51 protein-coding genes (2 of these 51 running past the window's edge) are annotated in these 56,194 nt (G+C 70.3%); 18 read left to right on the top strand and 33 right to left on the bottom strand.

What is annotated here, in order from left to right; translation table 11 throughout:
• The 6 genes in view from A176_RS28015 to speD are tightly spaced (at most 44 nt apart) and all read right to left on the bottom strand, a layout consistent with a single transcriptional unit that may run on beyond the window.
• On the bottom strand, positions 1-664 hold the 5' portion of the coding sequence (locus tag A176_RS28015; RefSeq protein ID WP_002635244.1) for an FAD-dependent oxidoreductase. It extends 971 nt beyond the left edge of the window; only the first 664 of its 1,635 coding nucleotides appear in the window; it begins with the start codon at positions 662-664; its stop codon lies beyond the left edge, outside the window.
• Positions 655-2,151 carry a polyamine aminopropyltransferase gene (locus A176_RS28020; RefSeq protein ID WP_002635243.1) on the bottom strand — a complete coding sequence of 499 codons (1,497 nt, stop codon included), beginning with the start codon at positions 2,149-2,151 and terminating at the stop codon, positions 655-657. The genes A176_RS28015 and A176_RS28020 overlap by 10 nt, the downstream gene beginning before the upstream one ends.
• Positions 2,152-2,195: 44 nt before the next feature.
• Positions 2,196-2,423 (bottom strand): DUF350 domain-containing protein, encoded by a 228-nt coding sequence (locus A176_RS28025; RefSeq protein ID WP_002635242.1) that lies wholly within the window; start codon positions 2,421-2,423, stop codon positions 2,196-2,198.
• On the bottom strand, positions 2,423-2,584 hold the full coding sequence (locus A176_RS39425) for a hypothetical protein (RefSeq protein ID WP_002635241.1): 162 nt from the start codon (positions 2,582-2,584) through the stop codon (positions 2,423-2,425). Before A176_RS39425 ends, A176_RS28025 begins: the two co-directional genes overlap by 1 nt.
• A gap of 33 nt (positions 2,585-2,617) precedes the next feature.
• The gene (locus A176_RS28030; protein WP_002635240.1) at positions 2,618-4,513 is read right to left on the bottom strand and encodes a DUF4178 domain-containing protein; all 1,896 of its coding nucleotides are present in this window, start codon (positions 4,511-4,513) and stop codon (positions 2,618-2,620) included.
• A complete protein-coding gene (gene speD / locus A176_RS28035) occupies positions 4,510-4,920 on the bottom strand; it encodes an S-adenosylmethionine decarboxylase (protein ID WP_226994009.1) in 411 nt (136 codons plus the stop codon). Before speD ends, A176_RS28030 begins: the two co-directional genes overlap by 4 nt.
• Before the next feature lie 71 nt (positions 4,921-4,991).
• Between speD and A176_RS28040 the strand changes: the two genes are divergently transcribed.
• Complete coding sequence (locus A176_RS28040) at positions 4,992-5,960, top strand: lipase family protein (protein ID WP_002635238.1); 969 nt, start codon at positions 4,992-4,994, stop codon at positions 5,958-5,960.
• Positions 5,961-5,963: 3 nt separating this feature from the next.
• On the opposite strand, the gene A176_RS40905 is transcribed toward A176_RS28040, so the two are convergent.
• Together A176_RS40905 and A176_RS28050 are read right to left on the bottom strand one after the other, a co-directional pair.
• Entirely contained in the window at positions 5,964-7,061 is a 1,098-nt protein-coding gene (locus A176_RS40905; protein WP_002635237.1) for a trigger factor, read from the bottom strand.
• A gap of 88 nt (positions 7,062-7,149) precedes the next feature.
• Positions 7,150-8,115 (bottom strand): hypothetical protein, encoded by a 966-nt coding sequence (locus tag A176_RS28050; protein WP_002635236.1) that lies wholly within the window; start codon positions 8,113-8,115, stop codon positions 7,150-7,152.
• Positions 8,116-8,303: 188 nt separating this feature from the next.
• Between A176_RS28050 and A176_RS28055 the strand changes: the two genes are divergently transcribed.
• Genes A176_RS28055 through A176_RS28065 form a run of 3 tightly spaced genes read left to right on the top strand, consistent with a single transcriptional unit; the run spans position 8,304 to position 10,192 of the window.
• The gene (locus A176_RS28055; RefSeq protein ID WP_002635235.1) at positions 8,304-9,041 is read left to right on the top strand and encodes a peptidylprolyl isomerase; all 738 of its coding nucleotides are present in this window, start codon (positions 8,304-8,306) and stop codon (positions 9,039-9,041) included.
• Positions 9,041-9,775 (top strand): alpha/beta hydrolase, encoded by a 735-nt coding sequence (locus tag A176_RS28060; protein WP_002635234.1) that lies wholly within the window; start codon positions 9,041-9,043, stop codon positions 9,773-9,775. Before A176_RS28055 ends, A176_RS28060 begins: the two co-directional genes overlap by 1 nt.
• A gap of 3 nt (positions 9,776-9,778) precedes the next feature.
• Positions 9,779-10,192: a secondary thiamine-phosphate synthase enzyme YjbQ gene (locus A176_RS28065; RefSeq protein ID WP_002635233.1), complete on the top strand. Its 414-nt coding sequence runs from the start codon at positions 9,779-9,781 to the stop codon at positions 10,190-10,192.
• Positions 10,193-10,204: 12 nt separating this feature from the next.
• Here the strand turns inward: A176_RS28065 and A176_RS28070 are convergent, their stop codons facing one another.
• Positions 10,205-12,451: a L,D-transpeptidase family protein gene (locus A176_RS28070; RefSeq protein ID WP_226994010.1), complete on the bottom strand. Its 2,247-nt coding sequence runs from the start codon at positions 12,449-12,451 to the stop codon at positions 10,205-10,207.
• Between the two features lie 336 nt (positions 12,452-12,787).
• On the opposite strand from A176_RS28070, the gene A176_RS28075 reads away from it, so the two are divergent.
• Positions 12,788-14,368, top strand: a complete 1,581-nt coding sequence (locus tag A176_RS28075) for an SDR family NAD(P)-dependent oxidoreductase (protein ID WP_002635230.1) — start codon at positions 12,788-12,790, stop codon at positions 14,366-14,368.
• A 93-nt stretch (positions 14,369-14,461) separates the two neighbouring features.
• The gene (locus tag A176_RS28080) at positions 14,462-14,785 is read left to right on the top strand and encodes a tellurite resistance TerB family protein (RefSeq protein ID WP_002635229.1); all 324 of its coding nucleotides are present in this window, start codon (positions 14,462-14,464) and stop codon (positions 14,783-14,785) included.
• A 20-nt stretch (positions 14,786-14,805) separates the two neighbouring features.
• On the opposite strand, the gene A176_RS28085 is transcribed toward A176_RS28080, so the two are convergent.
• From A176_RS28085 to A176_RS28095, 3 genes are read right to left on the bottom strand one after another with little or no spacing between them, the layout of a single operon-like run.
• Complete coding sequence (locus tag A176_RS28085) at positions 14,806-16,149, bottom strand: sigma-54-dependent transcriptional regulator (protein WP_002635228.1); 1,344 nt, start codon at positions 16,147-16,149, stop codon at positions 14,806-14,808.
• Positions 16,146-17,576, bottom strand: a complete 1,431-nt coding sequence (locus tag A176_RS28090; RefSeq protein ID WP_002635227.1) for a sensor histidine kinase — start codon at positions 17,574-17,576, stop codon at positions 16,146-16,148. Before A176_RS28090 ends, A176_RS28085 begins: the two co-directional genes overlap by 4 nt.
• Before the next feature lie 47 nt (positions 17,577-17,623).
• Positions 17,624-18,091, bottom strand: coding sequence for a hypothetical protein (locus tag A176_RS28095; protein ID WP_002635226.1), 468 nt, complete (start codon positions 18,089-18,091; stop codon positions 17,624-17,626).
• Positions 18,092-18,388: 297 nt separating this feature from the next.
• On the opposite strand from A176_RS28095, the gene A176_RS28100 reads away from it, so the two are divergent.
• The 5 genes from A176_RS28100 (at position 18,389) to A176_RS28120 (ending at position 26,421) form a co-directional block, all read left to right on the top strand.
• Positions 18,389-18,631, top strand: coding sequence for a hypothetical protein (locus A176_RS28100; protein WP_002635225.1), 243 nt, complete (start codon positions 18,389-18,391; stop codon positions 18,629-18,631).
• 311 nt (positions 18,632-18,942) lie between these two features.
• Positions 18,943-19,533 carry a GAF domain-containing protein gene (locus tag A176_RS28105; RefSeq protein ID WP_002635224.1) on the top strand — a complete coding sequence of 197 codons (591 nt, stop codon included), beginning with the start codon at positions 18,943-18,945 and terminating at the stop codon, positions 19,531-19,533.
• A 115-nt stretch (positions 19,534-19,648) separates the two neighbouring features.
• The gene (locus A176_RS28110; RefSeq protein WP_044889328.1) at positions 19,649-21,499 is read left to right on the top strand and encodes a serine/threonine-protein kinase; all 1,851 of its coding nucleotides are present in this window, start codon (positions 19,649-19,651) and stop codon (positions 21,497-21,499) included.
• Between the two features lie 84 nt (positions 21,500-21,583).
• Positions 21,584-25,363, top strand: a complete 3,780-nt coding sequence (locus A176_RS28115; RefSeq protein ID WP_002635222.1) for a tetratricopeptide repeat protein — start codon at positions 21,584-21,586, stop codon at positions 25,361-25,363.
• A 116-nt stretch (positions 25,364-25,479) separates the two neighbouring features.
• Positions 25,480-26,421, top strand: a complete 942-nt coding sequence (locus A176_RS28120; RefSeq protein ID WP_044889327.1) for a YXWGXW repeat-containing protein — start codon at positions 25,480-25,482, stop codon at positions 26,419-26,421.
• A gap of 15 nt (positions 26,422-26,436) precedes the next feature.
• On the opposite strand, the gene A176_RS28125 is transcribed toward A176_RS28120, so the two are convergent.
• Positions 26,437-27,873, bottom strand: coding sequence for an alpha/beta hydrolase family protein (locus A176_RS28125; RefSeq protein ID WP_002635220.1), 1,437 nt, complete (start codon positions 27,871-27,873; stop codon positions 26,437-26,439).
• A gap of 72 nt (positions 27,874-27,945) precedes the next feature.
• Positions 27,946-29,061 carry an isoaspartyl peptidase/L-asparaginase family protein gene (locus tag A176_RS28130; RefSeq protein WP_002635219.1) on the bottom strand — a complete coding sequence of 372 codons (1,116 nt, stop codon included), beginning with the start codon at positions 29,059-29,061 and terminating at the stop codon, positions 27,946-27,948.
• 192 nt (positions 29,062-29,253) lie between these two features.
• Here A176_RS28130 and A176_RS28135 point away from each other — a divergent pair, with 192 nt between their 5' ends.
• The gene (locus A176_RS28135; RefSeq protein WP_002635218.1) at positions 29,254-29,928 is read left to right on the top strand and encodes a type 1 glutamine amidotransferase domain-containing protein; all 675 of its coding nucleotides are present in this window, start codon (positions 29,254-29,256) and stop codon (positions 29,926-29,928) included.
• Positions 29,929-29,976: 48 nt separating this feature from the next.
• Here the strand turns inward: A176_RS28135 and sufT are convergent, their stop codons facing one another.
• Genes sufT through A176_RS28170 form a run of 7 tightly spaced genes read right to left on the bottom strand, consistent with a single transcriptional unit; the run spans position 29,977 to position 36,282 of the window.
• Positions 29,977-30,519 carry a putative Fe-S cluster assembly protein SufT gene (gene sufT, locus A176_RS28140; protein ID WP_002635217.1) on the bottom strand — a complete coding sequence of 181 codons (543 nt, stop codon included), beginning with the start codon at positions 30,517-30,519 and terminating at the stop codon, positions 29,977-29,979.
• A gap of 14 nt (positions 30,520-30,533) precedes the next feature.
• Positions 30,534-30,989, bottom strand: coding sequence for a Fe-S cluster assembly sulfur transfer protein SufU (gene sufU, locus A176_RS28145; RefSeq protein ID WP_002635216.1), 456 nt, complete (start codon positions 30,987-30,989; stop codon positions 30,534-30,536).
• Positions 30,986-32,209: a cysteine desulfurase gene (locus tag A176_RS28150; RefSeq protein ID WP_002635215.1), complete on the bottom strand. Its 1,224-nt coding sequence runs from the start codon at positions 32,207-32,209 to the stop codon at positions 30,986-30,988. Before A176_RS28150 ends, sufU begins: the two co-directional genes overlap by 4 nt.
• Entirely contained in the window at positions 32,206-33,546 is a 1,341-nt protein-coding gene (gene sufD, locus A176_RS28155) for a Fe-S cluster assembly protein SufD (protein ID WP_002635214.1), read from the bottom strand. The genes A176_RS28150 and sufD overlap by 4 nt, the downstream gene beginning before the upstream one ends.
• Entirely contained in the window at positions 33,543-34,328 is a 786-nt protein-coding gene (gene sufC / locus A176_RS28160; RefSeq protein WP_002635213.1) for a Fe-S cluster assembly ATPase SufC, read from the bottom strand. Before sufC ends, sufD begins: the two co-directional genes overlap by 4 nt.
• A 2-nt stretch (positions 34,329-34,330) precedes the next feature.
• Complete coding sequence (sufB, locus tag A176_RS28165) at positions 34,331-35,767, bottom strand: Fe-S cluster assembly protein SufB (RefSeq protein ID WP_002635212.1); 1,437 nt, start codon at positions 35,765-35,767, stop codon at positions 34,331-34,333.
• Positions 35,764-36,282 (bottom strand): SUF system Fe-S cluster assembly regulator, encoded by a 519-nt coding sequence (locus A176_RS28170; protein WP_002635211.1) that lies wholly within the window; start codon positions 36,280-36,282, stop codon positions 35,764-35,766. Before A176_RS28170 ends, sufB begins: the two co-directional genes overlap by 4 nt.
• A 188-nt stretch (positions 36,283-36,470) precedes the next feature.
• Here A176_RS28170 and A176_RS28175 point away from each other — a divergent pair, with 188 nt between their 5' ends.
• Positions 36,471-37,661: an ABC transporter substrate-binding protein gene (locus tag A176_RS28175; RefSeq protein WP_002635210.1), complete on the top strand. Its 1,191-nt coding sequence runs from the start codon at positions 36,471-36,473 to the stop codon at positions 37,659-37,661.
• An 18-nt stretch (positions 37,662-37,679) separates the two neighbouring features.
• Here the strand turns inward: A176_RS28175 and A176_RS28180 are convergent, their stop codons facing one another.
• The 9 genes from A176_RS28180 to A176_RS28220 form a co-directional block, all read right to left on the bottom strand.
• Complete coding sequence (locus tag A176_RS28180; protein WP_002635209.1) at positions 37,680-37,859, bottom strand: hypothetical protein; 180 nt, start codon at positions 37,857-37,859, stop codon at positions 37,680-37,682.
• Positions 37,856-38,716, bottom strand: a complete 861-nt coding sequence (locus A176_RS28185) for a hypothetical protein (protein WP_002635208.1) — start codon at positions 38,714-38,716, stop codon at positions 37,856-37,858. Before A176_RS28185 ends, A176_RS28180 begins: the two co-directional genes overlap by 4 nt.
• Positions 38,716-39,795: a hypothetical protein gene (locus tag A176_RS28190; RefSeq protein WP_002635207.1), complete on the bottom strand. Its 1,080-nt coding sequence runs from the start codon at positions 39,793-39,795 to the stop codon at positions 38,716-38,718. Before A176_RS28190 ends, A176_RS28185 begins: the two co-directional genes overlap by 1 nt.
• Positions 39,796-39,842: 47 nt before the next feature.
• Positions 39,843-41,414: a TadE/TadG family type IV pilus assembly protein gene (locus A176_RS28195; RefSeq protein ID WP_002635206.1), complete on the bottom strand. Its 1,572-nt coding sequence runs from the start codon at positions 41,412-41,414 to the stop codon at positions 39,843-39,845.
• Positions 41,390-42,166: a TadE/TadG family type IV pilus assembly protein gene (locus A176_RS28200; RefSeq protein ID WP_002635205.1), complete on the bottom strand. Its 777-nt coding sequence runs from the start codon at positions 42,164-42,166 to the stop codon at positions 41,390-41,392. Before A176_RS28200 ends, A176_RS28195 begins: the two co-directional genes overlap by 25 nt.
• A gap of 176 nt (positions 42,167-42,342) precedes the next feature.
• The gene (locus A176_RS28205; protein ID WP_002635204.1) at positions 42,343-43,887 is read right to left on the bottom strand and encodes a DUF4388 domain-containing protein; all 1,545 of its coding nucleotides are present in this window, start codon (positions 43,885-43,887) and stop codon (positions 42,343-42,345) included.
• A 14-nt stretch (positions 43,888-43,901) separates the two neighbouring features.
• Complete coding sequence (locus A176_RS28210; RefSeq protein WP_002635203.1) at positions 43,902-44,738, bottom strand: tetratricopeptide repeat protein; 837 nt, start codon at positions 44,736-44,738, stop codon at positions 43,902-43,904.
• A gap of 33 nt (positions 44,739-44,771) precedes the next feature.
• The gene (gene hemW, locus A176_RS28215; protein WP_002635202.1) at positions 44,772-45,977 is read right to left on the bottom strand and encodes a radical SAM family heme chaperone HemW; all 1,206 of its coding nucleotides are present in this window, start codon (positions 45,975-45,977) and stop codon (positions 44,772-44,774) included.
• Positions 45,978-45,989: 12 nt separating this feature from the next.
• Positions 45,990-48,272, bottom strand: coding sequence for a coiled-coil domain-containing protein (locus A176_RS28220; protein ID WP_002635201.1), 2,283 nt, complete (start codon positions 48,270-48,272; stop codon positions 45,990-45,992).
• 200 nt (positions 48,273-48,472) lie between these two features.
• Between A176_RS28220 and A176_RS28225 the strand changes: the two genes are divergently transcribed.
• Positions 48,473-51,076, top strand: a complete 2,604-nt coding sequence (locus A176_RS28225) for a M16 family metallopeptidase (RefSeq protein WP_002635200.1) — start codon at positions 48,473-48,475, stop codon at positions 51,074-51,076.
• A 39-nt stretch (positions 51,077-51,115) separates the two neighbouring features.
• Here A176_RS28225 and A176_RS28230 read toward each other — a convergent pair whose 3' ends face one another.
• Together A176_RS28230 and A176_RS40270 are read right to left on the bottom strand one after the other, a co-directional pair.
• On the bottom strand, positions 51,116-52,027 hold the full coding sequence (locus A176_RS28230) for a hypothetical protein (protein ID WP_002635199.1): 912 nt from the start codon (positions 52,025-52,027) through the stop codon (positions 51,116-51,118).
• On the bottom strand, positions 52,024-52,389 hold the full coding sequence (locus A176_RS40270) for a hypothetical protein (RefSeq protein WP_021781007.1): 366 nt from the start codon (positions 52,387-52,389) through the stop codon (positions 52,024-52,026). Before A176_RS40270 ends, A176_RS28230 begins: the two co-directional genes overlap by 4 nt.
• Before the next feature lie 40 nt (positions 52,390-52,429).
• Between A176_RS40270 and A176_RS28235 the strand changes: the two genes are divergently transcribed.
• On the top strand, positions 52,430-53,296 hold the full coding sequence (locus tag A176_RS28235) for a 50S ribosomal protein L11 methyltransferase (protein WP_002635197.1): 867 nt from the start codon (positions 52,430-52,432) through the stop codon (positions 53,294-53,296).
• A 135-nt stretch (positions 53,297-53,431) separates the two neighbouring features.
• Here A176_RS28235 and A176_RS28240 read toward each other — a convergent pair whose 3' ends face one another.
• The gene (locus tag A176_RS28240) at positions 53,432-54,553 is read right to left on the bottom strand and encodes a metal-dependent hydrolase (protein ID WP_002635196.1); all 1,122 of its coding nucleotides are present in this window, start codon (positions 54,551-54,553) and stop codon (positions 53,432-53,434) included.
• Positions 54,554-54,726: 173 nt separating this feature from the next.
• Between A176_RS28240 and A176_RS28245 the strand changes: the two genes are divergently transcribed.
• The 3 genes from A176_RS28245 to A176_RS28255 form a co-directional block, all read left to right on the top strand.
• Complete coding sequence (locus A176_RS28245) at positions 54,727-54,933, top strand: hypothetical protein (protein WP_002635195.1); 207 nt, start codon at positions 54,727-54,729, stop codon at positions 54,931-54,933.
• Positions 54,934-54,979: 46 nt separating this feature from the next.
• Positions 54,980-56,026 (top strand): AraC family transcriptional regulator, encoded by a 1,047-nt coding sequence (locus tag A176_RS28250; protein WP_044889324.1) that lies wholly within the window; start codon positions 54,980-54,982, stop codon positions 56,024-56,026.
• Positions 56,027-56,155: 129 nt separating this feature from the next.
• Positions 56,156-56,194: the start of an Mpo1 family 2-hydroxy fatty acid dioxygenase gene (locus A176_RS28255; protein ID WP_002635191.1), read on the top strand. Its footprint extends 456 nt past the window's final position; only the first 39 of its 495 coding nucleotides appear in the window; its start codon is at positions 56,156-56,158; the stop codon falls past the right edge of the window.

Consider the following 56,194-nt stretch of genomic DNA (forward strand, 5'->3'; position numbering starts at 1 on the left):
GCGCCGTCCATTCCGCGTCGTCACTGGACAGCCCCGACGGCACCGCGAAGGCCCGGCGACCCTTCGCGTCGCGCGCCGCCGCGAAGCCATTCATGCGCGCCTCGAAGCGCCGCAGCTCCTCCAGGTCCTCCGCGCTGGCCCCCGCGTGCAGGTACAGCCCTTCGTACCAGTGGCCCCGGTAGAAGAAGCGCTCCTCCGGCTCGTGGATGAGCAGCGACTCCTCGAAGTGCGGGCGGCCCGCGTCGTCCACGCCGGACACCGCGCCCATCTCGCGCAGCAACCGCACCACCGGCCCCCGGTCCTCCAGCGGCGCCGGCAGGTAGTGCGCGCCCCACGGATACGCGGAGACGGCGTTGCGCCCGGAGCGAGACGTGCCTCCCGGCTCGGCCTCCAGCTCCAACACCCGCACGCCCCGGACGCCCGCCGCCGCCAGCCGCCACGCCGCGGACAGGCCCGCCACGCCCGCGCCCACGACCAGCACCTCCACCGGCTCGACGAGGTCCGCGCGAGGCAGCGGCCCGCCGCGCAGTTGGTGGCCCACCTCGACGACCTTGTCCACCACCGCGCCCGGCACGCGGCCACGCGGCCTCGAAGTCCGGCACGCGCTGGTCGCCACCGCGGAACCGAGGAACGCGGCGACCAGCTCCCGCCGCGTCAGTTCCACCGCTGCCACTCCGCTTCGTAGTAGTGCACCAGCACCTGGTTGTTCAGCCGGTTCACCTCGGCGGGCAAGCGCCCCATGTCCGGAGGGAACTGGGTGAGCGACTCCATCGTCGGGTCATCCAGGAACAGCAGCCCTTCGGGCAGCGGCCGGTGCCGGCCCGGCACCTCGCTGGCCACCAGCACGTAGCCCCACTCGCCGAAGGAGGGCACCAGCGCGTGGTACGGCTCCGTCCAGAAGCCCGCGGCCTTCAGCGTCGTCTCCACGCACCAGAAGGAGCGCCGCGCGAACAGCGGGCTGGTGCTCTGCACCACCGCCACGCCTTCCGGCGTGATGCGCTTCTTCAAGAGCTTGTAGAAGCCCGTGGTGTACAGCTTCCCCAGCGCGAAGTTGTTCGGGTCCGGGAAGTCCACGATGACCACGTCGTACAGCGCGGTGCCCTCGGTGAGGAACTGCATGGCGTCGCCGTTCACCACCCGCATCCGGGGGTCCTTGAGCGACTGGCGGTTCAGCTTCACCAGCTCCTCGAAGTTGGACGCCAACTGCGTCATCGAGGGGTCCAGGTCCACCAGCGTGACGGAGCGGACCTCCGGGTAGCGCAGCACCTCCCGCGCGGCCAGCCCGTCCCCGCCGCCCAGGATGAGCACGTTCTCCACCTTCGCCGCGCGCACCATCGCCGGGTGCACCAGGGACTCGTGGTAGCGGTACTCGTCCAGGCTGGCGAACTGGAGGTTGCCGTTGAGGAACAGCGAGAAGCCCCGCTTGCCACGCGTGACGATGATGCGCTGGTACGGCGAGCTGGAGGCGTGCACCACCTCGTCCGCGTAGAGCTGGTCCTCGTAGAAGGTGGTGAGCCGGTCGCCCATGGCGAAGCCCACCAGCAGCAGCACCGTCAGGCCCACCGCCTTGACGCGCAGCCGCAGCGGGTTGCCCAAGAGCGGCGCGAGCAACCACGTGCTCCACAGCGCCACCGCCGCGTTCAGCACGCCGAACAGCAGGGACGTGCGCACCAGGCCCAGCTTCGGCACCAGCAGCAGCGGGAAGGCGACGCTGGCCGCGAGCGCGCCCACGTAGTCCAGCGACAGCACCTGGCTGACCAGGTCCTTGAACTTGAGCTGGTCCTTGAGGATGCGCAGCAGGAGGGGAATCTCCATGCCCACCAGCGCGCCAATGGCAATCACGCTGCCATACAGCGCCACGCGGAACAGGTCCGTCAGCGTGAAGGTGAGGAACAGCATGGGCGCGCAGATGCCGCCCAGCAGCGCCACCGCCAGCTCCACCTCCACGAAGCGTTGCGCCACCCCGCGCTCGACATAGCGCGACAGGTAGCTGCCAATGCCCATGGCGAAGAGGTAGCCACCAATGACGGTGGAGAACTGGGTGATGGAGTCGCCGAGCAGGTAGCTGGCGAGCGCCCCGACGACGAGCTCGTAGATGAGCCCGCACGTCGCGATGACGATGACGGTGATGTACAGCAGCGTCTTGTTCAAGGCGTCACTTCACTTCGAAGGCACGTGAGGGCGGAGCGCGCCGCTCATCCACTGATGGCCGCGGCCACGATGATGGCCAGGCCGATGATGAACGAGCCGATGACGATGCCCACCGCCGTGTTCTGGTCGGCCTCCAGCTCCTTGTGGACGTCGAACGGCATGATGAGGCGGATGACGTAGAAGCCCGCCACGAACACCGCCAGACCGATGAGCGAGTAGATGATGCTCGCGAGCACACCCTGAACGCTGACCACCACGCCAAGTAACAACATCACTTCCCTCCCATGTAGCCGCCAGTCCACAGCAGGACGCCGCCCGGCCCACGCCGCACGTTGCCCGGTACCCGGTCCCGCTCTTCCTTCGTGAAGGGAGACCAGCCCGACAATGTCAGGGCCGCGTACCCCAGCAGCACCAGTCCTCCAAACCACTTCATGACACGCCTCCCACCAGCCGTGACCACCGAATCCTAGACGTTGCTCTCCGCCCAGCGCCGCGTCTCGAAGCTGTGCGAACGGAACACCGACACGAGGGGCCCCAGCACCATCAGCCCCAGCGCGAAGCAGAACCAGGTGCCCTGGGGCGCGTCGTGCGTAAGCTTCACCGTGAAGCTGCGGTCCCTGGGTCTGCCCGGCTCGGGGGTGAACGAGGCCGTCGTGCGCAGCACGTACTTCCCGGCGGGCAACGGCGACAGGTAGGTGCTGCCGCCCGTGCTGCCCTCGGACCAGGACTCACCGTCCGTCGTCCCCCGGTAGTAGCTCAGCTCCTCGTAGAAGCTCACCACCTCGTTCGTGTCCTGGTTCACCAGGTCGCCCTGGATGCCCAGCCAATCGTTGAGGACCGGCGCCTGGACCTCCACCTTCATGTTGCCGCGCTTGGTCAACTCGAAGGGCTCGCTGAAGTTCATCGCCGTGGGCGTGCCCGAGTTCGCCGTGTGGGGCACCGTCACCACCTGGTCCAGCACCACGGTGTTCGAAGCCCGCGCGGTGATGAGGGCGGACAGCGCGAACAGCGCCACCATCCAGATGCCCATCCACATGAGCGAGGACCGCAGGCCCCCATGGAAGGGATTGGGCTGGCTGGGCGCGACGCCGTCCGGCCTGGGCAGGGGTTCCTTCAACCTGAAGGACTCCTGCACCACCTCCGGCGCCAGGTACTCGCCGTGGGTGTACGTCACCTCGTCGTCCGTGGAGTCCACGCTCACCGAGTACGGCGCCGCGACATACTCCGCCGCCTGGGCCCGCTCGCCCACCTTCACCGTCCAGTAGAACTCGCCCAGGACCAGGTCCGTGACGGCGGTGACGGTCTGGAAGCACTTGTAGCGGCGGCCGTTGAAGAAGGCGGAGACCTCCGGGACCAGGGACACCTCACCCGCGGGCAGCGGCGTGAGGAACACCCAGTGGCCATTGGAGTTCATCAGCCAGGTGAAGCCGCGCGACGCGTTGTAGAGGAGGTACTCCTCCCAGGGATAACGAATCCCCTCCACGGTGCACGAGCGCTCCAGGAAGCCGATGCAAATCCACTCCGTGCCGTCCAGCTTGCCCTTGGTGCCCAGCGGAATCAGGAGCGGGCGGGCCGGCTTCTCCAGCAGCCGGAGGAAGGACAGCTTCCCCTGGCGCACACCGAGCATGGCGCCGCAGTAGGGACACACCACGCGCAGCGTCTTGTCCGGCGCGCGCAGCTCCAGGTTGCCGTTGCACTCCGTGCAGCGCGCCTGCTGCAGCTCCACCTTGCGCACGCGGGGCCGAAGCTGCCCGGCCGAGATGCCGAGCTGCCCCAGCTTCAGCGCCTCCCCCATGAAGACCTCGGGGGTGTGCCCTCGCGTGCCGAAGTCGAGCGTGACGAAGGCGCCCTTGGGGCCCGTGGCGTCCACGTACCAGGCGTCCTGCGTGGGGTCCAAGTCGTTCGGGAGCTGGCCCTCGGCGGCCGTCACCCGGCCGTGGCCCCGCTCTTCGATAATCCAGGCGCGATCCCTCAGGTGCAGGCGCTCACCGGGGTGCATGTCATCCAAGGACACGCCGTCCTCGGTCCCCATGTCGAACATGAGGTGGAAGACGCCCTCGGACTCGCTGATCCACGCGGTGCGGCCGTCCTCGAACTCCACGTACCACTCGTCCCAGGGGCCCTCGCCGTGGTCCTTCTGCAGGTGCCCGACGATGGTGTACGCCGTCTTCTGGAAGCGGCCCTGCGCCCGGAGCTGGAGCGGAGAGTCGGTGGGGACGATGCTGCCAATCTTCCCGTGAGACTCGAAGTCCAGCCCCTTGCGGGCCACCACCGTCTGGCAGTGGTCGCACACCACCACCTGCGCCGAACCGGCGGTGAACTGCACCATCGCGCCGCACGATGGACACTTCCCCTGCGTCACGCCGTCACCCCCCGCTTCAGCTCACGCACCACACACGCCGCCGCGCCCAGGTGGCGCGCCAACAACGCCTCGAAGTCCGGGCGCTCGCGCGGGCGGCAGCAGTACACGTTGAGCGCGGCGAAGCCGTGCTCCGGGAACGTGTGGATTCCCAGGTGGCTTTCGGCCAGCAGCGTCAGGCCCGTGATGCCACCGGGCTCCGGGAACACGTGCCACTGCGGCTGACCCACGACCTTCAGGTCCAGCACGACGATGAGCTCCTCGAAGAGCGCCGCCAGCGCCGCCGCGTCCTTGAGGCTGCCAGGCACGCAGCCGCTGGCGTCAACCAGCCATTCCTGTCCGGTGGTCAGCTTCGGAATCCTCCCGTCCTCGGACTTCTTATCACGGGCCCACTCGCACGTACGGCCCAAGTGCCTCGCGCGGCGCCTGCACCGTCCGTGTTGGCATCCCGCTTTCGGTTCCCGCTACGCTGCTTTAAGAGATGACGCCGTCGCAGCTCGAACCTCCATCGCCGCCCACCCCTGGCACCATCACCCGGCTCGCTCGCACGCTGCGCGGCCTGCCTCCCGCCGAGCGCTGGTGGGGCCCCGGCTGCGCGGGCATGGCGGGCTGGCTGAAGCGCGCGGCCCTGTCCCTGCCGCCCGAGGACCTCACGCCCCGCTTCCGCGCGCTGCTCGCGAAGGTGCGCGAGGGTGAACCCGTGCTCCCGGACGAAGCGAAGCACCACCAATACGTGCTGGTGCGCGGCATGTTGGGCGACGAGCTGCCCGGCTACCTGCTCGACAACGTGCAGCGCCTGGAGCGCCGGGGCCTGAGCGTGCGCGAGGCGGCGGTGGACACCGAAGGGCTGCTCGCGGACAACGTGGCGGTGTTGCGCGAGGCGCTGCTCGACGCGGAGCACTTCGGCCGCACGGTGGTGCTGGTGGGCCACAGCAAGGGCGGCGTGGAGTGCACCGCCACGCTGGCGCTCTACCCCGAGCTTCATCACGTGGTGCGCGCGGTGGTGACGTTGCAGGCGCCCTATGGCGGCTCGTCCATCGCCCACGACCTGGCCACGACGCCGGAGCTGCGGCGGGTCATCGACTTCGCCTTCCCGCTGCTGTTCCACGGCGTGTCCCGCTCCGTGGAGGAGCTGTCCTATTTCCAGCGGCAGGCGTTCATCCAGCAGCACCCCTACCCCGCCGGCATCCCCACCGTGTCGCTGGCCTCGTCGCGCCTGTCGCGCCGCTCCACGCTGTACCCGCTCCAGCGCTACCTGCATGAGCGCTACGGCTACCAGGCGGACGGCATGGTGACGGCCGTGGACGCGGAGGTCCCCGGCGCGCGCATGGTGCGGTTGGACGACATGGACCACGCGGAGGCCGCGATGCGCGGCCTGCCGGGCCTGGGCCGCTACCACCCCGGTGACGTCACCGAGGTGATGGTCGCCCTGGCCCTGGAGACGCGCTGAGCCTCACGCCGCGGCGGGGGTCAGCGTCACCTGCTTCATCACGTGGTCGATGATGGAGGTGCGCAGCGCCATCTCGAACAGGCGCTGGGCCAACGCGGCGTCTTCCTTCACCGAGCGCCCCATCTCCTCCCGGGAGACGCCGGTGAAGTCCGCCAGGTCCGTCAGCATGGCCTCCGTGGCAGCGCGGTCCGGCTGGATGCCGTCGCGCTCCGCGATGGCGCGCAGGGCCAGCGCCAAAGTGATGCGATACGCGGCGTCCATGCGCGTGAGCGGATCCGCCTGCCAGCCTTCCAGCGCGTCCTGGAGTTCGTCCTGCTGGAAGTCCTTGCGCAGGAGGAGGGGCCGCTCGGAGTCCGCCCAGCGCCGGCGAATCTCCTCGTCCAACAGCGCCGCGGACAGCTCCACCGGCGTGCGCTCCACCAGCACGTCCATCACGCGCTCCTGCGTCAGCCGGTCTGCTTCGGCGAGCCGCTCCTGGGCCAGCTCGTCCCCCAGCTTGCGCATGATGTCCGTGGTGGACCCCATGCCCAGCCGCGACAGCAGCTCCGGGGCGTCGTCGTCCAGCACCTTCAGCTCACGCGCCGCCCTCACCTCCAGCAGGAAGCGCGCGGACTGTCCCCGCAGCGCCTCCACGGGGTAGTGCTCCGGCAACGTCAGCTCGATGACGAAGGACTGGCCCACCTTCGCGCCCACCAGCGCCTCGAAGAAGCCGGGCACCACCGGGTCCGCGGCGACGCGCGTCCACCAGTTCTCCTTGGCGGAATAGGGAATCAGCCGCTCGTTGGCATAGCCGAGGACGTCCAGGAGCACCTCGTCCTCCAGCGCCACCTCCTCGCCGGGCTGACGCTCACGGCTGTCGGCGTGCTTGCGGCGAAGCGCATCGAAGCGCTCCACGAGGTCCTGCTCGGTCAGCGGCGCCGGCGCCACCTGAACCACCGAGACGCCATCCAACGAGGGGGCGGTGACGGTGGGAAGGTCGACGGGCTCGGTGCTGTCGAGCTGCAACGCCGCCGGCATCTTCTTCATGATGCCCAGCGCGTGAAGCTCAGCCAGCGAACGCGCGTTGTTACGGCCGCCCTGCGATTCGTCTTGGGTCGTCATGGTTCTCGCTCCCGTCCCCCTCGGATAGCACAACGCTCCGGGAGGACCGAAGCCCCCCGGAGCGTTGGGACTGACGACGCGGCGCTTCTTAGAAGAAGGATCCGATGAAGCTGGACACCGTCGAGACGGCCGCGCCCACCTGGCTGACCACCGGGATGTTGGTCGCGGCGGCGATGGAGCCCAGCGCGGTCACTCCGGCGGTAATCTTCTTGCCCGTCGAGGCGTTCGGGTCCGCGATGGTGCTCACGGCGACGGCCGTGTCCGCGGCGGCGATGGCGACGTTGAGGCCCGGAGCGAAGCGGCCCGCGGCGCGAGCCACCGCGGTGCCACCGCCCGCCAGCGCACCCCGCGCGGCGGTGCCAGCGGCGCGCGCGGCGCCCTCCAGCCCGCGCTCGGCGACCTCGGCGGCCGCGCGGCGCACGACCTGACGCGACGCGCCTTCCAGCGCCGTGTTGGCGGCCGTGGTGGCGACGCGGGTGGCCGCGGCGCGGGTGGCCTCCGGGGCCGCCGCGGTGAACGCGGTGCGCGCGGCGCTGGTGGCGGCGCGGTAGTTGCTGACGTTGCCCGCGAGGTTCAGGCCGTCCCGCGTCGCCGTCAGCGCCGTGGAAGCAGCGCCGGCCGTGGAGCCCGCCGCCTGACGGATGGTGTCCGCGTTCGGGTTGCGGATGGCCTCACGCACGTCACGGGCCGCCAGGTAGCCAGCGCCCGGCAACTGCGCCACGTTGGCCGCGAGGCTCAGCGCGCCGGCGCCACGCGACAGCGCGGTGTTCGCGCCCTCGACGACGCGGCCGCTGCCACCCGGCAGGGTCATGGGGCCGAGGCGGCGGGGACCGAAGGCGTCACGCACCTGCGTGGCGGCGACACCGTCCGAAACGGAGCGCACCCCGTTGGCGACCTGGGCAACCCGACCCGCGGCGGCCTCGAACCGGTCGGTCTGCGCGGGGCGGGCCTCGGTGCGCGCCGGAGGCGGCGGCGGGGGCGGCGGAGCCGGGCGTGCCGGCGCGGGAGGCGGCGGAACGGGACGGGGCTCGTTGCGACGAATGGGAGGCGCCATGGGGTGTGCTCCTGCGAATTTCTAGAAGGGCTTGCGAATGCTCTAGCCCGATCATCGGCAAATCCGGAAAAGAGTTGCGTCCAGACCCGCAGGCCGTGCCTTTTTCCACTGCCAGTACCTGACAGAAACCGGGCCCCGTCCACGCAAGCCCCTGGAATCCATCAGACTTGGGCTAATGTCCGCGCGCCATGTGGACCCGAATCCTGACGACTGCCCTCCTCTGCCTTTCCCTCACCGCCTGCAAGGACTCCGATAAAAAGGAGTCCACGGGCGGTACGCCGCCTCCCGCGGCGCCCGCGGCGAAGCCCACGCCGCCTCCCGCCGCCCCGGCCGCGGCGCCCCCGGCCGAAGCCGCCTCGGGCGAATGGACCCAGAAGGTCCAGGCGGGCCAGGACGTCTACGCCACCCTGCAGACGAACCAGGGCCCCATCGTCGTTCACCTCTTCTCCAAGGATGCGCCCAAGACGGTGGCCAACTTCGTGGGTCTGGCCACGGGCGAGAAGGCCTGGACCGACCCGAAGACGGGTCAGCGCGTCGAAGGTAAGCCCCTGTACGACGGTGTCATCTTCCACCGCGTGATTCCCGGCTTCATGATTCAGGGCGGCGACCCCACGGGCACCGGCCGTGGCGACCCGGGCTACCGCTTCGAGGACGAGTTCCAGAGCGGCCGGACCTTCAACAAGAAGGGCCTGCTGGCCATGGCGAACGCCGGCCCGGGCACCAACGGCAGCCAGTTCTTCATCACCACCTCCACGCCGGACTACCTCAACAACCGCCACACCATCTTTGGTGAAGTGGTGTCCGGCTACGACGTGGTGGAGAAGATCTCCAACGTGCAGCGCGACGGGCGCGACAAGCCCGTGGAGCCGGTGGTCATCCAGAAGATCGCGATGAGCGACCAGGCCCCGGCCGGCGTGGGAAAGTAATGGACCGCACGCTGCGCCACCTGACCACCCGGCTGGGAGAGCTGGACTGCCACATCGTCGACGCGCTGCCCGAAGGCGCGACGCCGGACCTGGTGGTCATCCTGTCCCATGGCCTGGGCGCGCCCGCCACCGACCTCGTGCCCATGGGGCCGGAGTTGATGGCGCTGCAGCCCGTGCTGGCGCAGCGCGTGCGGTTCGTCTTCCCGGGCGCCCCCCTGGCGTATGCCTACGGCGGTCGCGCCTGGTTCCCCCTGCCCGACGCGGTGATGCGAGGGGAGCAGCGCGACTGGGAGGCCTTCGCTCGCGACGTGCCGCCGGGCATGCCCGCTGCGCGACGGGCCCTGATGAGCGTGGTGGACGCGGTCAGCGCCAGCATGAAGCTGCCCTACGGACGCATCGTCCTGGGCGGCTTCAGCCAGGGCGGCATGATGTCGACGGACGTCGCCCTGCGGCTCGACGAGCCCATCGCGGGCCTGGCCATCCTCTCCGGCACCCTGACGTCGGAGCCGGAGTGGCGCAAGCGCGCCGAGGGCCGCAAGGGCCTGCCGGTGTTCCAGGCACACGGCCGCATGGACCCGCTGCTGCCCCTGCCCACCGCGGAGCGGCTGCGCGACATGTTCGTGGCGTCAGGCCTCACGGTGGACTTCCACGCCTACGACATGCCGCATGCCATCGTCAGCGAGGAGCTGGAGGCCCTGGCCGCCTTCCTCGCCGCGCGCGTGAAGGAGCCCTGAGCCATGTTCCACGCGCGGGAGCTCACGGTGTCCAACAGGGGCCGCGGCTTCACCGACATCACCGCGGACGTGCAGCGGGCGGTGGCGGAGAGCGGCGCCCGGCAGGGGCTGTGCACCGTGTTCCTCCACCACACGAGCGCGTCCCTGCTCCTCTGTGAGAACGCGGACCCGGACGTGCGCCGGGACTTGGAGTCCTTCTTCTCGCGGATGGTGAAGGACGGAGACCCGCTCTTCGTCCACGACGCGGAGGGCCCGGACGACATGCCCGCGCACGTGCGCACGGTGCTCACGCAGAACTCGCTGAACATCCCCGTGAAGGACGGCCGCGCGGACCTGGGGACGTGGCAGGGCGTCTACGTCTGGGAGCATCGGACGTCGCCGCACCGGCGCCGCGTCACCGTGTCCGTGGTGGGCTGAGGGCGCGCCGGCCTACGGCGCGCCCACCTGCGTCGACGCCACCGCCACCTTGCGCGCCGCCTTTCCCGTGGGCCGGGCCTGGCCCCGGATGCGCACCCAGGAGCCCGGCGTGTCCGCCGTCGCATGGACCATGGACCAGCCCGTGGGGACCTCCGGAGCGGCCCAGGCATAGAGGAGGCGCGCGTCCTTGGGTGACAGGTTGACGCAGCCATGGCTCATCGGCTCGCCGAAGCGGTCGTGCCAGTAGGCCGTGTGCAGGGCGTAGTCGTCCTGGAAGAACATGGTCCACGGCACGGTGGCCACGCGGTAGGTCTCATTGCCGGCGGTGCCACTGCCCGTCATGTCCGCCTCCGCGAATTTGATCCAGATGCGGAACAGCCCCTCCGGCGTGTCCGTGCCCTGCTTCCCCGAGGAGATGAGCGTCGCGTACACCGGGCGCTCGCCCTCGTAGGCCACCAGCACCTGCGCATCCAGGTCCACGTCCAGCCAGCGGGAGCCCGGCGCCACCTCGGGCGGCGCGTGCGTGAACCAGGCCACGTGCAGGTCGTCCCGCGCCACCCAGTGGCCCTCCGCGATGCTCACCCAGTGGCCGTCCTCGGACAGCTCCTTCACCGCGACCAGGGTGCGCGGCGGCAGCACGGTCTCCCGAGCGGCCTTCGCGTCCGGGGCCAACTTCACCTCCACGGAGGCGGAGGGCCGGGTGCGGGACTGGGCCCAGGCGAACGTGGGCGGCAACTCCGCGATGGCCTCCGCGTTGACGCCTTCGAAGGCGGAGGGCCTGTACTCCCGGAGGACTCGCGCTTCCAGGTACTGGCCCTCCGTGGTGCGCCAGTACGTCTTGCGGCGGATGCGAACCTGTCCTCGGAGCTGCACCGTCACGGAGCCCTTCAGCAGCACGCCTTTGCGCCGGGCGCGGGCCTGCGCGAGGCTCGGATAGGCGCGCACGCGCTTGCCCACGACGCGCGCGTAGATGCCAGGGGTCAGCTCGCCCTCGCGGAGCTTCGGGAGTTCACGGACGCGCGGCTCGCGGAAGTTGGCCTCCAGGTAGCGCTCGCAGACCCAGCCGCGCGGCTCTATCTGCACCCAGGCTTCACAGTCCGGCCCGCGAATCGCCGTCTCGCCCTGCCAGCGGACCCGCATGTCCTGCGCCACGGTGCCCAGCGAGGGTGAGTTCTGGCGCGGCTCCTGGCGGACGACGATGGAGCGTCGGACTCGCAGCGAGCCCGCATCGGGCGCGAAAGGAATGGCGTGAGGCTCCAGGCCCGTCCCCGCATCCGTGCCCGTCCGCTCCGGCTCGGCGTCGTCGAGCACCAGCCCCGTGTCCTTGAGCGGCTCGCCATGGGGGCCCACGGCCCACTCCGTGTCGTCGAGCGGCTCGCCATCCGGGCCCAGCAGGGACTCCGTGTCGTCGAGGGGTTCGCCGTCCGGACCGAGCAGGGACTCGGAGTCCTCGATGGGTTCGCCGTCCGGGCCGAGCACCAGCTCCTCGCCCGGGTGCTGCGTGTCTGGGATGACGGTGAGCTGCTCGGACGAGGCCGTGACGTCGCCGTCCCCGTGGAACACGTCGTCCTCGGGCGGCACGGACTCGTCGAGCGCGGGGTCGATGGACAGGGCGGGGACCTCGCCGTGCCCTACGGCCGCCTGACGGCGCATCGGGTCGCCATCGCCGGAACGCCGCGCCGAGACCTCCGAACCTCCGTCCGTCCCCGCATCCGCGCGGGTGCGCTGCCACGCCGCATAGAGCGATTCCGAGGTGGCGACCACGCCCGGCGCTCGCGGATTCGTCACGGAGGCGTTCTGCGAGGCGGTCCCGCTAGAGGTCGCCCCCGACGGTGATGCGTCGGTGGAGTGCCCCACCCGGGCGTTCTCCGGGGCGGTCCCGATGGAGATTGCCCCCGTCGATGCTGCCTGGATGGGTTGCCCCACCCGGGCGTTCTCCGGGGCTGTCCCGCTGGAGGTCGCCCCAGTCCCCGAGCCAGGCCCACTGGGCGCCATCCCCGTCGTGGCTCCGGAGACCGCGCCACCCTCGGGAAGCACCGTGGCCCTCTCCGCCACGGATGACGGACTCGTCGGCGCATCGTGCGGGGCCGAGCCGTTCACGGACTCCGGAACACGGCTGCCCCGCGCGGACACGGTCCCTCTCCCTGGCGCCGTGGACTCGCGCGCCCCGGAGGCATCGGGCGTGAAGTCCTCCGGGCCGGGAGGAGGCGTGCAGGCGATTCCAGGCAGCAGCAGGACGAGCGGAAGCCAACGTCGCATGGAAGCGACACGGTACGGAGGAGCGCGAGCACACTCAACGTCGGCCACGGTGCGCGCGCCTGCGTGCGGCTCCGTGTGGGTGGGCAATTCGTGCCATCTCAGCGGCGCTTGTCACATGCAACGGAATGGTGGTTCCGTTTCATGAAACATGATGGGGAACGCAGGGTCCGTGGCCGAACCGCCCCCGTTCAGAAGCCCTGGGAACCGCGGGCCCTCGCCCCCGGGCGCATCGCCCCAGGGTGCCGGGCGCCAGGGTGGCCGCCTCCCCACCCACCGAGCCCCGTCCCTCCGCGCCTCTTTCCACCCTCCCCCTCTGGAAGATATGCAGCGGGGGAGATGAAGCTCGCCGAGACCGCTCCGCCCCCCGACCCTGAAACGCCGCCCGCCCCGCTGTCCCTGGACGAGGTGCGCCGGGCCACCCAGCTCCTCGAGGCCATCGCCACGGAGCGCTTCCTGATGGCGACCCTCCCCGAGGAGGACCGCATCGCCCTCCTCGCCGCGGCGGGCCGCGTGGTGCACCCGGACCGTGACACCAAGTCCCGGATGCAGAAGGCGCTGCGCCGGGACAAGAAGAAGACCAAGCGCGAGCACGACCGCATCGTCCGCGCGACGACGGAGATTCGCACCCTGCGCCGCTCCGCCGTCTTCACCGTGCCGGCGCTGCCCCCGCCGCCGCCCACGGAGGCTGGACCGGAGCGCATCCTGGAGCAGCCCCGCCGCTGCTACGTCTGCAAGGCCGAGTACCGGAAGCTGCACTTCTTCTACGACGCGATGTGCATCGAGTGCGCGGACTTCAACTACGCCAAGCGCACCCAGCGCGCGGACCTGACCGGCAAGGTCGCGCTCATCACCGGCGCCCGGGTGAAGATTGGCTTCCAGGCCTCGCTGATGCTGCTGCGCTCCGGCGCGGCCGTCATCGCGACCACGCGCTTCCCCAAGGACGCCGCGCAGCGCTACCTCCAGGAGCCTGACTTCGCGGACTGGTCCCACCGGCTGCAAATCCACGGGCTCGACCTGCGGCACGCGCCCAGCGTGGAGCTCTTCGCCAGGTACATCGAACAGACGCACCAGCGACTGGACATCCTCATCAACAACGCCGCGCAGACGGTGCGCCGGCCCCCGGGCTTCTACGGCCACCTGTTGCCGGGCGAGATGCGCCACAGCGACGAGCTGCCCAAGGCGGCGCGCGCGCTGCTGTCGGGCCATGAGGCCTGCGTGGCCACCGTGCAGCCCGCGGCCCTCGGCCCCGGCGCAGCCTCGGGTGGTTCGGAGCTGACGACCACCTGGCGCAGCGGCGACGCGGCGCTGGGCATCCACTCGTCCGCCGCGCTGTCCATGCTGCCCTACGCCCTGGAGCACGAGGGCGACGTGCGCGCCCTCTTCCCCGAGGGCAAGCTGGACGCGGACCTGCAGCAGGTGGACCTGCGGGACACGAACTCGTGGCGCATGAAGCTGGCCGAGGTCCAGACGGCGGAGATGCTGGAGGTCCACCTCATCAACGCGGTGGCGCCCTTCATCCTCTGCGGGAAGCTGAAGCCCCTGATGCTGCGGGACCGCTCGTCCCCCGGCCACGTGGTCAACGTCTCCGCGATGGAGGGCAGCTTCTCGCGCGGCACCAAGACGGACAAGCACCCGCACACGAACATGGCGAAGGCGGCGCTCAACATGATGACGCTGACCTCCGCGCCGGACTACGCCCGCGACAACATCTACATGAACGCGGTGGACACCGGCTGGGTCACCGACGAGGACCCCGCGCAGCACGCCGAGCGCAAGGTGCAGGAGCTGGACTTCCAGCCGCCCCTGGACATCGTCGACGGCGCGGCCCGCGTGGTGGACCCCATCATCGCCTCGGAGAACGCGGGCGAGTTCGTCTGGGGCAACTTCTTCAAGGACTACAAGCACACCAACTGGTGAGCCGGTATGCGATGCGTCATGGGGCCCGGCCACCGAGCCGGCCCCGGCGTCACAAGGTGGACGTGGGTCCCAGGACAGGCCAGCCTAGCGGGCATGGGTCCCGAACAGTTCCACGTCGAAGTCCTCAAGCTGCTGCTTCAAATCGCCACCGTCGACGGCAGCGTCGCCCGCTCCGAGATTGAACACATCATGGACACCGCGCGGGGCATGAGCGTGCCGCTGCCGGAGCTGGCCGCGCTGACGCGCTGTCTCCAGAACGGCGAGCCCCTGCCCCCGCCGAACATGGGCATCCTGCGCACCAACCCCACGGCCGTCATCAAGGAGGCCAAGGCGCTCATCACCAGCGACGGCACCGTGCACGCGGCCGAAATCGAGCTGCTGCGCCAGATTCGCGAGATGCTCGGCGTCATCAACTGACGCCAGTCCCGGGCAAGCGGCTACGACTCGCTCTCCGCGGCCTCCAGCAGCTTGTAGAGCGTCTTGCGGTCCACATCGAGCAGCCGCGCCGCCTCGCTCTTGTTGCCGCCCACGTGTTGCAACACCTGCGCGGCGTAGCGGCGCGACAGCTCGGCCAGGCTCGGCATGTCACCCGCGAGTCCGGCCATCTTCGGGGTGGACGCGTCGCCAATGGGCTCCGGGAAGTCCTGGGGCCCCAGCACGCCCGTCACGTTGAGCGCCAGCGCCCGGGCCACCACGTTCTCCAACTGCCGCACGTTGCCCGGCCAGTCATAGGCCGCCAGGCGCGCGTTGGCCTCGGGCGTCACCACCGGCCGCACGCCGCCGCGGGCATGCCGTCCGGCGAAGTGCTCCACCAGCGCGGGGATGTCCTCGCTGCGCTCCCGCAGCGGCGGCAGGTGCAGGTGCACCACGTCCAGGCGGTACAGCAAATCTTCGCGGAAGAGCCCTTCGGACACCCGCGCCTTCAGGTCCTTGTTGGTCGCCGCCACCACGCGCACGTCCACCTTGACGGGGATGCTCTCGCCCACGCGGCGGATTTCGCCCTCCTGGAGCACGCGCAAAAGCTGCGACTGCACCTTCATGCCCACGTCGCCAATCTCGTCGAGGAAGAGCGTGCCGCCGCTGGCCTCCTCGAAGACGCCCCGGCGTGTGCCGGACGCGCCGGTGAAGCTGCCCTTCGCGTGGCCGAAGAGCTCGCTCTCCATCAGCGACTCCGTAATCGCGCCGCAGTCCACGGGGATGAAGGGCCCGTTCATGCGCGGCGAGCGCTTGTGCAGCGCGCGCGCCACCATCTCCTTGCCCGTGCCCGTCTCGCCGGTAATCAGCACGGGCACGTTGCTGGCCGCCGCGCGCGCCACCTGCTTGTACACCTCCAGCAGCGCGGCGCTGCGGCCCACCAGCATCGGCGAGCCCCGCTCCACCTGCTGGCGCAGCGAGCGGTTCTCCTCCACCAGCCGCTTCTGCTCCAGCGCGCGCCGCGCCACGCGCAGAATCGCGTCCACGTCGAAGGGCTTGGCCAGGTAGTCGAACGCGCCCTGCTGGATGCTGTCGAGCGCGCCCTCGATGTTGCCGAAGGCCGTCACCACCACCACCGGCGTGTCCGGAAGCTGCGTCTTCACCTCGTGGAGCACCTTCAGCCCATCCCCCGGCTCGGGCATGGCCATGTCGGTGAGAACCAGGTCGAAGGCGCCCTCCGCGATGCGCTCGGTGGCGCGGCGCGGGTCCTGCGCCTGCGTCACCGCGCCCAGCGGGCCCAGCAAGCGCTGGAGCAAATCACGGGCCTGCGGGTCATCATCCACGACGAGGATGCGGGCTGAGCTCATGTGCCGACCTTGCGCATTCCGGCGGAACCAGTCGCATTGGGGTCACCGCCGGTGCCCGCCGCCGGGCGAACCACGCGGGGGAAACGCACGACGACGTGCGTTCCCTTTCCTTCTTCCGAGCGCACCACCAACGTGCCGCCATGCGCCTCCACCACGCGCTTCGTGGTGGCCAGCCCCAGGCCGTGGCCCGGCAGGTTCCGCACCTCGGGCGCGCGGAAGAAGGGCTGGAACAGCGAGGCCTGCGTGTCCGCCGCCATGCCGATGCCGTTGTCCACCACCTCCAGCACCGCCATGTTCCCCTCGGTGGCCACCCGCACCTTCACGAGGGGGGCCGGCTGGCCCGCCGTGTACTTCACCGCGTTGGTGAGCAGGTTGCGCGCGCTCACCTGCAAGAGCTGTCCAGGGCAGTCCACCGCGACGCCGGGCGACAGGTCCCGCTCCAGCGACACGCCCTGCGCCGCCGCCGTCTGCGCCACCTCCAGCAGCACCGTGGTGACGGCCGTGTCCAGTTCGCCCACCGTGCTCTCGCCGCGCGTGCCGGCGCGGCAGAAGCGCAGCAGCGCCTCGATGAGCTCGCCCATGCGCACCGCGCTGGATTCACACTGCGCCAGCATCTCCAGCGCGCCCGCGTCCTGCACCGCGCCCGTGCGGCGGATGAGCGTCAGGTAGCCCTTGAGCGGCGCCAGCGGCGAAATCAGGTCGTGCGCCACGCGGCGGGTGAACGAGTCCAGCTCCTGGTTGTGCCGGCCCAGCTCCTCCAACTGCCCCTGGATGATGGCCTCCTGCCGCTTGAGCAGGGACGTGACGCGCCAGCCCACCAGCAGCGACAGCAGGATGGCCAGCAGCGTGGCGCCCGCGCCCAGGGCCGTGTTGCGCACGCGCAGGTCCTCGAAGCGGTTCACCAGGCGCCGGGCCTCGGCCGCGTTCTCCTCCTCCAGCGCGCCGCCCAGCGCGTCCAGCTCCGCGCCCAGCGGGCGGATGCGCTCGGCCAGGTGGCGCCGCGCCCGCTCGGCCTCGCGGCGCTGGGAGAAGACGGCCGCCGCGCGGACCTGGTCCGCCAGGCCCTGACAGGCGGCGTTGAAGCGGTACCACAGCGCCTTCTCGCCCTGCGGGAGGTTGCGCGTGTACGCCTCCGACGAGGCGCGGATGTCGCCCAGAATCTGCTCCATCACCGCGTCCGCGGCGCGGCGCTCGGCGTCACCGGTGGCGCGGATGTGGGCTTCGATGGCGGACTCGAGCGACAGCGCGTCCACGCGGATGCGTCCAATGGAGCCGGCCCGCTCCAGCGCCTCCTGAACCAGCCCATCCACCTGCCGCCCGGTGCGGACCTCCGTCCACAGGGTGAACGCGGTGACGGCCGACAGCAGGACGACGACGAAGAAGAAGCCGGCCCGGTAGCCGCGAATGGGGATGCGGGAGCTCGCCACGCCGTTCCTCTATCACGGGGATGCGGCGCCGCGCGTCAGCCGGGACGTCAGGGCGCCGTGGGCTCGACGTTCCCGGCCGCGGGGGGAGCAGCCGGCTGCGACGAATTGTTCAGTCGCCGCCGGGCCCGCTCCAGCGCGGACTCGTACCAGACGTCCGACAGCTCCTCGTGCATCTCCTTGAGCTCCTTGAGCTCATTGACCTCGCGCTCCAGCGCCAGGAGCTGCGTGTTGTGCTCCTCCAGCGCGTGCCGGTCCGCCTCGGTGCGCACCAGCTCCTCCAGCAGCGCCACGCGGCCCTGCTCCGCCTCGGCGCGCTCCAGCCGCAGCCGCTCCAGCGCGGACTCCAACTGGGCCATGCGCAGCGCGTAGGCCTCGGTGCGCTCGCGCTCCGACTCGTACTCGCGACGCCACCGGTCCGCTTCAATGACCTGGGCCTCCAGCCGTTCGAGCGGGATTCCCGTCGCGCAACCCGCACCCAGGACGGCCAACGCTGTCGCGACACAGAAGAACCGCATGAACCATCTCTCCCACACCATGACCGCGCGACATACGCGGCGAGGGCGCCGGGCCGATACCGTGTAACCGGATGACGCGTGCAGCTTGCTCAACTGCCCCGTCATCGTCAAAGCAGCAACTGCCTGACTGGGGAGCGTGCCCCCATTGTCGGAGCCCCAACTGCGGAGTTTCTCCCCAAGAACAGCACGCGCGCCCAACGCGCTCCCTCTGACAGACGCCATGGCACGGCGCCTGCTCAAGCCCTCGCTCGCTGGGACGGCGCAATCACGCGCCGTCTTTCGTCACCGGAGCTTTTCATGAAGACCGTGTTCGCCGCTGCCTTCCTCGCCGCCGCCACCGCGTTCGCCAACACCCCGGCCCCCGCCGCGGAGCCCGCTGCCGAAGTTCAGCCCGCCGCCGTCGAGGCCAAGGCGGAGACCGTGGACGCCGCGGAGGCTCCGAAGGAGCCCCAGGCCGAGGCGGCTCCCGAGGCCAAGCCCGCGAAGAAGAGCAAGAAGGCCAAGAAGACGGGCTCGGCCACTGCCGCCGACACCAAGTAATCAGCTTTTTCGGCTCTTAAAGCCGTGAAACGGGGGTACCTCTTCCAAGGAGGTACCCCCGTTTCCTTTGCGGGTCTATAAAAACCCATCTCCCCTTGATTTCTGAGACACCCTCTCGAAAAGTGTTTCGAGGTCCGAGAAAACCCATCCGGGTCATACTCACAGAGCAGTCGTCAATCCGTCCAGTGAACATGTGATTTGACAGAAACAGAAGAATCCTGCTTAATACGACTTTAGCGAATCACTGACCGTCCCAGACAGGGGCGGAACTCGAATGGATGCGGTCCCCCCGCCGCTGGAGACAACCCCCAATGATCGAAGCCTTCTCGAAGGTGTCGGAAGCCTCGAAGCTGCTGCTGGAGAAGGGCCTGGTCCCGAGCACCGGCGCCGAGGTGCTGAGCATGGTGGGGCACGCGCTGGGCGTTGACCGCGCGTACATCCTGGAGAACCGCGTCCAGGGGACCTACGGCCGGTTCATCACGGACATGCGGCACGCCTGGGCGGAGGCGCCCACGCCGTCGCCGCTGGCGAACCCGGTGATGCGGGCCTTCTCCTTCCGTGAGTTCGCGCCGGGCTGGGTGGACATGCTGGAGGCCGGCATGGTGGTGGCCTGCCCCACCCGCGACGCGCCGCCCATGATGAAGGACCTGCTGGAGCGCCAGGGCACGCAGTCCATCCTGATGTGCCCCATCAATCCCTCCCGGCAGCAGTGGTGGGGCATGGTGGCCTTCGAGGACTGCCACCGTCCCCGCGCCTGGAAGCCCGAGGAAGTCACCCTCCTCAAGTCCCTGGCCCGCGCGGTGGCGGCGTCCGTCCGACATGGGCAGATGCGCTCCTCCCTGGACCAGGTGCGAAACAGCCTGCGCCAGGCCGTGAGCCGGACGCCGCTGTCCGGAATCTGAGCGGCTGCTCGGAGGCCCGCCTGACGGCTTGCCGGGGGGCAATGCCGACCCGTGCATGAGCGGACATTTCCAGCGCCGGGTTTCTGCTACCCTGGCCGCCCCTTCGCTCACCGCCATGTCCTCAATCGACCCCACCGCGATCAGCCGGCCGCGCTCCCCGGATCTCATCAGCGGCTACCACCTCGACAAACTGGTCGGTAGCGGAGGCATGGGAGAGGTCCACAAGGCCACGCAGCTCTCGCTTGGCCGCACGGTGGCCGTGAAGCTGCTGAACCCGGAGCTGGCGAAGGACCCGTCCTTCATCGCGCGCTTCCAGAAGGAAGCCGCCGCGCTCGCCGCGCTGAGCCATCCCCACATCGTCTCCATCGTCGACAAGGGGAAGACGGACACCACCTACTACCTGGTGATGGAGTTCGTGGATGGCCCGTCGCTGCGCGAGCTGATTCGCGCGCCGCAGCTCGACGTCATCGGCGCGCTGCGCCGCATGCTGCAGATCTGCCGCGCCATCGAGTACGCGCACGGCCGAGGCGTCATCCACCGGGACTTGAAGCCGGAGAACATCCTGCTGGACCAGCAGGCCGGCGGCATCGCCAAGGTGTCGGACTTCGGGCTCGCCTCCTTCCTGGACGACGCCAGCCCCTCCTCGCGCTACGCGCTCACCTCCACGCACGTGTCCATGGGCACGCTGTCGTACATGGCGCCCGAGCAGCGCGTGGACGCGAAGAACGCGGATGCGCGCGCGGACATCTTCTCGCTGGGCGTCATCCTCTACGAGTGGCTCACCGGAGAGGTGCCGCTGGGCACCTTCGATCCGCCGTCGCGGCGCAAGCCGGGGGTGGACACGCGGCTGGACGCCATCGTCACCCGCTGCCTCAAGCCGGACCCGGACGACCGCTACCCCTCCGTCAGCGCGCTCATCGCGGACCTGGAGCTGCTCGTCCCCGGCAGCCTGCCATCGCTGGCGCCGGTGAAGCTGACGCACTTCCAGCGCGTGGGCCAAGGCTTGCGCAAGACGGTGCGCATGGCCCTGCAAGCCGCGGCCGTGCTGCTGGTGATGGCGGCGCTGGCCGTGCTGGGCCGGGAGTGGCTGCGCAGCGGCGACACGCCGGTGCCGCCGCAGCCCGGCGCCGCGCTGAACGCGGACCTGGGGCCACCCTCGCCCCGGTCCATGCCCGGGCGCATCGAGACCGGCTCCGAGAAGCGCACGGTGGCCGTGGGTGACGGTCCGGACGCGCCGTCGCTGCTGGTGGCCGGACGGCCGGTGGAGGCGGAGGAGAAGGCCATCATCTTCCCGCCGGTGGAGGAGCGCTCGCAGACGCGCGTGGGCCGCGCCCGGGTGGACGTGGTGGGCCTGGACGGCGACATCGCCGTGCTCAGCGCCCGCGTGCGCGCGGACGCGCCGCCGGACACGTGGAAGCGCCGCGCCTACCACATGGTCTACGGGCCGTCGCAGCAGGCCCCCGCGGCCGCGCTGCTGCTCCAGGGCAGCACGGGGCGCTACGTGGCGCTCATCCATGACGGCGCAGGCGCGCCGCTTCGGCTGGAGTGGGCGCTGGGCGAGCGGCGAGGCACCATGCTGGGCCTGGCCTCGCCGGAAGGCGAAGCGGCACTGGAGCTGCGCGTGGACGCCGACGGCGTCATGCAGGGCTACGTGGGCAAGGGCAAGGACCAGCGGGCCATTGGCGAGCCGCTGAACCTGGGACCGGGCTGGATGGAACACTTCGGTGACGCGCCGGTGCCCGCCTTCGGCTGCATCGAGGGCACCTGCCGCGCGGAGGGCTTCCTCTACACCGTGCGCCGCGCGCCGCCCCCTGGGACGACGGCCCCGGTGCCGGAGCTGCCCAAGTCCGTGGTCGCCGCGGCGCCGGCCAAGGCGGTGGTGCCCGCCAAGCGGCCCCCGCCGCCCCCGCCCCCGAAGAAGCAGCCCGCCAAGGGCTCCTCGAAGACCCCCGCCAAGCGGCGGTAAAGCGTCCGGCAGCGCGCGTCCGGACACTCTCGCGCAGGGGAATATGGCCAGGGCCAAGGGATTGCACTATCCCTGGGCCCTCCTATGCGCACCTTTCGATCTCGCTTCGCCGCGCTCGCACTCGCCGCAACCCTCACGGGCTGCTCCCATTCCGCCTCCACGGCGACGCCCCGCGTGCTCGAAATCGCCGCGGAGCGCGCGCAGAAGGGCACGCAAGAGGCTCGCACGCTCGCGTTCGCGGGCTTTCACGCCCTGCTCGTCGCGGGTGACGCCACGCTGGCGCAGCAACGCTTCGACGACGCCATCGCCCGGGACGCCGGTGACGTCTACGCCCTGGCCGGGCAGTCCCTGATGGCGCGGCGCGCGGGCCGTCCCGACCGCGCCCTGGCCGCGTCGCTGGAGGTGGCCGCGCGCGCGCCCAAGCACCCGTTGGCCACCATCGCCGCGCGGCACGTGCTGGAATCGGTGGGCACGTCGCGGGCGCTGGACGACGACATCCTCCAGGGCGTGGACCGGGCGCTGGCGGCGGGCGCGACGGGCGAGACCGCCTATCTGCTGCGCGGCGCGCGCATGTCCGTCGCGGTGGTGCGCGGCGAGGCGCAGGCGCGCGACGCGGCCATGCTGGAGCTGGGCGGCGTGAATCAGGTGTCCCTCGCCGGCCCCTTCTCGCCCTACCACCTGCTGGCCTGGGACGAGAGCACGCCCATCCACCAGAACGGCTCGCTGGCGGGCCCCTTCACCGGCGCCTTTGGCCCGCTGCCGGTGCGCACGCTGGAATCGCCCGACGGGCGCATGGACCTGACGGGCGAGCCGGGCCCGGGGGACAACTACGTGCAGGCCTTCGACGCGGAGGTGACGGAGCCGGGCCTCTACGTGGCGCGCACGGTGAGCGGCACCTCGCATCAGGTGGCGCTCAACGGCGCGCCGCTGATGGAGCGCCGGGCCTGGCAGCGCGCCACCTCCACCGTCACCGCGCGCGCCGTCCAGCTCGGCGCGGGCAAGCACCGCTTCCTGGTGCGCCAGCTCAAGGGGAGCACGTCCGGCCTGCTGACCTTCGCGCTGCTGCGCGTGGACGGGCGCCCGTCCGCCGTGCGCTTCACCCCGGCCACCGGCCCCGCGCCCAAGACCTGGGGCGGCAAGGCCGAGGCCTCCGACGAGACGCCCGGCGTGTTCGCCACCGCGGAGAGCGTGAAGACGGCCCTGCACGCGGAGGCCGGTGAGCTGCTCGCCGTGGTGCTGGCGGTGCGCGACGGCCTGCAGCGGGACGCGGATGGCGCGCGGCGGCTGATGGCGTCGGTGGAGGCCAACACGCCGACGCTGCTGTGGCTGCGCGCCGAGGTGGCGTCCGCGGACCGCACCGTGCCCTCCAAGGTGGCCCGTGGCCGCGCCACGCGCGACCTGGAGGCGCTGCTGGCGAAGGACTCTGGCAACGTGGCGGCGCTGCTGCTGCGCGCGGAGCTGTTCCTGGACGAGGGGCAGCCCGCCCCCGCGATGGACGTGCTGAAGACGGCCTCCGAGGTCGCCCAGCCCGCCGGCCACCCGGTGTTCATGCTGCGCGCCCGCGCGGCCCTGGCGCTGGAAGTGGAGGCGCTGGCGGAGGAGTCGCTCGCCGCGGCGCTGGAGGCCCAGCCCGGCCTGTGCGAAGCGCTGGCGCTCCAGTACAACCTGTCGCGGCGCCGCGACGCGGCCGAGCGCGGCGACAAGCTGCTGACGGCCCTGGAGGGCTGCCCGGCCCGGACGGTGCGCCAGGCGGACCACGCGCGCACGCGGGGCGACACGGAGGCCGCGGCGAAGCTGTACGCGGAGCTGCTGGGCCGCGACCCGAGCAGCATCAGCCTGGGCAACACGCTGGCCAACCTCTACGTGTCCAAGCGCCGCTTCGACGACGCGACGGCGGTGCTGCAGAAGCTGGCCGCCGTGTGGCCTCGCAACGCGGAGCTGGTGAAGCGGATGGCGGACGTGCGCGAGTACGCGGGCCAGCCCGCCGAGGCGCTCGCGCTGCGTGAGCGGGCCCTGGCCATGGAAGGGGATGACCTGTCGCTGCGCCGCGCGGTGGAGCGCGCGAAGACGGGCCGCGAGCTGCTCCAGGAGCACGCCGTGGACGGCCGCGAGGCCATCCGCGCCTACGAGGCGGAGCCCATGAGCGGCGGCAGCGCGGCGGCCTTCGTGCTGGATGCGGCGGCGGTGCGCGTGTACCCCGACGGCAGCATCGTCAACCGCATCCACACGGTGCAGAAGGCGCTGGAGCAGTCGGGCGTGCAGGAGATCGCCGAGGTGAACGTGCCGCGCGGCGCGCAGGTGCTGGCGCTGCGCACGCTGAAGGCGGACGGCCGGGTGCTGGAGCCGGAGAACATCGAGGGCAAGGACACGGTGAGCCTGCCCGGCGTGGCCGTGGGCGACTACGTGGAGGTGGAGTACCTGCTGGCCGAGCCGCCGCGCGGCCCCGCGCAGCCGGGCTTCACCGCGTCCGCCTTCTACTTTCAAATCGCGAACCAGCCGAACGCGTGGGTGACGTACACGGTGGTGGCGCCCAAGGGCGTGGGCATGAAGGTGGACGCCCACGGCATGAAGGCCCCGGAGCCGAAGGTGACGGGCGACGTGGAGGTGTTCCACTTCGAGACGCGCCGGGTGCCGCCCTTCATCCCCGAGCCGGACGCGCCGCCCTCCGCCAACGAGTACCTGCCCTTCGTCATCGTGGGCGCGGGCACCACCGGCAACGAGGGCCTGGTGAAGCTCTACGGTGACGCCTTCCAGGACCGCTGGCAGCGCACGGCGGAGGTGGACGCCTTCGCGCGCAAGGCCGCCGAGGGCAAGACGGGCCTGGACGCGGTGAAGGCGCTGCACGCCGCGGTGATGAGCCGCTTCTCCGGCCGCGACGCGAGCCTGAGCCAGACGGCGGCCTCCACGGTGGCGCAGGACCGGGGCAGCCGGCTGACGGTGATGAAGGCCGGCCTGGAGGCGCTGGGCATCCCCTCGCGCGTGGTGGCGGTGCGCACCTTCAACACCGACCCGGCACCCTACACCTTCCCCTTCGACTCGCTGCTGCCCTACGCGGCGCTGCGCGTGGAAGTCCCGGGCAGCGAGCCCGTGTGGGTGGACACCTCCGTGCGCTACGGCCCCTTCGGCGAGCTGCCGGAGTTGGCCATGGGCGGCCTGGAGGCGTGGCTGCTGCCGGAGCCGGGCCGTCCGCTCCAGCGGGTGCAGACGCCGGCCATGAAGGAGCTCCCCGGCAAGGACGTGAAGCTGACGCTGAAGCTCGCCGAGGACGGCACGCTCAGCGGCCAGGGCGAGGAGACGTACTCCGGCTTCGAGGCGGCGCAGATTTCCGAGGCCTTCAACCAGCTTTCGGCCGAGAGCCGCAACCAGGCCCTGCAGGGCGCGGTGGCGCGGTACTTCGGCGGCGCCTCGCTGTCGAGCGTGAAGCTGGAGAACCAGGAGAAGGTGGGCGCGCCCTTCGTGCTGCGCTACGAGTTCACCGTGCCGCGCTTCGGCCGCGCGGAGGGCAGCAAGCGCATGGCCATGGGCCCCCTCACCTTCCCCGCGCAGTTGGGCCGGCGCTTCGTGCAACTGAGCACGCGCCGCACGCCGCTCTACGTCGACACCACCGAGGCCAGCAGCATGCAGGTCACGCTGACCCTGCCCAAGGGCTGGAAGCTCGAGGACCCGCAGGCGGAGATCCAGGCGAAGAACCCGTTCGGCCGTTTCTCGCGCTCGGAGAAGCAGGACGGGGACACCCTCCGTGTCACCGAGTCGCTGCGCCTGCCGCGAAACCGCATCGCCCCGAACCAGTACGAGGTCTTCGCCGGATTCACGGGCGACGTGGACCTCATCCAGACGCGAGAGCTGGTCCTGGTGAAGCCCTAGCCCGGGGATGAATAAAGCCAGAAGGCGTCGCGTCTTTTTTCCACAACGGCCCCCCGCACAGCGGGTTGCAGGGGGCCGAAAGCAGAATTCGTCTGGTAACCCACGGAGATGACGCGATGACTCCTCGATGGTGGGCTTGTCTGGTGGCCATGCTGGCGGCGCCAATGGTTCATGCGCAGACCGCACCGGTCCCCGCGTCGGACCCGGAGTACGCCGAGTACGCATACGACGACACGGAGTTCGAGGACGAGGACACGGCGCCCACGGCGCCCTACGCCCCGCCCCAGCTCCCCGCGGAAAACCTCTCCGCCCGGCCCTTCGCGGGCGCCGTGTGGGCCTCCGGCCACTGGTACTGGGACGGCAACGAGTGGCGCTTCAACAACGGCACCTGGCTGGCGCCCATGGACGGCTACCGGTTCATCAACGGCTACTGGGAGCAGGATGGCCGGATGTGGCGGTGGGTGTCTGGTGGCTGGGCGCGTCATGACTCGGGGATGGTCGAAATCCCCATCGCCGTGACGAGCGCGGAGCTGTCCACGCAGCAGGCCCCGCCGGCGCTCCGCGTCGAGCACGCGCCTCCGCCCCCCGCCCCTTCCTACGTCTGGACGCCGGGCTACTGGTACTGGGCGGGCGCCAGCTACATGTGGGTGGGTGGCATGTGGGCCGCCCCGCCCCGTCCCGGCCTCGTCTACGTGTCGTCCCGCTGGGTGCAGCGCGGGCCGTCCTGGTACTTCTCCGCGGGCGGCTGGGCCAACCGCGGCTCGGTGCGAGTCACCGTGCCCGTCTACCGCCACGCGAGCATCACCGTGACGCGCCGGCACCCGCACTACTTCGCACATAGCTGGCGCCGGTACCCAGCGGTGCGCCACTACGGGTACCACTACACCAACGACTACCGCCGGGGCCCGAGCCCGGTGCGCCAGCACTACCGCGGCGGCGGCCACAACCGGCACGGCAATGGCGGCGGCTACCACCGCGCCTCGCCGGGTGGGCAGCAGCACCGCGGCTCGCACGGCGGACAGCGCCGCGACGGTGGGCGCCGCGGCGGCCGGGACTGACGTCTCAGGGCGCGCTCAGGGAGGCAACCCCACCCCGAGCGCGTCCCGGATGGTCGACGCCGTGTACGGCGTGCCCCACACGGCGTTGACCTCCTCCGCCATCAGCTCCGCGCCGTAGACGAGGCGGCCGGTGCTCACCTCCACCATCACCACCCGGGCATCCGTCAGCGTGCGCAACCTGGGCGCCGCGCCCTCCATGTCGAGCCCCCGCCGCTTCAAGTCGCGCACATCCTGAAGGTACGTGCGCAGGTGGGCCTGGAGGTACGGGACGGCGAGCAACTGCGCGGGCGCCCCGAGCTCCGTCAGCAGGTGCCCCAGGTAGAGGGGAATCATCGCCCCCACGTAGGCCTCCACCAGCGGGCCGTGACTCAACGGCGAGGTGTTCCAGTCCGCGGGCGCGCCATGCATCACGTAGAGCGGCGACACCCAGGCGCCCGCCGCCGCCACCAGGGACTGCGTCTGCTCGTAGGGCACGAGCGCGTCCCGGTCCTCGTGGATGACGAAGAAGGGCACCTCCAGCTTCGAGGCCAGGTGCGCCGCCGTCCACCGGCTGTAGTCCGCGCCGGGCGCGGAGGGACGGCCGCCCGTGGTGGCGAAGATGCGGCGGGAGTACGGCTCGAAGAACGTCTCGTAGTGGCCGCGCATCACCGGGTCCGTCACGCGCGAGGGCACGACGACGTCCAGGTAGTTCACCTGGTGCTCGAAGTCCGACAGCGGATAGAGGGCGACGCCCACCTTCGGCCGCACCTCGGCGGGCGCGTCCACCGCGGCGTACAGCGCGTTGAACCCGCCCCACGAGCCTCCGAAGATGCCGATGCGCGCCCGGTCCACGCCCTCGGCCACGGTGAGGAAACGCATGCCCAGGGCCATGTCGTCGCGGTCGTTCTGGATGTCACCGCCCGCGTAGAAGCGGCCGAAGATGGCCAGCACCCCGAAGTCGTGCCGCAGGTAGATGGAGGACTCCCCCGCGATGCTCTCCGGCGTGCTCTGCGAATAGGCGATGTAGTGCGCGCCGCCGTCGAAGTTCGGCTCGCTGTCATCCAGGTAGAGCCCGTTGGGCCGCGCCGCCCAGCGCGCGTCCACCGCCTCGCCCGTCCACGCGATGCCGTCATACGGACGCGTGAGCACCATGACGGGCCAGGTGCCCGGCTTCTTCGGCGGGAACCATTGCGCGTACGAAGGGGCCTTGCCGGGCTCCTCCAGGCGCAGCAGTTGGTAGGGCCACACCTCGCCTTCGAGCGTGGCCTGCCCCGTGCTCAGCACCGTCACCGTGAGCTCGGCCGTGCCCGCGTCGGAGCCGCCGTCCTCCGGTGCACCCGCGTCGGGGACACCGGCGTCCGGCGGGGTCGACGCATCCGGGAGGCTGACGCCGCCATCCTCGCGGGTGTCCTCGGAGCCGGTGTCACATGCCAGGGGGAGGCCGCCCAGGAGGACGGCGCCAAGAACGGTCATCAGAACGGGACGCATGTCCTTGATGACACCGCGCGGCGGATGGATTGAAAACCCTCCGGGCGTTTTTCCGCGCTACTTCGCGTCCGCGCCCGCTTCCGCGTCCTGGAAGATGGCCACGACGGGCTTGCCGTCCTCGCCCACGTGGCCGCGGTACATGCCGCTGGAGTTGAAGGGCATGGCGATGTTCCCCTCGCGGTCCATGGCGATGACGCCGCCTTCTCCGCCCGCCTGCACCAGGACGTCGTTGACGACGACGCGGGCCGCCTCCTGGAGCGGCAGCGACTGGTATTCCACGCGGGCGCAGATGTCGCGCGCCACGGTGTAGCGGATGAAGAACTCACCGTGCCCGGTGGCGGACACCGCGCAGGTCGGGTCGGCGTAGGTGCCCGCGCCGATGATGGGCGAGTCCCCCACCCGGCCGAAGCGCTTGTTCGTCATGCCACCGGTGGACGTGGCCGCGGCGAGCCCGCCGTTCTGGTCCAACGCCACCGCGCCCACGGTGCCGAACTTGTGGTCCCCCGTCACCGGGTCATACCCGGGCTGGACGGACGAGGACGGCGGCTGGGCGCGCTCCTTCTCCAGCGCGCGCTGGAGCCCCTGCCAGCGGTCCTCCGTGTAGAAGTACTTCGGGTCCACCAGCGCCACGCCCTGCGTCTTCGCGAAGGCCTCCGCCCCCTCGCCCACCATCATCACGTGCGGCGACTTCTCCATCACGAGCCGCGCCAGCTCGATGGGATTGCGCACGTGCCGCAGGCCCGCCACCGCGCCGGCCTTGCGCGTCGTGCCGTCCATGATGGCGGCGTCCAGTTCGTTCACCCCGTCATGGGTGAACACCGCGCCCTTGCCCGCGTTGAAGTACGGCGAGTCCTCCAGCACGCGGACCGCCGCGGACACCGCGTCCAGCGCCGAGCCGCCCCGCGCCAGCACCGCGTGCCCTGCTTCGAGCGACTGCGTCAGCGCGGCGCGGACCTCGGCTTCGCGCTCGGGCGACAGGTTCTCCCGGGAGATGACGCCCGCGCCGCCGTGGATGACGAGCCCCCACTTCGGCTTGCGCACGGGCGTACCGTCCGAGGTGGCCTGCTCGCCGTCCGTGCGAGCGGCGCCGGTATGGCTACAGCCTTGAGGAGCAAGGAGCATCACGGCACCCAGGACGAGAACACGGCGAAGGGACGTAGACGACACGAGCATGCGAGGGACCTCCAGAGCGCTCCGTCGGTAGCACGCCCTCCAGGGCGGCACAACGCGCCGTCCTGGGGGAGTGTCCGCGAGGAGGAGGTGAGCCAGGGCTCTCCCGCCTGCCTCCCCTGGCATGCGCGGGCGCCGCGCGAATGCACAGTGTCGAGACTTCGGAGCGTGCAGACACACACCGAGGTGAGCGCGATGAGGAAACTGAAGGGACTGCGGGTGGCGGTGCTCGTGGCGGATGGCTTCGAGCAAATCGAGCTGACGGCGCCGGTGAAGAAGCTGGAGCGACAAGGCGCCGACGTGACGATTGTGTCGCCCTACCGGGGGCGCATCCGCGGGATGAACCACCTGATGCCGGGCAAGAAGGTGTCCGTGGACGCGACGCTCCGCGAGGTGAAGGCCGCGGACTTCGACGCGGTGCTCATCCCGGGCGGGCTGGTGAACCCGGACCTGCTCCGGCAGAGCGCGCTCGCCCTGGACTTCGTGCGGGACGCCGACGCGCTGGACCTGCCCATCGCCGTCATCTGTCACGGCCCCTGGGTGCTGATTTCGGCGGGCCTCGTGGAAGGCCGTTCGCTGGCGTCCTGGCCCGGCATCCGCGACGACGTGCGCAACGCGGGCGGACGGTGGGTGGACCAAGCGGCGCTTCGCGATGGCAACTGGGTGTCCAGCCCCGGCCCGCGTCAGATGTTCGCGTTCATCAAGGGCATGGTGGAGCTCTTCGAGGAGAAGATGCCCGAGGTGGTGGCGCGCGCTCCGCTGGTGCCGCAGCGGCAGCGGGTGCCTCGCGCCCTCTGGCCCAAGCTGCTCGCGGGGACGCTGGCCACCGCGGCGCTCGGGCTGGGCGCGCGGCGGCTGGCCCTGCGCTGAGGGCGCCGGCCCTTGGCGAGGCCGGACGCCGAGGGCCGTCTTCTCCCGCTACATCCAACCCAGTTGGAGCCGCGCCACTTCGGACATGCGCTCCTGGCCCCAGGGCGGGTCCCACACGAGCTCGACGCGCGTCTCCTTCACGCCCGGCACCGAGCCCACCTTGGTGCGCACGTCCTCCACGAGCACCGGCCCCATGCCGCAGCCCGGCGCGGTGAGCGTCATCTGGATGTCCACCCGCTGACCGCCCTCCGGATGCGGCTCCGCCGTACACGCGTACACGAGCCCCAGCTCCACGATGTTCACCGGAATCTCCGGGTCATACACCGTGCGGAGCTGCTCCCAGACCTGCTCCTCGTTGAACTCGCTGGGGTCGCCAGCGGCCTTCTCCTTGGGCGCGTACTCCTCGCCCAGCGCGCCGCCGTCCTTCTCGTCGACGCGGAAGAGCTGACCGTAGGGGTCCTGCACCGTGATGTTTCCGCCGAGCGTCTGCGTCACGCGCAGCTCCGAGCCCGCGGGCAGCATCACCCGGTCTCCGCTGGGGATGATTGTCGCGGACACCTCCCGCTCCAGCACCACCATCATTCCTCGCATGTGCCCCTCCACCCCTACTCCGTGGACACGGCTTCGCCGCGTCCCTCCAAAGCCGCGCGCAGCGTGTGCCACGCCAGGCTGGCGCACTTCACCCGCGCGGGGAATTCACTCACGCCGGACAGCACCGCCAGCTTGCCCAGCGCGTCCACGTCCACCGCCTCCGGACCTTGCGTCACCAGCGTGTGGACGCGCTCGAAGATGGCCTCGGCCTCCGCGCGCGTCCGGTCCTTCACCGCGCCCGTCATCAGCGACGCGGACGCCTTGGAAATCGCGCAGCCCTGCCCCTGGAAGCCCACGTCCTTGATGACGCCGTCCTCCACCTTCAGCGTCACCACCAACTGGTCGCCGCACAGCGGGTTGTGGCCCGCGGCCTCCGCGGTGGCGCCCTCCACCACGCGGTAGTTGCGGGGCCGCTTGGAGTGCTCCAGCACGACCTCCTGGTAGAGGTCCTTCAAGTCATCCGAGCTCACTGGAACACCTCCAGGACCTTGTGCAGGCCCCGAACGAGCGCGTCCACGTCCTCGCGCGTGTTGTAGAGCGCCAGCGAGGCCCGCGACGTGGCGGGCACCTTGAAGTGCTGCATCACCGGCTGGGCGCAGTGGTGGCCCGTGCGGATGCAGATGCCCTCGCGGTCCAGGATGGTCCCCACGTCGTGCGGATGGATGTCCGCGAGCATGAAGGACAGCACGCCCGACTTCTCGCGCGCGGTGCCCACCATGCGCAGGCCCGGCACCGACTCCAGCGCCTGCGTGGCGTAGGCCAAGAGCTCCCGGTCGTGCGCGGCGACGTTCTCCATCCCCAGCGACTCCAGGTAGCGGATGGCCGCCGCCAGCCCCACCGCGCCCTCCAGGTTGGGCGTGCCCGCCTCGAAGCGGTACGGCACCCGGTTGTAGGTCACCTTCTCCATCGTCACGGAGAGGATCATGTCGCCGCCGCCCTGGTAGGGAGGCATGGCCTCCAGGCGGTCCATGCGGCCGTACAGCACGCCGATGCCCGTGGGGCCGAACATCTTGTGCCCGCTGAAGGCGTAGAAGTCGCAACCCAGGTCCTGCACGTCCACGGGGAAGTGCGTCACCGCTTGCGCGCCGTCCACCAGCACGGGGATGCCCTTCGCGTGCGCGCGGCGTGTGAGTTCCTTCACCGGCACCACCGTGCCCAGGGCGTTGGACACCTGCGTCACCGCGAGGATGCGCGTGCGCTCCGTGAGCAGCGCGTCCACCGCGTCCAGGACCAGCTCGCCCCGGTCATCCACCGGGATGACCTTGAGCACGGCGCCGGTCTGCTCGCACAGCATCCGCCACGGCACGATGTTGGCGTGGTGCTCCATCTGCGTGATGAGCACCTCGTCCCCGGCGCCAATGTGCTTGCGCCCGTACGTCTGCGCCACCAGGTTGATGGCCTCGGTGGTGCCACGCACGAAGACGATTTCCTTCACATCCCGCGCGTTGATGAAGCGGCGCACCGTCTCGCGGGCGCCCTCGTACGCCTCGGTGGCGCGCTCGGAGAGCACGTGGACACCGCGATGCACGTTGGCGTTGTCGTGCTGGTAGAAGCGCACGAGCGCGTCGATGACGGCCTGCGGCTTCTGCGCCGTGGCGGCGCTGTCCAGGTACACCAGCGGCCGGCCCCGGACCTCTTGGTGCAGGATGGGGAAGTCCGCGCGGACCTGCTTCACGTCGAAGCCGCTCATGCCGTCACCTCCCGCTGTGCCGCGCCCGGCAGCTTGAGGGCCAGGAGCGCTTCGATGTTCGTGCGCACGGGACCCGCGGGCACCGCCTCCACCACCTCCCGCGCGAAGGCGTAGGTGAGCAGCCGCTCCGCCTCCGCCCGGGGCACGCCGCGCGAGCGCAGGTAGAACAGCGCCTGCGCGTCCAGCCGCCCCACCGCCGCGCCGTGCGCGCACTTCACGTCGTCCGCGAAGATTTCCAACTGCGGCCGCGCATCCGCCTGCGCCGTCTCCGACAGCAGGAGGTTGCGGTTCTGCTGCCGCGAATCCGTGCGCTGCGCGTCCTGCCGCACGCGGATGAGCCCGTGGAAGGTGCCTCGCGACTGGCCATCCAGCACGCCCTTGTACAGCTCACGGCTGGTGCAGCGGGGCACCGCGTGGTCCAGCGCCGTGCGGTTGTCCAGGTGCTGCGCGCCCTGCCCCACGTAGAGGCCGTTCAGCGTCGCGTCACCGCCCTCGCCCGCGAAGGCCGCGTGGACCTCGTTGCGCGCCATGGCGCCGCCGAAGGCGAAGGCATGCGACGCGAAGCGGCTGTCACGCCCCTGCCGCGCGTGGAGCGCGCCGACGTGCAGCGCCGCGTCCGCCTCCGCCTGGAGCTTGTAGTGGTGGAGGCTCGCGTTGTCGCCCAGCGTCACCTCGGTCACCGCGTTGGTGAACGTCGCCCCGGAACCCGCCGGGCCCGCGCTGGCGTACGTCTCCACCAGCGTGGCCTCGCTGCTCTCCCCCGCGTCCACGAGGATGCGAGGACTGGACAGCACCGGGCCTTCGCCCCGCGTGAGGAACAGCAACTGCACCGGCGCTTCACTCAGCGCGCCCGGCGCCAGCCGCAACAGCGCGCCTTCCTCCAGCAGCGCCGCGTTGAGCGCGGTGAAGGCGTGCTCCTTCGCCAACGCGCGCTGCCCCACCAGGGACTCCAGCAGCGCGCCGTCCTCGCGCACCGCGTCCCGCAGCGGCTTCAACGTCAGCCCGCGCGGCAGCCCCGCCACGGAGGACAGCTCCGGCGCGAGCCGACCGTCCACGAACACCAACCGAGGCCCCGGCAAGGCCAGCCGCTCCACCACCGACGCCAGGTGGGCCGCGTCCCGTGCGTCGCGCACCACGGGCTGGAACGCGCCTTCCGCGATGGGCGCCAGCCGCGAGTACTTCCAGGCCTCGTCACGCGGCGTGGGCAGGCCCTGGCGCTCGAAGTGCGCCAGCGCGTCCGCGCGCAGGTGCTTCAACCACTGCGGCGCGGACGCCTGCTCGGGCGACGCCTGAAAGCGCGTGGCCACGTCCAGGTAGTGCGCCAGACCGGCGGTCATCGGCGTGCCCCCGCCGCGGAAGCAGCCTTGCCACCCTCCAGGCCCAGCCAGCCGTAGCCCTTCTCCTCCAGCTCCAGCGCCAGCTCGCGCCCGCCGGAGCGGACGATGCGGCCCGCCGCCATGACGTGCACCTTGTCCGGGACGATGTAGTCGAGCAGCCGCTGGTAGTGCGTAATCAGCACCATGCCGCGCTCGGGCGAGCGCAGCGCGTTCACCCCGCCCGCCACCGTGCGCAGCGCGTCGATGTCCAGGCCGGAGTCCGTCTCGTCGAGGATGGCCAGCCGCGGCTCCAGCACCGCCATCTGGAACACCTCGTTGCGCTTCTTCTCGCCGCCGGAGAAGCCCTCGTTCACCGAGCGGTTCATGAAGGCCGCGTCGAGCTGCACCAGCTTCGACTTCTCCTTGGCCAACTGGAGGAAGTCCATGGCGTCCAGCTCCTCCAGCCCCTTCGCGCGGCGCTGCGCGTTGAGCGCGGTGCGCAGGAAGTGGATGTTGCCCACGCCCGGAATCTCCACCGGGTACTGGAACGCGAGGAACACGCCGGCCGCGGCGCGGTCCTCGGGCGACAGCTCCAACAGCGGCTTGCCGTCGAAGAGCACCTCGCCCTGCGTCACCTCGTAGCCGTCACGGCCCGCCAGCACGCTGGCCAACGTGCTCTTGCCGGAGCCGTTGGGGCCCATGATGGCGTGGACCTCACCGGGGGCGACCTCCAGGTCGATACCCTTGAGGATGTCCTTGCCCGCCACGCGGGCGTGCAGGTTGCGAACAGTCAATAGCGCCATGCCTACCCCACGCTCCCTTCCAGACTCACTCCGAGCAGCTTCTGCGCTTCCACCGCGAACTCCATGGGGAGCTCCTTGAACACCTGGCGGCAGAAGCCGTTGACGATCATCGACACCGCGTCCTCCTGCGAGATGCCCCGCTGCCGGCAGTAGAAGAGCTGGTCCTCGCCAATCTTCGACGTGGACGCCTCGTGCTCCACCTGCGCCGACGCGTTCTTCACCTCGATGTACGGCACCGTGTGGGCGCCGCACTTGTCACCGAGCAGCAGCGAATCGCACTGCGTGTAGTTGCGCGCGTTCTCCGCGCTCTTGAGCACCTTCACCAGCCCGCGGTACGTGTTCTGCCCGCGCCCGGCGGAGATGCCCTTGGACACGATGGTGCTGCGGGAGTTCTTCCCGATGTGCACCATCTTCGTGCCCGTGTCCGCCTGCTGCAGGTTGTTGGTGAGCGCCACCGAGTAGAACTCGCCCACCGAGTCATCCCCCTTGAGGATGACGCTCGGGTACTTCCAGGTAATGGCCGAGCCCGTCTCCACCTGCGTCCACGAAATCTTCGCCGCCCGGTGCGCGATGCCGCGCTTGGTGACGAAGTTGTAGATGCCGCCCCGCCCCTCCGCGTCGCCCGGGTACCAGTTCTGCACCGTGGAGTACTTGATGGTCGCGTTGTCCAACGCCACCAGCTCCACCACCGCGGCGTGGAGCTGATTCGTGTCGCGCTGGGGCGCCGTGCAGCCCTCCAGGTAGCTCACGTACGAGCCCTCTTCCGCGACGATGAGCGTGCGCTCGAACTGGCCCGTCTCCGCCGCGTTGATGCGGAAGTACGTGGACAGCTCCATGGGACAGCGCACGCCCTTGGGGATGTAGACGAACGAGCCGTCACTGAAGACCGCGGAGTTGAGCGCGGCGAAGTAGTTGTCCGAGTACGGCACCACCGTGCCCAGGTACTTCTTCACCAGCTCCGGGTGCTCGCGCACGGCCTCGGAGAACGAGCAGAAGATGACGCCCGCCTTGGCCAGCTTGTCCTTGAACGTGGTGGCCACCGACACCGAGTCGAACACGGCGTCCACCGCGACGTTCTGGAGCAGCTTCTGCTCGTGCAGCGGGATGCCGAGCTTCTCGTAGGTGCGCAGGATCTCCGGGTCCACCTCGTCCAGGCTGGCCTTCACCGGCTTCTGCTTGGGCGCCGAGTAGTAGCGGATGGCCTGATAGTCGATGGGCACGTACGTGACGGCCTGCCACGTGGGCTCCCGCATCGTCTGCCAGTGGCGGAAGGCCTTGAGGCGCCAGTCGAGGAGGAACTCCGGCTCACCCTTCTTCGCGGAGATTTGACGGATGACGTCCTCGTCCAGTCCCGGCGGGAACGTGTCCGATTCCACCTGGGTGACGAAGCCCGCCGCGTAGGGGCGGCGCGTCAGTTCCTGGAGGGTGTCGGTGCTCATGAGCGGACTCCTGTCGCGGATGCGGAAGCGGGATGGTTGGCGGCCGGGGAGGCCGCCGGGCGGGAGGGTGTCCCCAGGCCCACGAGGCGCTCGGGCACGCGGGGCGCGGGGGCGATGAGGTCCGCCAGCGTCAGCCGCCCCAGCGCGTCCTGGATGGCGTGGTTGATGAGCCGCCAGTGGCCGCGCACCTGGCACACGGACTCCAGCTCACACGGCGCGTTGCCAGAGGTGTGGACCCCGCACTCCGTGAGGGCGACCGGCCCCTCCAGCGCGGCGACCAGCTCCGCCAGCGACAGCTCGTTGGCGGGGCGGGCCAGCCCGTAGCCGCCGTTGGCGCCACGGTGCGACACCACGAGCGCTGCCTGAAGCAGGCCCTTGAGCACCTTGCTGGCCGAGGGAAGTGGCACGTGCGTGCGCGCCGCCAGCTCACGGGTGGTGCGCGTGTCACCCTCCGCGCGAGCCAACTCGGTCATCAGCACGATGCCGTAGTCGGTCATCTTGCTCATCCGGAGCATGGGTGCGGGTGTCTCCTCTCTGGGTTCCAGGCGCCGAAAATCCTCGGGCCACGGGGGACCTCTTACGTAATCAGGACCTTTTCAGTCCACATTGCAATTCGAATCCCTCCCTGAAGCGCCGCTGGTTGGAGGGCGGGGGGGAGAGGGATAGGGTGACGCGACCGTCTCCCCCCGGAGGAATCTTGCTGATGCGCCGTCCCCTGATGTTGCTCGCGACCCTGGCCCTGGCCGTGGTGGCCTGCGAGAAGAAGAACGCGCCCGCCCCCGCCGCGCCCTCGCCGGAGGGACAGGCGACCGGGGGCCCGGCCGCTCCGGTGGACTCCAACACGATTCTGCTGGGAGAGGTCGGCAGCCTCACGGGCAGTGAGGCGACCTTCGGCGTCTCGGCGCGCAACGGCATCGAGCTGGCGCTGAACGAGGCCAACGAGGCGGGCGGCGTGAAGGGCAAGAAGCTCCAGGTGCGCGTGTACGACAGCCAGGGCCGGCCCGAGGAAGGCGCCCAGGCGGTGACGCGGCTCATCACCCAGGACAAGGTGGTGGCGATTCTGGGCGAGGCGGCCTCCTCCGTCTCCATGGCGATGGCGGAGAAGGCGCAGGCGGGCAAGGTGCCCATGGTGACGCCCACGTCCACCGCGCCGGAGGTGACGAAGAAGGGCGACTACATCTTCCGCGTCTGCTTCATCGACCCCTTCCAGGGGCTGGTGATGGCGAAGTTCGCGCGGGAGAACCTGAAGCTGTCCCGCGTCGCGGTGCTGCGTGACAACAAGAGCGCCTTCTCCATGGGGCTGGCGGACGTGTTCACCGCCAAGTTCAAGGAGTTCGGCGGCGAGGTGAAGGGCGACGAGAGCTACTCCAAGGGCGACACGGACTTCCGCGCGCAGCTCACGTCCCTCAAGCGGCTGAAGCCGGAAGCCGTCTTCGTGCCCGGGTACTACACGGACGTGGGCATCATCGCGCGGCAGGCGCGGGAGATTGGCCTCAAGGTGCCGTTGCTCGGCGGTGACGGCTGGGACTCCGACAAGCTGTACGAGCTGGGCGGCTCCGCGCTGGAGGGCAGCTACTTCTCCAACCACTACTCGCCGGACAACCCGGACCCGGTGCTGCAGAAGTTCCTGGCCCGCTACAAGGCGACGTACGGCAGCGTGCCGGACAGCGTGGCCGCGCTGGCGTACGACGCGGCGCGGGTGACGATTGACGCCATGAAGCGCGCGCCGGACCTGAGCGGCCCCTCGCTGCGCGACGCCATCGCCGCGACGAAGGACTTCCCCGGCGTGGCGGGCAGAATCACCCTGGACGCCAACCGCGACGCGGTGAAGGAGGCCGTGGTGCTCAAGGTCTCCGGGGGCAAGGCGGAGTTCGTCACCACGGTGACGCCGTAGCCCGCGGGCCCCTGTCGCTCAGATGGGGGCCTGGATGACGTAGTAGATGGAGTTGAAGTAGCGGTGCAGCGCGTTCAAGAGCGCCACCAGGAAGGGCCACCCCATGGTGGAGAAGCCCAGGAGCGCCGCGCTGACGACGGCGTACTCCACCATGGACTGGCCGCGGGCGGACCGCGACGGACGCAGGGACTTCCTCATGGGGCAACGCTCCGGCGTAGCAACGTGAGATGGAGTTCCACACCGGGGCCCTGTGAGCGTTCGCGCAGCACCGCGCGGCCACTCACCGTCTCCCGGACGACCTCGAAGGCGACGCCTGTCGCCGCCATCGGCTCGGGTGTTCCCACCGTCCAACCCTTCTCGCGGAACTGCGCGAGGTAGCGCTCCGCCGCGGTGGAGGGAGAACCCTCCTGGAGCTGGCCCGTCACCACGTGGTGCGAGGTGCCCTCCAGGTTGAAGTTCACCGTGCGCGTCTCCTGGAGGTTGGCGGGGACGGGCAGCCATTCGGGCACGGCCGCGGCGCGCTCCAACAGGGGGCCCACCTGTCCCGCGGAGACAAACACCAGCGTCTCGCCGCCCTGGGCCAGCGTGGAGACCAGCCGGATTTCCTCGGTGGCGGGGCTCCAGTAACCGACGTAGCCGCCCTGCCCTTCGTACTCCTGACGCAGGACGGGGAGCCCCTTGTCGAGCAGCACCTGCGCGTAGTGCTCCAACACCTGCGCGGGCGAATCCTCCGTGGAGAACCACGCCACCGCCATGGGCGCACCGGCGCCCAGGTAGTCGGCGGCCAGCGCCTCCGGGCGGCTGCCCTTGGGATAGGGCGGGAAGTGCTCCAGGGCCCGCTTCAACACCGCCACGTCCTCGGGCGTGTGTATCCAGTCCTCGCCGGATGACGGCGACCCGTCCGCGCCCAGCCCTGGTGGACTCCATTCATTCTCGATCGAGCCGCCACGGTGGACGGCGTGCTCCCAGGAGAATCCGATGAGGGCGCCCACCACCGCCACCGAGAAGAGCAACGCCGGCAGGCGTATCGTCAGGCTCGTGGCCACACCCGCCATCAGCACGATTCCTCTCTCGCGCAGCCCAGGTACCAGTTGCCTCGGCCCTGGTAGGAGCGTTCGTTGTTGTTGCTGCCCCAGTCGCGCCACTCGTTGCTGAAGTAGCGATGCCGGCCTCGCTGCTGCTCGATTTCCTCCTCGGCGCCGCTGTCCCCTTCCTGGGGCATGATGGCGAGGCTGGGCTGACGGGGGTCATCTCCGGGCGTGTCATAGCTGCCCGGGTACATCCGCAAGGAGGTGTGCAACAGATTGGAGCTGATGGCCCGGTTGACCAGGGACACGGACGCGTTCGACATCTGCGTGAAGCCCATGTTCTCCTGGTTCTGGTAGAGCTGGACGACGCGCGTGTAGAGCCCTTCTGACGGATCTTGAAGGTTCGAGCTCGCCTCTTCCTGGCGGTACCCCGGCCGCATGCTCACCGACGCGCTGAGCGCCCATGTATCGGTGAGGAGCGCGATTCGCTCCCAAGGCAACAGGTAGACGTTGCTGTCGCCGTGCTCGTTGCCCTCCGCGCGCCCCGCCTGCGCGTTGGTGTGAACGCTGCCTTTTTGCAGCTCCTTGGCCATCTTCACCTTCGAGAACTCCGGCAGGAACTCCTCGGGCAGCAGGTAGTTCTGGACGCCCAGGCGGGCATCGCAGCGGATGAGCCCGCCTCGCTGGAAGGTGTCCATGTACGACTGGTGGAGCGACACGCCGTAGGCGCCGACGGCGTTGGCATCCAGGTAGCACTGCACCTGCTGCGCGCCCGGGTTGAGCCAGCACGCGCTCGCGACCACGTCGGTGTGGTGGTCCTCCAGGTGAGCGCCACATTCACGGTCCGGACCGGGGTCGTAGCTGTCCAGGCCCGACTCATGGTCGCAGAACATCTGCCGCGCGGTGCCCTGCGCCATCCCGAAGCCGGAGAACGCCTCCGTCGTGGAGCCGCCGCCCTCGGCGGGGACCGACTCGGGCTTCTTCGCGTAATCCAGCACGCTGTAATCCCAGACGGTGGAGAGCCCGGTCTCCTGCGCATCCAGCATGTGCCGAAGCAAGTCGAAGAGGAACAGCGAGTACATGAACACAGGGACGATGACGAGCATGCAGATCGCCATCTCCACCGCCGCGGCGCCCCGAACCCGCGCGCGCCTCACAGCGACACCCCCGGGACCCTCGCCAGACGGGCGCCATCCGAATTGCCCGCCGCATCGAGCACCTCCGCCGCTTCCTCGCTGGAGATGGGGTGCAACTTCGCGCGCCAGTAGGGACTGAAGAGCGTGGGGGCCTCCCGCCAGCCATTCGGACCGAAGCGGTGGTAGTAGACGAGCGCCTTCGACACCACCGTGCCCTCCTGCGCCGCGAGGGACAGAGACGCCTCGCCCTGCTCACCGTGGCCGATGCGGATTTGCGCGGAGGCGTTGAGTTCCCAAGGTGCGCGTGAGGGGTCGCCCATCCGGAGTGGCCGGGTGAGGGAGCTGTACACGCGAGGCTGCCCCCAGTCCCGGGCGGATGACGGGTTGGCGCGGAACTTCATGAAGCAGTTACCGGTCCGGGCACAGCTCGCGAACGAGTTGGCGTTGACGCCCTGGAAGGTGTGCGAACCGGAGTGCGCGCCATTGGGGTCGTGCCCTCCTCCGTTGCAATCACTCCAGACCCTGGAGGTGTAGTCATTCGTCCCGACGCCATGACGCCACTGATGAAAGATGGTGCCTTCTTCCTGCGCCGCGCTGGCGCGCCCTGGGTTCTGGTCCCGCTGCCCTGGTGAGTCGATGGACCCCTCGTCATCGACGGTCTTCGCCGTCCCCTGATGAGAGGTCACGAGGTACGTGCCCCGATTGGGGATGTCGCGCAGCTCTCGAAAGAACTGGCTGTGCAGGTAGTTGGGCCGCTGGACGCTGATACCAAAGCCCTTCTTGTGCTTCCGGCTCGCGGGCCAGCCTGAACGCGTGGCATTGGCGATTTCCGTCATGACCTTGGCGCGGGCCTCCGTGGAGGAACTCGCGACGCTGCCCCTGCACTCCATCCCATCCACGGCGCAGTCGAACTCGTTCGCGTTGAGCCCTCCGACCGCGTCCGACAGGTTGCTCGCGTCCGGCGCGCTGAACCGCGTCAGTTGGTCCAGCCCAGAGTTCCGGCCATCCTGCACAGCCTGGCGCGTCCGCGTATGGAGCGTGCGCTGGGAGGCATGGAGGTTGTCCACCATGACGTCCAGTCCTCGCACGGCGGAGTTGAAGTTGCTTTCAAGGCCTCGGACCTTCTGGTCGTAGTCGCGCCCCGCCCTGCTGAACTTGCCGGCGATCTGCCGCGCCTCCAGCGCATGGATGCAATGGATGAAGCAGGTCTTGCAGGAGGCGCACAATGCAGCCTCTATCGTCGCGATGTCGTTGAAGTTCTTTTGCGAGGCCCGCATCATCTGCCCCGTCACGCTCGCCGCCGCCATGTACGCATGGACGCTATTCATTGCCACATAGGAAGCGGCGATGGCGCGGTTGCTGACCGCATAGTAATTGAGCGCCCGCGCCTCCAGGACGGCCATGGAGTAGGCCAGCGCGTCACTGTGCTGCTGCAAGCCCATCTTCTGGCGCAGCGCATGGCCGAGGTTGAAGCTCAGCGTCACCATCAGCGCGAGCACCAGGAACGACAGCGAGCCCAGGATGATGGCCTGTCCACGCTGCGCGCGTCTCCGTGACTTGAGGGTTAGTAGGCGAATGGGAAGACGCATTCGTTGCTCCCTGGGAGGGCTGCGCGGTTGAGGAAGAAATTCGACTGCATCCGCATGGTGTAGGTGGCGCGAATGGGGGCGACGTAGATGCGCCGGCCTGCGGCCTCTTCCAACCGGGCCTCCGACCGGTCCTTGTCCTCGTCACGGACCTCCTGCGGGGGCGTCTTGCCCCGCATGCGCATCAGTTGCGGAACATCGCGATTGCGCGCGGCCTGGTAGATGACCCAATCCGCGAAGGGGATGATCATCCGGTAGTTGAAGGTCACCTGGACGCGCAGCTTCGTGCGCTGGCTGTCCTGCCAACTGCTGGGCGCGGTGTTCCGGGGGTCATCGAAGTCCAGCTCCGGGCCGCTACCACCGACGTCGCCGCGCGTGGGGCCACAGACGGTGACCTCCACATGCTTGAGCGAGGTGTTGGGAATCCGGTTGCCCTGCAGGTCCTGCCACTTCCGCTGGAACTCCGAGGCGCTGCCCACCGGGGGGATGTGGGCCAGGGTCGCCGAGCCACTGCTCGGCACGCTCAGCAGGGGGAGAAGCACCGCGAGCGCGGCCTTCTCCATCTCATCCATCTTCGCGCTGTTCAGCGCCCCGGCCCGCACGGCCTTGTAGGCCGCGTACTTGGTCAGCAGCCGCGCCTGGTGCATCAGTCCGAGCTGGAGGATGCCCAGGATCAGAAAGACAAACAGGGGCAGGACAATGGCAGCCTCGACGGCCGCCTGGCCTGACTGACTCCTCGCACGAAGGCTGCTCATGCGACCAAAGACTACCCAGCAGTCCCCGTAAAAGGGAAAACCCCATCCACGCCCGGACTGCAATTACAAGCATCCACTGTCATTCACCAGACAGACGCCACCCCGCAGGCACGTGAAGGGCGCCAAACCCAACATCAGACACGCGCACAAAGGCAGGCAGACAGACGGGCGGCTGTCTACCTTCGCCGGACGATTTCCTGGATGAGTTCGACGTAGCGGCGGTTCTTCGGGTTCAGCTTGAAGGCCTTGCGGAAGGCGTCCTCCGCCTGAGGCCACTGCCCCTCTCCCTGGGCCACTTCCCCCAGGAAGGCCCAGCCCTCTTCCAGCGCGGGCTCCTGCCGCAGCACTTCCTGGAGCTCCTGCTGCGCCAGTCGCCCGTGGGACTCCGGCTTCATCAGGTAGCGCGCATAGGCGCGGTAGGCCTGGTAGAGCGGCTTCGGGTCGATGTCGCAGGCGTATTCGAAGTACTCGAAGGCCCCCGCGAAGTGGCGCGCGGCCAGCCGGCGCTTCGCTTCGTCGAACTGCGTGGTCGCGTCCAGCAGGTCGGTGCGGATGCGGAACTGCTCGGCCGTGGTGGGCCGCGTCCCCCGGTCCTTCTCCCGCAGCGCCGCGCGCCGCTTGCGCCACAGCAGGTTCTGCTCCGCGTCCGACAACGCGCCAAAGGCCTTCGCATACGCCGCCAGCAGGACCTCCGCCTTCTCGCGCAGCTCCGGCGAATGGAAGCGCAGGGGGGAGAGCCGGTCCGCGCAGCCCAGGAAGGCCTTGCGCAGCGGCACGGGCTGCACGTCTTCGGGCACCTCCAGCAGCGCGAAGGGGTCCTTGCTCCGGTGCGACATGAAGGCGCTCACCAACGCATTGCGCGTGGCCTCGTCCTCGTCGGAGAACGGCGTGCCCTGGGGCTGCGCCTGGACCACCGGCGGCGCGACGGGCTCGGGGGCGTGTGCGACGGCGGGCACCGCGGCCTTCGCCGCGCTGAGCGACGCCGCCTTCGCGTCCACGTCCTCCTCGAAGCCCGCGACCTCCAGCAGGCACAGCGCATACAAGCGCCGGAGCACCACCTCCGTGTCGAAGCCGGTGCGCTCCAGCAGCTCACCGAAGGTGGGCCGCTGCCGCAGCGCCTGGAACAAGCGCGCGTCCTTCGACGACAGCTTCAGCCCCGCCTCCACGCCCGGCATCTGCCCGAAGCGCCGCTCATCCGTGAAGGTGAAGTGCGTGGCCACCGCGTCGAAAGGCATCACGCTGGCCACGCCGGTGAGGATGAGCTGGCCCGTGTTGGTCCGCACGCTGGCGTCCGGGGGCTCCACGTCGGCGATGAGCCGGTACTTCGCGTCCACCCAGCGGAAGCAGTCGAGCAGCTTGTGCGCCAGGTTCGCCTGCAATTGCTTGTACAAGTCAAAGGGGCTGATGAGGCCCTTCTGCACCAACAGGCCACTGAGCGGCACCTCGGCGGAGATGCTCTCCGCCAGCGCCTTCTGGTAGTCCGTCTCCGACAGCTTCCCCTTCTCCACCAGGTACTTGCCCAGCGTCTCGTGGAGGAGGTTGGACTGACACGCCACGGGCGCACCGTCCTCGAAGACGATGCGCTTCTCGCGCTGGCGGACCTTCAACTCCAACGTGCAGGTGCGCTCCTCCCGCATCAACGCATGCAGCAGCAGGGGGAACGGCGTATCGGCCAGCATTCCCTCTCGCTGGCGGAGGACCTGCGACGACGTGGAGAACATGGAGCGAAGACTAGCTACTCGCCCAGGTACTCCTCCATCCCCGTTGCATTGTGCGGCGCACCCTGCACGTCATGACGGTGGCGGTAGCGACCGCCGTAGCTTGGCTCCGGGGTCATTCCGAACCGGGGCAACACGGACGCCAGCGTGCCCAACACCAGGGCCACGGCCGCGGCGTACATCAACGGACGGCTCGGACGGGCACGCCAGGCCCACTTGCGCTCGCGGCGGCGATGGAAGCGGGGAGACGCCACGTACTCCTGCCAGGCGAGGTCCCGCATCTGCTTCGCTTCGGCGCTCTTGCCCGACAGGGACAGGGCCTTCGCCAGCAGATACCGACCTTCCACCGTGCCGTGCCGCGCCTGGCAGTAGCGCTCCAGCGCCTCCACCGCGCCCGCCACGTCGCCGCGCTTCAGCCGGAAGCGGCCCCGCTCCAAATGGATGGCGCCCAGCTTGTGCCCCGAGTCCAGCTTCTCCGCTTCATCCAGGAGCAGCTCGCCGCGCTGCGCGTCGCCCGCGCCCAGGTATGCCACGCCGAGCAGGTACAACGTGTCCACGTCGTCGTCGCCCGCCTCCAGGTTGGGGTGGAGGATGTCCACCGCCTCGGCGTAGCGGCGCTGCTCCACGCGGATGTCCGCCAGTTCGTGGCGTGCCCGCCGCTCATGCGGGTTGGTGAGGATGGTCCCCGCCAGCTCACCGGCGCGCTGGAAGCGCTTGAGGAGCCGCACCGGGCTGGGCAGCACCTGCCACGTGAAGCGGTCCGCCACCATGACGAGGATGAGAATCAGGCCCAGCGACAGGAACGGGCTGCCCGTCAGCAGCGTGAGGAACACCCACAGAATCCACTTGCTCATACGCCTCTCGAATCCACTCTGGCGGGGGACGTCCTACAGGAGCCGCGCGCACACCGCGCTGTGGACGTCCGCCCCCTTCTCCGTCAATGCCAGACGCCCGTCCCGCAGCGTCGCGAAGCCGTGCTCCACCAGCCGCGCGACCTCCGCCCTCCGAGGCGCCACCGGTTGGCCATACCGCTCACACACCGCTTCCCAATCCACGCCGGACACCAGCCGCAGGCCCATGGCCAGCCGCTCCGCGAAGAGTTCCTCCGGGCCCAACGCCTCGCGCCCGTCCTCCGGCAAGCGGCCCGCCTCCACTTCCACGAGGTAGCGCTCCGCGCTGCGCAGATTCACGTACCGGTGCGGCTCGGGTGACAGCAGCATCCCCGTGGCCCCCACGCCGAGCGCCAGGTACTCTCCGCCCGTCCAGTACAGCGCGTTGTGGCGCGAGCTGAAGCCCGGCCGCGCGTGGTTGGAGACCTCGTAGCGGTGCAGGCCCGCCGCGCCGTAGACCTCGCGCACCACCCGCGCCATGTCGACCACGGTGTCGTCGGGGGGCAGCTCCAGCTCGCCGCGCTTGAGGCGCTTCGACAGCGGCGTGTCCTCCGCCAGCACGTCGCGCTCCACCGTCAGCGCGTAGGTGGACAGGTGCTCCGGCGCCAGCGCCACGGCCCGGCGCGCGTCCGCCTCCACCTGCGCCACCGTCTGCCCGTGCACGCCGTAGATGAAGTCCATGGCCACCGCCGGGAAGTCCGCGGTCCGCGCCGCGCGCACCGCCTCTTCCACCATGGCCGCGTCGTGCGCTCGCCCCAGGGCCTTCAACGTCTCCGGCTGGAAGGACTGCACGCCCAGGGACAGCCGGTTCACGCCCGCGGAGCGGTAGCCCGCGAAGCGCTCCGCGTCCGCGCGCTCGGGGTTGCCCTCCAGCGAGACCTCCACGCCCGGCGTCACGCGAAGCCGCGCGGCGATGCCATCCAGCACCTGGGCCACGTAGCGCGGGTGCCACAGGGACGGCGTGCCCCCACCAAGGAAGATGGAATCGAGCGGCTTCCGGGCCAGCGCCGGGTCAGCGACCAGCCGGGCATCCAGCTCCGCCAGCACCGCGCGGGCGTAGCGCTCCTCCGGCACCTGCCGCGCCACCGCCACCGCGAAGTCGCAGTACGGGCACTTCGCGAGGCAATACGGGAAGTGCAGATACAGCCCGAAGCGGGCCGCCGGCATTCCCGTGAGGATGTCCACTGGCGCGTCGAAAGACATGAAGGGAAACCTCTACCTCTTGCCCTTCAATTGCGCCTCCAGGCGGGCAATCTTCGCCTTGTAACCCGCCGCGTTCTCGAGCGCTGCCTCGGCCGCCACCAGCTTCCGCTTGAGGTTCGCCGCGTCCTCCTTGAGCTGGTCGCGCTCCGCTTCCCAGTCGGCGGGCGCCTGTGCGGCGGCCGGGGCCTGCTGGGCGGATGGGGATACGGGCGCCTGCTTCGCGTCCTGCTCGGCCTTCAGCGCGGCTTCCGCCTTCGCCAGCTTCTCGCGCTCGGCCTTCAGCGCCGCCTCCGACTTCGCGAGATTCTCCTCGCCCGCCTTCAGCGAGGCTTCCGCCTTCGCCAGCCTCGCCTCCACCGCCGCGCGCGCCGCGTCGGACTTGCCCGCCGCCGCGGCCTGGGCCTTCGCGGCCTCCAGCGCGCCTTCCATCATCTTCAGCCGGCCTTGGAGCCGCTCCGCCTTGTCGGCCTCGGCCCGCGCGGCATCGAGTTCCTCGGTGAGCGCGACCACCTGGGCCTCCGCCCCGCCCTGCCCCACCGTCAGCGACTCAATCTGCGCCTCGGCCTGGGCCGCCTTCACTTCCGCGTCGGTGCGCTCGGCCTCCGCGGCCTCACGCCGTGCCCGCTCCAGCGAGAGCGCGTCCTGGGCCTTGGCCACCTCCGCCTGCAGCCGCGCCAGCTCCGCCTCGCGCTGTCCGGACGCCGCCTCCAACATGGAGACACGCGCGGACAGCCCCACGCGCTCGGCGTCCTTGGTGGCCGCCTTCAGCTCCACCGCGGCGAGCTGCTCCTTGAAGGTCTCATGACCGGCGTGGGCGGCCTCCACCGCCGCCGTCAGCTCGGTCACCTTCGTCTCGGCCTGCTGCACCGCCTCGCCCAGCGCCGCCGCGTCCGCTTCCATGCGGTCCCGCAGCGACACCTGCTCCACCTCGGCGGCCTCCAGCGACTCCTTCAGCGCGGCGGCCTCGCCCTCCGCGAGCTGCGCCCGCTCACTGGCCTGCGCCAGTCCCTCTTCCAGCGCCTGCGAGCGCTCCGCCGCCTTCGCGGCCTCCGCCTCCAGCTTCGCCTTGAGCTGCGCCAGCTCCGCGGTGCGCGACTCCAGCGCCTGCCGCAGCACGGGCAGCTCGGCGGCCTCCGTGGTGCGCGCGGTGAGCGCCGCGCGCAGGCCCACGATTTCGGCGTCCTTCAGCGCCAGCGCGCGCTCCAGCTCCGCCACCTGCTCCTGCAGGGTGTGCAGGCCGTCTTCCACCACCAGCAGTTGCTTGCGGGCCTCGTCGCGCTCGGCCTCCAGCGTCCCCGCGCGGCCCTGCGCCTCCTCCAGCGAGCTCTTCGACCAGTCGCTCTCGCTCTCCAGCGCGCTCAGCCCGGACTGGGCCTCCTTCAGCGCGGCCTCGAGCTGCCCGGTGCGCAAGCCCAGCGAGTCCTTCTCCGCCGTGGCCGCCTCCAGCTCCGAGGTCAGCCGCTCCACGTCCTCGATGGCCTGCTGGTACTGCTCCTGGACGGCCTCCAACGCGCCCTGCGCCTCGGACTTCTCCGCGGCCAGCTCGCCCACGCGGTCCTGCGCCAGCGACAGCGCCTCCTTGGCGCCAATCAGCTCCTCGGCCACCGCGCCGCGGGCCTCGCGCTCCTCCTGGAGCTCCGCGGCGAAGCGCGGGACGTCGGATTCGACCTCGGCCAGCGCGCGCGACAGGTCCTTGCGGTCCGCCTCGACCGCGGTCAGCTCCTCCTGGAGGGCCGCCAGCCGCGCCTTGGACTCCGCGGACTCACGGGCCAGTGTCTCCTCGAAGGCGGACACGCGGGCCTTGGACTCGGCCAGGTCCTTGCGGGCCAGCGTCAGCGACTGCTTCACGCCGTTGAGCTCGCCGTCGCGCTCCGCGTACAGCGTCCGGGCCCGGGCCAGCGTCTCCGTCTTCTGGCGGACCACGGCCCGGAAGTACTCCAGCTTGTCCTCGGGGGAGCCCCCCATGGGCATGCGGATTTCGGGCGGCTCGCCGAATGGATCATTCCCCGGCGTGCGGGCGGTGCGGGCCACCGGGACGGGCGTGGCGGCGGACGCGGGCGCCTTCGGGGTCGCGGGCACACCAGGGGCCTTGGGCACGGCGGCCAGGGGGGCGGCCGGACGGCGCGGCAACGGAGGCGGTGCGGCGGGCGGTGGGGCCGAGGGCGGTGGCTTCGGCAAGGGCCTGGATGCCACGGGAGCGGGAGCGGTGGGGGCCGCGGTGACTCCGGTGTCTTCCAGGTCCAGGCTGTCGCGCAGGTCCGCGAGCGGATCCACCTCTTCCGGAGGTGACGGCATGGGCGAGCGCAGGTTACCCCCCGGACGCTCGCACCACCAGAGACGCGTGGGCAGGAGTGCGTCCGAAGTCCATCCATCCGGTCAGACGGCAGCCGTACAGTCTCCTCGACGCCGAGGCTCCCGGGCGTTAGCCAGTGAGGGAAAACATCACACCTCGCCTTGCCCTCTGGGTGGGCGAGTGACAGCTTCGGACGTTCTCTATGGCCATCCGCTACGCGCTATCCAACGGGCTCACCGTTGTCTTCGAGGAGCAGCACGCCGCCAAGGTCGCGGCCTTCCAGGTCTGGGTCAAGGCTGGGAGCGCCGATGAGCGGCCGGACCAGGCGGGACTGGCCCACCTGCACGAGCACATGCTCTTCAAGGGCACCGAGCGCCGGGGCCCCGGGGAGGTCGCCCGCGACGTGGAATCCCATGGCGGTGAAATCAACGCCTGGACCTCCTACGATCAGACGGTCTACCACATCGTCATCGCCAGCCAGTTCGCGCGCATGGGCCTGGACATCCTGGGCGATGCGGTGCGCCGCTCCGCGTTCGACGCGGGGGAGCTGTCCCGCGAAATCGAGGTGGTCTGCGAGGAAATCAAGCGCAGCCAGGACACGCCCTCCCGCCGCGCCTCGCGGGACTTGTTCTCCACCGCGTACCAGACGCACCCCTACCGGCTGCCCGTCATCGGCACCGACGCCAGCGTGCGCAGCTTCACGCGCGAGAAGGTCCTGGAGTTCTACCACCGCCACTACACCCCCAAGAACCTGGTGCTGTCGGTGGCCGGCGACCTGCGCGAGCCCGAGCTGCGCGAGTGGGTGGAGGACATCTTCGGCGGCGACTGGGGTCGCCCATATGACGGCCGGGTGGCGCGCGCCCAGGAGCCCGAGGCCACGGGACGGCGCGTGCTGCTGCGTCCGGATGAGGTGAAGGAGGCCTACCTGCACCTGGCCTTCGGGATTCCGCAGGCGGACCACGCGGACGTGCCCGCGCTGGACGTGCTGGCGATGATCGCCGGCCAGGGTGATGCGTCCCGGCTGGTGCGCGACGTGAAGCGCCGCCTGAACCTGGTCAACGACATCCACACCTTCGCCTATACGCCCACCGACCCGGGCATCTTCTCCGCGTCCGCGACGCTCCAGCCCGCCAACGCGCTCCGGGCGCTCGAGGAGACGGCGCGCGGACTGGCCACGCTGCGTGCCATGCCGGTGACGGCGGAGGAGCTGGCCACGGCCAAGGCGCTGGTGGAGGCGGAGGCCGTGTACCAGCGCGAGACGGTGCAGGGCATGGCCCGGAAGATGGGCTTCTACCAGTCCGGCATGGGCAGTCTGGAGGCGGAGGCCCGCTACTACGAGGCCGTGCGCAACCTCACGCCCGAGCACCTGCGCGCCGCCGCCGAGCGCTACCTGCGCTTCGACCGCGCCGTCGTCACCGGCCTGTTGCCGGAGGGCACGCCGCTGACGGAGGCCCAGGTGCACGAGGTGCTGGACAGCGTGAGCCGCGAGCCCGCCGCCGCGCCCTCCGAGCGCAAGCCGCGCAAGGTGGCCGTGAGCGATTCGCCGGTGCGCATCCTGAAGGGCTCGGGCACGGGGCCCAGCGACATCATCACGGAGAAGCTGCCTTCGGGCGCGACGATTGTCGTGCGCGTGGAGCCCGCGGTGCCGCTGTTCGCCGTGCGCGCCGCGTTCCAGGGCGGCCTGCGCTACGAGACGACCGAGAACAACGGCATCACCACCCTGCTCACCCGCTGCCTCACGCGTGGGACGCCGACGCACGACGCGGAGGAGATTTCCGACCTCATCGACGTGTACGCGGGCAGCCTGGGTGGACAGGGTGGCCGCAACTCGGTGGGCCTGCGCGGCGAGTTCCTCTCGCGCCACTTCGAGCCGGCGTTCCGGCTGGTCGCCGACTGCTTGCTGAACCCGTCCTTCCCCGAGGCCGAGGTCACCCGCGAGCGCACGCTGCTGCTCCAGGACATCCTCACGCGCGAGGACAAGCCGTCCAGCGTCGCCTTCGACCTGTTCGGGAAGACGCTGTACCGCACGCACCCGTACCGCATGCCCACCTCCGGTGAGCACGCCTCGGTGGAGAAGCTGACGCCAGAGGACCTGCGCGCGTGGCACGCGGCGTACATGGACCCGTCCCAGCTCACGCTCAGCGTGGTGGGCGATGTGAAGGTGGACGAGGTGATGGCGCTGGCCCACGAGTACTTCGGCAAGCCGCGCGGCAAGGCGGCCCCGCCGCCCGTCGTGCCGATGGAGCCGCAGATGGACGGGCCCCGGCAGGAGAAGAAGGTGCTGGCCAAGGCGCAGGCGCACCTGGTGCTCGGCTTCCCGGGCGCGCGGGTGAGCGACCCGTGGCGGCACGCGCTGGAGGTGCTCTCCACGGTGCTGTCCGGCCAGGGCGGCCGGCTCTTCGTGGAGCTGCGGGACAAGCGCTCCATGGCGTACAGCGTCAGCGCGTTCGCCTCCGAGGGCGTGGATCCGGGCTTCTTCGCCGTCTACATGGGCACCAGCCCGGAGAAGGTGGACGCGGCGCTGGAGGGCATCCGCGAGGAGCTGCGGCGCGTGCGCGACGAGCCCATCCCCGCCGAGGAACTGGCCCGCGCCAAGCAGCACCTCATTGGCACGCACGAGATTGGCTTGCAGCGCAACGGCGCCCGCGCGGCGCTGCTGGGGCTGGATGCCTGCTACGGGCTGGGCCAGGACAACTTCCTGCACTACGCCGAGCACGTCGCCGCGGTGACGGCGGAGGACGTGCGCGAGGTGGCGCGCAAGGTCATCGACTTCGACCGGAGCGCGCTGACCATCGTCGGGCCGTAGCCGTGTGAAGGCAGGCCCCTCGGGACCGCGCGCCGCCGCTTAAAGGGCGGTGCTCCCGAGGGCGCCTTCGATGGCGTCGAGCAGCGGCTGCGCGGGAGCACCTGGGAGCTGGGCGCAGCCTCGCGCCAGCTCGCGCTTCATGCGCAGCCGGTCTGGCTGGGTGCGGGCTTCTCCGGCCAGTGTCTGGGGATCCACGGGCGACGCCAACAGCGTGGCGCAGGTGCGGAAGGTCTCCAGCCGGTCGAGGTCCGCCTCCTCCAGCGTCACGGGCATCCCATCCAGCGCCAGTCCGGCGAAGGAGAGTTCGCGAATCTCGTCCGCGGTCAGCACCAGGGCTCCGTTGAGCGTGAGCCTGGGCTGAGGTGGCGGCCCTTCGCCGCCCGCCAGCTCCACCACGCCGTCCACGGGCTTCTTCTCGCAGGGGACCTCGCGCAGGGACAGCAACTCATCCGCCTTGCGCGTCTCCCGCGTCTCGCCACCCTGGTTCAGTTGGACGATGCCGGCCACCACCGCCGGGACACCGACGATGAGCAGGCCCAGGCCCCAGCCCGTGGCCACCTCCCGGCCGGACGCGCCGTAGCGGCCTTGCGCGTCGATGGCGGTGCGGTTCGGTGAATCCGAGAACCACGTGCGTCCCGCCAGCAGCGTCCCGCCCAGCACCGTGAAGATGCCCCCCATGCTCACCGCCGACGCCGCGCCCCGGGAGTGGTGCGTGGAGATGACGTCCTCCGCGTACTCGCCATGCTCCTCCGCGCGGCAGATGTCCGCCGAGGAGAACGCCAACGTGAGCCGGGGCCACTGCACCTGTGTAGTGGCGAAGGGAATGCGCTCGTTCAGCGCCGTCTCCCGGGAGTAGGTGCGAATCAGCGGCCCGCGCTCGGTGCGCCGCTCCACGTCCAGCGGTGTGCACCCCACCGCCGCCACCAACGCCCCCACGCCCAGACGCTTCATGGCCGCTGCCCTTCCCAGAAGAAGCCCGCCGCGTCCGGGCATTCGGAGAGAAACCGCCGCGCGTCCGAACAGGTCGGAGGGTTCGCCGTGGTGGGCCCCCGTCCGAGCAGGGCCTCCCGGCACTTCAGGACGCGCTCCCGAGACGGGTCCGAGAAGGAGAAGGCGTCGTCCTCGCACCCGGTCCGCTGGAGGAGCGTGGACTCACACGCCGCCCCCGGGACGAGCTGCGCCGACACGCCGGGACAGGCCGCCGTCTGACAGAGCCGGACGACGACATCCCGACAGACCGAGGCATCCGGCGCTTCCGGACCGGAGCAGGCAGTCAGGCAGACCCAGGGCCACCAGCGAAAGAGGTGTTTCACGGCGCTTCCACGCTAGCCACGACGGGATTAAAGGGCCCGCATGTCCCAGACCTATCTGTCACTCACCGTGGAGTTGCCCGAGGAAGCGTCCGAGGCCGTACAGGACCTCCTCCACGAGTCGGGCGCACTGGGCCTCGAGGTGCGGGATCGCGAAGGGCCCATCATGCCGGGCGTGCGCGCACCGAACCCTGGCGAGGCCATTGTCATTGCCTACTTCGACGAGCGCGACACCGCCGAGGCCGCCCTCGATGAGGTGAAGGAGTCCCATCCCGACGCGAAGCTCACGTTGGACGAGCAGCCCCAGCAGGACTGGAGCAACGAGTGGAAGTCGCTCATCAAGTCCGTGCACGTGGGCCGCTTGTGGGTCGGTCCGCCCTGGGACAAGGCGAATGCCCCGGCGGGCACCGTGCAGCTCATCATCGAACCGAAGATGGCCTTTGGCACCGGTGACCACCCGACGACGGCACTGTGCCTCGCCGCCGTGGACGCGTACATGGCCGAGCACCCGGGGGCCTCCGTCCTCGACGTGGGCACCGGCACGGGCGTGCTGGCCATCGCCGCCAAGAAGCTCGGCGCGGGCCGGACCGTGGCCACGGACAATGACCCCATCTCCGTGGAGCTGGCGCAAGAGAACCAGACGGAGAACGGCACCCCGGACATCGAGGTGTCCGGCAAGGAGCTGACGCAGGTGGAGGGCACCTTCGACCTGGTGCTCGCCAACATCCTGGCCAACACCCTCATCGAGCTGGCGCCCCTGATTGTGGCGAAGACGAAGGACCGGCTCGTGCTCGCGGGCGTGCTGTCGCACCAGCGCGAGGACGTGGAGGCCGCCTATCGCAACCTGGGCCTCACCGTGCTGCCCGGTGCCACCCAGGGCGAGTGGGTGCGCATCGAACTGAAGCGCTGAGGCGGATGACCTCTTGGAGCGCCGGGCATCGAATTGCGTTGGGTCCGGCGCCCCATCCGCCCTCTCGGTGTGGAACTCGAGGGCCCGGGCCATGCCTGTGGGCCCCTCCGCACCTGAAGTCCGGCGGAGACGGACCTACTGCGCCTCGACACGGAGCGGCCGCAGCGCCGAATCCAGCTCCACGACGGCGGTGCCCAGTCCTCCGCTCTGCATGCGGGAGTAGCGGACATCGCGGATGGTGACGCGCCAGCCGTCGGGCTGTTCCTCCACCTGATACGAGGGGAGCCGCAGCCAGTTGGCCAGCCCACGAATCTGGGGCGCAGACAACGCGGCCTCGATGATGGGCCCCGGCTGGGGCTCACGCGGCGCGCTGGGGTCGCTGATGCGGAAGCGGCCCTCGGCCTCCGCCAGGAAGTCAGCGCGGACGAAGTGGTAGCGGTCCGGCCCCAACGCGATGATGTCCCGCACGAAGGGATTGGCCGGCAGCGGCCCCGCGATGGTGCGCTCCACGGGCAGGTTCTGCGCCCGAAGCCACGCCATCGCGCGCGGCGCCGCCACCTGCGAACCGACGAAGATGGCGCTCAGGTAGAGCACCAGCCCCACGCCGCACACCGTGGCCACCCGCTGCGCGGAGAGAATGTGCGTTCCACGCAGCCGCAGCCAGAGGATGGCGGCCACGCCCACGCACCACAGCACCTTCGCCGGCCACGGCACGAAGACGGGGAACATGATGAGCGCGGTGGAAGCGGCGCCCAGCACGCACCACCCGGCCGCCGACTTGCGCGTGCGCGCGTCCGCCATGATGACGGAGGTCCCCGCGAGCAGCCATACCCACGGGTCGATGATGAAGAGCGCGTCGCCGTAGAACCACGCGCCATCGAAGGGCATCAGCAGCCGGACGCCGTATGTGTTGAGCCAGTCCAGCGCGGGGTGGCTCAGCACGGAGAGCGTGGACAACAGCAGCAACGGCCCGACGCGCGCCGGCGGAAGGTCCGGGTGCTTGCGCCTTCGCACATACCGGTCCCACAGCAGCATCAACCCCGTGAGCACGAAGGGCCATAGACTCAGGGCCAGCACGCCGTGCGTCCATCCCCTGCGCCAGTAGAGGGAGGCATCCGAGCCTCCAAGGGCGAAGACCGCATCGACATCCGGCAGGTTGGCACCGATGACGAGCGTCGCGGTGGCCAGCGGCGTGGTGCGCTTCAGCCCCGCCTCCGCCATCCATGCGCCAACGAGCGAGTGCGCCAGATTGTCCATGCCAGGACCTATATCCCAGACGGCTCGCGCATCACCTCAGCGTGCCCACGGGTGTCTGTGCCCATGGGAAGGAGGTCCGCCGCGCGCCCCGTGCATTCCCTCAGGCGGGCAGGTCTTGACCCAACGCGAGGGACCGAACTACGGAACGCTTCCTACCCGGAATCTCTCACCGCATGAAAGTCCTGCTCATCATCGTCGGTGTACTGCTCGCGATCGCGGCCCTGACCTTCTATGGATACATCGTGCCCCTCGCCTGCGGGATGAACACCACCGGATGCAGCGAGGATCTCGGATTCTTCACCCAGAAGGCCCTGGTGCTGTTCTGGCCCGCATTCTTGCTAGGAGTAGCCCTGACCTCTTACGGCATCATCCGGAAGTAACCCACGATGGGCCCGAGGGCCGCGACGCTGCTAGCGTCACGCCCCCGTGGAGACGCCGCCCCCATCCCGGCCACCGGCCGACGTCCGTTCCCAGCTCGTGGGGCCGCTGCTCGCGTACCTGCGCGCGACGGGGCACGACCCCACGCCGCTGGTGGAGCGCTTCGGCCTGCCCACCAACGCCGGTGAACTCCCCGAGGTCACCCTCCCCCTCGCCACGCTCCACGCCTTCCTCGACGCGGCCGAGGCCCTGTCGGGCGACGCCTTCCTCGGGCTCCACGTCGCGCAGCGCGTCCCCCGGGGCAACTACGGCCTGGTCGAGTACATCGCCCGCGCCTCCCCCACCGTGCGGGACACCTTCCGCGCCCTGGCGCGCTACATGGCCCTGCTCGAGCCCACGTGGCAGGCGTCCTTCCAGGATGCTCCGGACGGCAGCGGCACCTTCATCTACAGCATCCCCGGCGAGCCCCTGGCCTACGGCCGCCACGCCAGCGAGTACGGCCTGGCCCTCTTCGTCCACGTCGGGCGACAGCTCACCGCGCACACGTGGAAGCCCCGCGACGTCGCCTTCGCGCACCCCGCCCCCTCAGACATCCGTCCCCTGGTGGAGCACTTCGGCGTCACCCCGGCGTTCGGAGAGGGACGCAACGCCCTGACGCTGGACGCCGCCACGCTGGCGCTGCGCATCGTGGACGCCGACCCCGTGCTCCTCTCCGTCCTGGAGCGCGCCGCGGAGGTGCCCGGTCCACCGCCCCCCGCCGAGCCTCCCGCCCCACCCTTCGTCCGGGACGTGCGCGACGCCGTCCGCTCCTCGCTGAGCGACGGGGCACCTCAAATGGGCGACGTGGCGAAGCGACTCCACGTCAGCCCCCGCACCCTCCAACGCCGGCTCACGGAAGCCGGCACGTCCTTCCAGGACGAGGTCGACGCGGTGCGCCGTGAGCTGGCCTTCGAGTACCTGCGCAACGCCCAGCTCGGCGTCAGCGAGGTGGCGTTCCTATTGGGGTACTCGGAGCTGAGCACCTTCGACCGCGCCTTCAAGCGATGGACGGGTTTGACGCCCCGCGTCTGGCGCGAGCAGACCGAGGCGGGCTGACCCCGCAGCCCGCGAACGGGCGCCCAGGCTGGCGTGTCCTGCCAGGAGATTGGCGTCCTCGGCCAGGAAACCTGGCGCCACTTCCCCTACGCTGCCGAGCCTCCACACCCCTTCGCTTCCGGAGGACGCATGCTCAAGCCCCAGGTCGCCGCCCTTTTCGACGAGTAC

The sequence above is a fragment of the Myxococcus hansupus genome (genome assembly GCF_000280925.3).
GTDB classification, from domain to species: domain Bacteria; phylum Myxococcota; class Myxococcia; order Myxococcales; family Myxococcaceae; genus Myxococcus; species Myxococcus hansupus.

Excerpts from the sequence above, each read along its gene's own strand:
- A176_RS28100 (WP_002635225.1), top strand. The coding sequence starts at position 18,389 with ATGAAGACCGTGTTCGCCGCTGCCTTCCTCGCCGCCGCCACCGCGTTC.
- A176_RS28180 (WP_002635209.1), bottom strand. The coding sequence starts at position 37,859 with ATGAGGAAGTCCCTGCGTCCGTCGCGGTCCGCCCGCGGCCAGTCCATG.
- A176_RS28200 (WP_002635205.1), bottom strand. The coding sequence starts at position 42,166 with ATGAGCAGCCTTCGTGCGAGGAGTCAGTCAGGCCAGGCGGCCGTCGAG.
- A176_RS40905 (WP_002635237.1), bottom strand. The coding sequence starts at position 7,061 with ATGACGACCCAAGACGAATCGCAGGGCGGCCGTAACAACGCGCGTTCG.
- A176_RS28135 (WP_002635218.1), top strand. The coding sequence starts at position 29,254 with ATGAGGAAACTGAAGGGACTGCGGGTGGCGGTGCTCGTGGCGGATGGC.
- sufC (WP_002635213.1), bottom strand. The coding sequence starts at position 34,328 with ATGGCGCTATTGACTGTTCGCAACCTGCACGCCCGCGTGGCGGGCAAG.
- A176_RS28075 (WP_002635230.1), top strand. The coding sequence starts at position 12,788 with ATGAAGCTCGCCGAGACCGCTCCGCCCCCCGACCCTGAAACGCCGCCC.
- A176_RS28245 (WP_002635195.1), top strand. The coding sequence starts at position 54,727 with ATGAAAGTCCTGCTCATCATCGTCGGTGTACTGCTCGCGATCGCGGCC.
- A176_RS28085 (WP_002635228.1), bottom strand. The coding sequence starts at position 16,149 with ATGAGCTCAGCCCGCATCCTCGTCGTGGATGATGACCCGCAGGCCCGT.
- A176_RS28170 (WP_002635211.1), bottom strand. The coding sequence starts at position 36,282 with ATGCTCCGGATGAGCAAGATGACCGACTACGGCATCGTGCTGATGACC.
- A176_RS28185 (WP_002635208.1), bottom strand. The coding sequence starts at position 38,716 with ATGGCGGGTGTGGCCACGAGCCTGACGATACGCCTGCCGGCGTTGCTC.
- sufT (WP_002635217.1), bottom strand. The coding sequence starts at position 30,519 with ATGCGAGGAATGATGGTGGTGCTGGAGCGGGAGGTGTCCGCGACAATC.
- hemW (WP_002635202.1), bottom strand. The coding sequence starts at position 45,977 with ATGTCTTTCGACGCGCCAGTGGACATCCTCACGGGAATGCCGGCGGCC.
- A176_RS28115 (WP_002635222.1), top strand. The coding sequence starts at position 21,584 with ATGCGCACCTTTCGATCTCGCTTCGCCGCGCTCGCACTCGCCGCAACC.
- A176_RS28055 (WP_002635235.1), top strand. The coding sequence starts at position 8,304 with ATGTGGACCCGAATCCTGACGACTGCCCTCCTCTGCCTTTCCCTCACC.
- A176_RS28235 (WP_002635197.1), top strand. The coding sequence starts at position 52,430 with ATGTCCCAGACCTATCTGTCACTCACCGTGGAGTTGCCCGAGGAAGCG.
- A176_RS39425 (WP_002635241.1), bottom strand. The coding sequence starts at position 2,584 with ATGAAGTGGTTTGGAGGACTGGTGCTGCTGGGGTACGCGGCCCTGACA.
- A176_RS28095 (WP_002635226.1), bottom strand. The coding sequence starts at position 18,091 with ATGCGGTTCTTCTGTGTCGCGACAGCGTTGGCCGTCCTGGGTGCGGGT.
- A176_RS28120 (WP_044889327.1), top strand. The coding sequence starts at position 25,480 with ATGACTCCTCGATGGTGGGCTTGTCTGGTGGCCATGCTGGCGGCGCCA.
- A176_RS28105 (WP_002635224.1), top strand. The coding sequence starts at position 18,943 with ATGATCGAAGCCTTCTCGAAGGTGTCGGAAGCCTCGAAGCTGCTGCTG.
- A176_RS28225 (WP_002635200.1), top strand. The coding sequence starts at position 48,473 with ATGGCCATCCGCTACGCGCTATCCAACGGGCTCACCGTTGTCTTCGAG.
- A176_RS28070 (WP_226994010.1), bottom strand. The coding sequence starts at position 12,451 with ATGCGACGTTGGCTTCCGCTCGTCCTGCTGCTGCCTGGAATCGCCTGC.
- A176_RS28220 (WP_002635201.1), bottom strand. The coding sequence starts at position 48,272 with ATGCCGTCACCTCCGGAAGAGGTGGATCCGCTCGCGGACCTGCGCGAC.
- A176_RS28060 (WP_002635234.1), top strand. The coding sequence starts at position 9,041 with ATGGACCGCACGCTGCGCCACCTGACCACCCGGCTGGGAGAGCTGGAC.
- A176_RS28065 (WP_002635233.1), top strand. The coding sequence starts at position 9,779 with ATGTTCCACGCGCGGGAGCTCACGGTGTCCAACAGGGGCCGCGGCTTC.
- A176_RS28150 (WP_002635215.1), bottom strand. The coding sequence starts at position 32,209 with ATGAGCGGCTTCGACGTGAAGCAGGTCCGCGCGGACTTCCCCATCCTG.
- A176_RS28110 (WP_044889328.1), top strand. The coding sequence starts at position 19,649 with ATGTCCTCAATCGACCCCACCGCGATCAGCCGGCCGCGCTCCCCGGAT.
- A176_RS28230 (WP_002635199.1), bottom strand. The coding sequence starts at position 52,027 with ATGAAGCGTCTGGGCGTGGGGGCGTTGGTGGCGGCGGTGGGGTGCACA.
- A176_RS28050 (WP_002635236.1), bottom strand. The coding sequence starts at position 8,115 with ATGGCGCCTCCCATTCGTCGCAACGAGCCCCGTCCCGTTCCGCCGCCT.
- A176_RS28130 (WP_002635219.1), bottom strand. The coding sequence starts at position 29,061 with ATGCTCGTGTCGTCTACGTCCCTTCGCCGTGTTCTCGTCCTGGGTGCC.
- A176_RS28210 (WP_002635203.1), bottom strand. The coding sequence starts at position 44,738 with ATGAGCAAGTGGATTCTGTGGGTGTTCCTCACGCTGCTGACGGGCAGC.
- A176_RS28175 (WP_002635210.1), top strand. The coding sequence starts at position 36,471 with ATGCGCCGTCCCCTGATGTTGCTCGCGACCCTGGCCCTGGCCGTGGTG.
- A176_RS28195 (WP_002635206.1), bottom strand. The coding sequence starts at position 41,414 with ATGCGTCTTCCCATTCGCCTACTAACCCTCAAGTCACGGAGACGCGCG.
- A176_RS28125 (WP_002635220.1), bottom strand. The coding sequence starts at position 27,873 with ATGACCGTTCTTGGCGCCGTCCTCCTGGGCGGCCTCCCCCTGGCATGT.
- sufD (WP_002635214.1), bottom strand. The coding sequence starts at position 33,546 with ATGACCGCCGGTCTGGCGCACTACCTGGACGTGGCCACGCGCTTTCAG.
- A176_RS28205 (WP_002635204.1), bottom strand. The coding sequence starts at position 43,887 with ATGTTCTCCACGTCGTCGCAGGTCCTCCGCCAGCGAGAGGGAATGCTG.
- sufB (WP_002635212.1), bottom strand. The coding sequence starts at position 35,767 with ATGAGCACCGACACCCTCCAGGAACTGACGCGCCGCCCCTACGCGGCG.
- A176_RS28080 (WP_002635229.1), top strand. The coding sequence starts at position 14,462 with ATGGGTCCCGAACAGTTCCACGTCGAAGTCCTCAAGCTGCTGCTTCAA.
- A176_RS28190 (WP_002635207.1), bottom strand. The coding sequence starts at position 39,795 with ATGCTCGTCATCGTCCCTGTGTTCATGTACTCGCTGTTCCTCTTCGAC.
- A176_RS28240 (WP_002635196.1), bottom strand. The coding sequence starts at position 54,553 with ATGGACAATCTGGCGCACTCGCTCGTTGGCGCATGGATGGCGGAGGCG.
- A176_RS28040 (WP_002635238.1), top strand. The coding sequence starts at position 4,992 with ATGACGCCGTCGCAGCTCGAACCTCCATCGCCGCCCACCCCTGGCACC.
- A176_RS28025 (WP_002635242.1), bottom strand. The coding sequence starts at position 2,423 with ATGTTGTTACTTGGCGTGGTGGTCAGCGTTCAGGGTGTGCTCGCGAGC.